The sequence below is a fragment of the Bradyrhizobium sp. 18BD genome, assembly GCF_054185225.1.
Window position 1 is genome coordinate 221,413 of record NZ_JAVAYL010000003.1, and the last position, 53,618, is coordinate 275,030.

At 63.4% G+C, this 53,618-nt stretch carries 62 protein-coding genes and 2 pseudogenes (1 of these 64 running past the window's edge); 22 read left to right on the plus strand and 42 right to left on the minus strand.

The annotated features are described in order from the left end of the window. Both RAD16_RS07145 and RAD16_RS07150 read left to right on the plus strand, forming a co-directional pair. Positions 1-38 carry the 3' portion of a hypothetical protein gene (locus tag RAD16_RS07145; RefSeq protein ID WP_458157165.1) on the plus strand. It extends 1,111 nt beyond the left edge of the window, so only the last 38 of its 1,149 coding nucleotides appear in the window; its start codon lies off the left edge, out of view; the stop codon is at positions 36-38. A 167-nt stretch (positions 39-205) separates the two neighbouring features. After that, positions 206-1,432 carry an ABC transporter substrate-binding protein gene (locus RAD16_RS07150; protein ID WP_458157166.1) on the plus strand — a complete coding sequence of 409 codons (1,227 nt, stop codon included), beginning with the start codon at positions 206-208 and terminating at the stop codon, positions 1,430-1,432. Between the two features lie 104 nt (positions 1,433-1,536). On the opposite strand, the gene RAD16_RS07155 is transcribed toward RAD16_RS07150, so the two are convergent. Both RAD16_RS07155 and der read right to left on the minus strand, forming a co-directional pair. Further along, a complete protein-coding gene (locus tag RAD16_RS07155; RefSeq protein WP_458157167.1) occupies positions 1,537-2,793 on the minus strand; it encodes a TCR/Tet family MFS transporter in 1,257 nt (418 codons plus the stop codon). Next, the gene (der, locus tag RAD16_RS07160) at positions 2,790-4,172 is read right to left on the minus strand and encodes a ribosome biogenesis GTPase Der (RefSeq protein ID WP_458157168.1); all 1,383 of its coding nucleotides are present in this window, start codon (positions 4,170-4,172) and stop codon (positions 2,790-2,792) included. Before der ends, RAD16_RS07155 begins: the two co-directional genes overlap by 4 nt. Between der and RAD16_RS07165 the strand changes: the two genes are divergently transcribed. After that, on the plus strand, positions 4,162-4,326 hold the full coding sequence (locus RAD16_RS07165) for a hypothetical protein (RefSeq protein WP_458157169.1): 165 nt from the start codon (positions 4,162-4,164) through the stop codon (positions 4,324-4,326). The two genes, der and RAD16_RS07165, sit on opposite strands and share 11 nt — an antisense overlap. Here RAD16_RS07165 and RAD16_RS07170 read toward each other — a convergent pair. From RAD16_RS07170 to RAD16_RS07195, 6 genes are all read right to left on the minus strand, one after another. Then, positions 4,323-4,886 (minus strand): hypothetical protein, encoded by a 564-nt coding sequence (locus RAD16_RS07170; RefSeq protein WP_458157170.1) that lies wholly within the window; start codon positions 4,884-4,886, stop codon positions 4,323-4,325. The genes RAD16_RS07165 and RAD16_RS07170 overlap by 4 nt on opposite strands. Before the next feature lie 31 nt (positions 4,887-4,917). After that, positions 4,918-5,571, minus strand: coding sequence for a tetratricopeptide repeat protein (locus RAD16_RS07175; protein WP_458157171.1), 654 nt, complete (start codon positions 5,569-5,571; stop codon positions 4,918-4,920). Positions 5,572-5,736: 165 nt separating this feature from the next. Continuing rightward, positions 5,737-7,329 (minus strand): class I adenylate-forming enzyme family protein, encoded by a 1,593-nt coding sequence (locus RAD16_RS07180; protein WP_458157172.1) that lies wholly within the window; start codon positions 7,327-7,329, stop codon positions 5,737-5,739. A 72-nt stretch (positions 7,330-7,401) separates the two neighbouring features. Continuing rightward, positions 7,402-7,986 (minus strand): NnrU family protein, encoded by a 585-nt coding sequence (locus RAD16_RS07185; protein ID WP_458157173.1) that lies wholly within the window; start codon positions 7,984-7,986, stop codon positions 7,402-7,404. 69 nt (positions 7,987-8,055) lie between these two features. Next, complete coding sequence (locus tag RAD16_RS07190; protein WP_458157174.1) at positions 8,056-8,637, minus strand: hypothetical protein; 582 nt, start codon at positions 8,635-8,637, stop codon at positions 8,056-8,058. 121 nt (positions 8,638-8,758) lie between these two features. Continuing rightward, positions 8,759-10,381 carry a peptide chain release factor 3 gene (locus RAD16_RS07195; RefSeq protein WP_458157175.1) on the minus strand — a complete coding sequence of 541 codons (1,623 nt, stop codon included), beginning with the start codon at positions 10,379-10,381 and terminating at the stop codon, positions 8,759-8,761. A gap of 174 nt (positions 10,382-10,555) precedes the next feature. Between RAD16_RS07195 and sugE the strand changes: the two genes are divergently transcribed. Next, positions 10,556-10,870 (plus strand): quaternary ammonium compound efflux SMR transporter SugE, encoded by a 315-nt coding sequence (sugE, locus tag RAD16_RS07200; RefSeq protein WP_283044285.1) that lies wholly within the window; start codon positions 10,556-10,558, stop codon positions 10,868-10,870. On the opposite strand, the gene RAD16_RS07205 is transcribed toward sugE, so the two are convergent. From RAD16_RS07205 to RAD16_RS07235, 7 genes are all read right to left on the minus strand, one after another. Next, positions 10,863-11,870 (minus strand): anion permease, encoded by a 1,008-nt coding sequence (locus RAD16_RS07205; protein ID WP_458157176.1) that lies wholly within the window; start codon positions 11,868-11,870, stop codon positions 10,863-10,865. The two genes, sugE and RAD16_RS07205, sit on opposite strands and share 8 nt — an antisense overlap. Positions 11,871-11,967: 97 nt before the next feature. After that, a complete protein-coding gene (locus tag RAD16_RS07210; protein ID WP_458157177.1) occupies positions 11,968-12,612 on the minus strand; it encodes a DUF47 domain-containing protein in 645 nt (214 codons plus the stop codon). A 155-nt stretch (positions 12,613-12,767) separates the two neighbouring features. Then, on the minus strand, positions 12,768-13,736 hold the full coding sequence (locus RAD16_RS07215) for a branched-chain amino acid ABC transporter permease (protein ID WP_458157178.1): 969 nt from the start codon (positions 13,734-13,736) through the stop codon (positions 12,768-12,770). A 1-nt stretch (position 13,737) separates the two neighbouring features. After that, positions 13,738-14,601 carry a branched-chain amino acid ABC transporter permease gene (locus RAD16_RS07220; RefSeq protein ID WP_458157179.1) on the minus strand — a complete coding sequence of 288 codons (864 nt, stop codon included), beginning with the start codon at positions 14,599-14,601 and terminating at the stop codon, positions 13,738-13,740. A 73-nt stretch (positions 14,602-14,674) separates the two neighbouring features. Beyond that, positions 14,675-15,895 (minus strand): ABC transporter substrate-binding protein, encoded by a 1,221-nt coding sequence (locus tag RAD16_RS07225; RefSeq protein WP_458157180.1) that lies wholly within the window; start codon positions 15,893-15,895, stop codon positions 14,675-14,677. Between the two features lie 47 nt (positions 15,896-15,942). Next, positions 15,943-16,689 (minus strand): ABC transporter ATP-binding protein, encoded by a 747-nt coding sequence (locus RAD16_RS07230; protein ID WP_458157181.1) that lies wholly within the window; start codon positions 16,687-16,689, stop codon positions 15,943-15,945. Then, complete coding sequence (locus RAD16_RS07235; protein WP_008551999.1) at positions 16,682-17,437, minus strand: ABC transporter ATP-binding protein; 756 nt, start codon at positions 17,435-17,437, stop codon at positions 16,682-16,684. The genes RAD16_RS07230 and RAD16_RS07235 overlap by 8 nt, the downstream gene beginning before the upstream one ends. A gap of 311 nt (positions 17,438-17,748) precedes the next feature. Here RAD16_RS07235 and RAD16_RS07240 point away from each other — a divergent pair, with 311 nt between their 5' ends. After that, positions 17,749-18,423, plus strand: coding sequence for a hypothetical protein (locus tag RAD16_RS07240; RefSeq protein WP_458157409.1), 675 nt, complete (start codon positions 17,749-17,751; stop codon positions 18,421-18,423). A gap of 24 nt (positions 18,424-18,447) precedes the next feature. Here RAD16_RS07240 and RAD16_RS07245 read toward each other — a convergent pair whose 3' ends face one another. Beyond that, positions 18,448-18,801, minus strand: coding sequence for an ArsC family reductase (locus tag RAD16_RS07245; protein WP_458157410.1), 354 nt, complete (start codon positions 18,799-18,801; stop codon positions 18,448-18,450). 105 nt (positions 18,802-18,906) lie between these two features. Here RAD16_RS07245 and RAD16_RS07250 point away from each other — a divergent pair, with 105 nt between their 5' ends. The 3 genes from RAD16_RS07250 to RAD16_RS07260 all read left to right on the plus strand — a co-directional run bounded on the left by RAD16_RS07250 (position 18,907) and on the right by RAD16_RS07260 (position 20,909). Beyond that, positions 18,907-19,278 carry a tRNA-binding protein gene (locus tag RAD16_RS07250; RefSeq protein ID WP_458157182.1) on the plus strand — a complete coding sequence of 124 codons (372 nt, stop codon included), beginning with the start codon at positions 18,907-18,909 and terminating at the stop codon, positions 19,276-19,278. A gap of 216 nt (positions 19,279-19,494) precedes the next feature. Further along, a complete protein-coding gene (locus RAD16_RS07255) occupies positions 19,495-20,127 on the plus strand; it encodes a TetR/AcrR family transcriptional regulator (RefSeq protein WP_458157183.1) in 633 nt (210 codons plus the stop codon). Next, entirely contained in the window at positions 20,124-20,909 is a 786-nt protein-coding gene (locus RAD16_RS07260; protein ID WP_458157184.1) for a sulfite exporter TauE/SafE family protein, read from the plus strand. The genes RAD16_RS07255 and RAD16_RS07260 overlap by 4 nt, the downstream gene beginning before the upstream one ends. A gap of 3 nt (positions 20,910-20,912) precedes the next feature. On the opposite strand, the gene RAD16_RS07265 is transcribed toward RAD16_RS07260, so the two are convergent. The 4 genes from RAD16_RS07265 to RAD16_RS07280 all read right to left on the minus strand — a co-directional run bounded on the left by RAD16_RS07265 (position 20,913) and on the right by RAD16_RS07280 (position 23,916). Then, positions 20,913-21,617, minus strand: coding sequence for a glutathione S-transferase family protein (locus RAD16_RS07265; RefSeq protein WP_458157185.1), 705 nt, complete (start codon positions 21,615-21,617; stop codon positions 20,913-20,915). A gap of 81 nt (positions 21,618-21,698) precedes the next feature. Beyond that, positions 21,699-21,842, minus strand: coding sequence for a hypothetical protein (locus RAD16_RS07270; protein ID WP_458157186.1), 144 nt, complete (start codon positions 21,840-21,842; stop codon positions 21,699-21,701). 117 nt (positions 21,843-21,959) lie between these two features. Further along, positions 21,960-22,625 carry a DUF429 domain-containing protein gene (locus RAD16_RS07275; RefSeq protein ID WP_458157187.1) on the minus strand — a complete coding sequence of 222 codons (666 nt, stop codon included), beginning with the start codon at positions 22,623-22,625 and terminating at the stop codon, positions 21,960-21,962. A gap of 103 nt (positions 22,626-22,728) precedes the next feature. Next, the gene (locus RAD16_RS07280; protein ID WP_458157188.1) at positions 22,729-23,916 is read right to left on the minus strand and encodes a serine hydrolase domain-containing protein; all 1,188 of its coding nucleotides are present in this window, start codon (positions 23,914-23,916) and stop codon (positions 22,729-22,731) included. A 246-nt stretch (positions 23,917-24,162) separates the two neighbouring features. On the opposite strand from RAD16_RS07280, the gene RAD16_RS07285 reads away from it, so the two are divergent. Beyond that, entirely contained in the window at positions 24,163-24,705 is a 543-nt protein-coding gene (locus RAD16_RS07285; RefSeq protein ID WP_458157189.1) for a hypothetical protein, read from the plus strand. Positions 24,706-24,710: 5 nt separating this feature from the next. Here the strand turns inward: RAD16_RS07285 and RAD16_RS07290 are convergent, their stop codons facing one another. The 7 genes from RAD16_RS07290 to RAD16_RS07320 form a co-directional block, all read right to left on the minus strand. After that, a complete protein-coding gene (locus tag RAD16_RS07290) occupies positions 24,711-25,403 on the minus strand; it encodes a GNAT family N-acetyltransferase (RefSeq protein ID WP_458157190.1) in 693 nt (230 codons plus the stop codon). Between the two features lie 4 nt (positions 25,404-25,407). Then, positions 25,408-25,755, minus strand: a complete 348-nt coding sequence (locus RAD16_RS07295; protein WP_458157191.1) for a Lin0512 family protein — start codon at positions 25,753-25,755, stop codon at positions 25,408-25,410. A 212-nt stretch (positions 25,756-25,967) separates the two neighbouring features. Beyond that, entirely contained in the window at positions 25,968-27,632 is a 1,665-nt protein-coding gene (locus RAD16_RS07300; protein ID WP_458157192.1) for an acetolactate synthase large subunit, read from the minus strand. Between the two features lie 920 nt (positions 27,633-28,552). Then, entirely contained in the window at positions 28,553-29,446 is an 894-nt protein-coding gene (locus tag RAD16_RS07305; protein WP_458157193.1) for a LysR family transcriptional regulator, read from the minus strand. A 106-nt stretch (positions 29,447-29,552) separates the two neighbouring features. Then, positions 29,553-30,197 carry an O-methyltransferase gene (locus tag RAD16_RS07310; protein WP_458157194.1) on the minus strand — a complete coding sequence of 215 codons (645 nt, stop codon included), beginning with the start codon at positions 30,195-30,197 and terminating at the stop codon, positions 29,553-29,555. A gap of 31 nt (positions 30,198-30,228) precedes the next feature. After that, positions 30,229-30,855 (minus strand): PadR family transcriptional regulator, encoded by a 627-nt coding sequence (locus RAD16_RS07315; protein ID WP_458157195.1) that lies wholly within the window; start codon positions 30,853-30,855, stop codon positions 30,229-30,231. A gap of 126 nt (positions 30,856-30,981) precedes the next feature. Then, positions 30,982-31,533: a carboxymuconolactone decarboxylase family protein gene (locus RAD16_RS07320; RefSeq protein ID WP_458157196.1), complete on the minus strand. Its 552-nt coding sequence runs from the start codon at positions 31,531-31,533 to the stop codon at positions 30,982-30,984. Positions 31,534-31,602: 69 nt separating this feature from the next. Here RAD16_RS07320 and RAD16_RS07325 point away from each other — a divergent pair, with 69 nt between their 5' ends. The 4 genes from RAD16_RS07325 to RAD16_RS07340 all read left to right on the plus strand — a co-directional run bounded on the left by RAD16_RS07325 (position 31,603) and on the right by RAD16_RS07340 (position 33,638). Beyond that, positions 31,603-31,956 carry an MmcQ/YjbR family DNA-binding protein gene (locus RAD16_RS07325; protein WP_458157197.1) on the plus strand — a complete coding sequence of 118 codons (354 nt, stop codon included), beginning with the start codon at positions 31,603-31,605 and terminating at the stop codon, positions 31,954-31,956. 56 nt (positions 31,957-32,012) lie between these two features. Continuing rightward, positions 32,013-32,243, plus strand: coding sequence for a hypothetical protein (locus RAD16_RS07330; RefSeq protein ID WP_458157198.1), 231 nt, complete (start codon positions 32,013-32,015; stop codon positions 32,241-32,243). A gap of 57 nt (positions 32,244-32,300) precedes the next feature. Then, positions 32,301-33,173, plus strand: coding sequence for a GNAT family N-acetyltransferase (locus RAD16_RS07335; protein ID WP_458157199.1), 873 nt, complete (start codon positions 32,301-32,303; stop codon positions 33,171-33,173). A 78-nt stretch (positions 33,174-33,251) separates the two neighbouring features. Then, complete coding sequence (locus RAD16_RS07340) at positions 33,252-33,638, plus strand: ester cyclase (protein WP_458157200.1); 387 nt, start codon at positions 33,252-33,254, stop codon at positions 33,636-33,638. Positions 33,639-33,659: 21 nt separating this feature from the next. Here the strand turns inward: RAD16_RS07340 and RAD16_RS07345 are convergent, their stop codons facing one another. Next, positions 33,660-34,883 carry an MFS transporter gene (locus RAD16_RS07345; protein WP_458157201.1) on the minus strand — a complete coding sequence of 408 codons (1,224 nt, stop codon included), beginning with the start codon at positions 34,881-34,883 and terminating at the stop codon, positions 33,660-33,662. A 361-nt stretch (positions 34,884-35,244) separates the two neighbouring features. On the opposite strand from RAD16_RS07345, the gene RAD16_RS07350 reads away from it, so the two are divergent. Continuing rightward, a complete protein-coding gene (locus RAD16_RS07350) occupies positions 35,245-35,703 on the plus strand; it encodes a cupin domain-containing protein (RefSeq protein WP_458157202.1) in 459 nt (152 codons plus the stop codon). Here the strand turns inward: RAD16_RS07350 and RAD16_RS07355 are convergent. Continuing rightward, positions 35,702-35,812, minus strand: a pseudogene (locus RAD16_RS07355) (IS5/IS1182 family transposase); the annotation flags it as partial. The gene RAD16_RS07350 and the pseudogene RAD16_RS07355 overlap by 2 nt on opposite strands. Positions 35,813-36,166: 354 nt before the next feature. On the opposite strand from RAD16_RS07355, the gene RAD16_RS07360 reads away from it, so the two are divergent. From RAD16_RS07360 to RAD16_RS07370, 3 genes and pseudogenes are all read left to right on the plus strand, one after another. Further along, complete coding sequence (locus RAD16_RS07360) at positions 36,167-38,239, plus strand: arylsulfatase (protein ID WP_458157203.1); 2,073 nt, start codon at positions 36,167-36,169, stop codon at positions 38,237-38,239. Further along, positions 38,221-38,583, plus strand: a complete 363-nt coding sequence (locus RAD16_RS07365; RefSeq protein ID WP_458157204.1) for a hypothetical protein — start codon at positions 38,221-38,223, stop codon at positions 38,581-38,583. Before RAD16_RS07360 ends, RAD16_RS07365 begins: the two co-directional genes overlap by 19 nt. Before the next feature lie 353 nt (positions 38,584-38,936). Continuing rightward, positions 38,937-39,029, plus strand: a pseudogene (locus RAD16_RS07370) (cupin domain-containing protein); the annotation flags it as partial. Positions 39,030-39,835: 806 nt separating this feature from the next. Here RAD16_RS07370 and RAD16_RS07375 read toward each other — a convergent pair. Further along, positions 39,836-40,369, minus strand: a complete 534-nt coding sequence (locus RAD16_RS07375; protein WP_458157205.1) for a hypothetical protein — start codon at positions 40,367-40,369, stop codon at positions 39,836-39,838. Positions 40,370-41,312: 943 nt separating this feature from the next. Between RAD16_RS07375 and RAD16_RS07380 the strand changes: the two genes are divergently transcribed. Continuing rightward, positions 41,313-41,930, plus strand: coding sequence for a cytochrome b (locus RAD16_RS07380; RefSeq protein WP_458157206.1), 618 nt, complete (start codon positions 41,313-41,315; stop codon positions 41,928-41,930). A 48-nt stretch (positions 41,931-41,978) separates the two neighbouring features. Here RAD16_RS07380 and RAD16_RS07385 read toward each other — a convergent pair whose 3' ends face one another. After that, complete coding sequence (locus tag RAD16_RS07385) at positions 41,979-42,206, minus strand: hypothetical protein (protein WP_458157207.1); 228 nt, start codon at positions 42,204-42,206, stop codon at positions 41,979-41,981. A 106-nt stretch (positions 42,207-42,312) separates the two neighbouring features. On the opposite strand from RAD16_RS07385, the gene RAD16_RS07390 reads away from it, so the two are divergent. Next, positions 42,313-42,741, plus strand: a complete 429-nt coding sequence (locus RAD16_RS07390; RefSeq protein WP_458157208.1) for a universal stress protein — start codon at positions 42,313-42,315, stop codon at positions 42,739-42,741. Between the two features lie 165 nt (positions 42,742-42,906). Here RAD16_RS07390 and RAD16_RS07395 read toward each other — a convergent pair whose 3' ends face one another. From RAD16_RS07395 to RAD16_RS07405, 3 genes are all read right to left on the minus strand, one after another. Beyond that, positions 42,907-43,923 carry an esterase gene (locus RAD16_RS07395; RefSeq protein ID WP_458157209.1) on the minus strand — a complete coding sequence of 339 codons (1,017 nt, stop codon included), beginning with the start codon at positions 43,921-43,923 and terminating at the stop codon, positions 42,907-42,909. 138 nt (positions 43,924-44,061) lie between these two features. After that, positions 44,062-44,652, minus strand: coding sequence for a DUF308 domain-containing protein (locus RAD16_RS07400; protein WP_458157210.1), 591 nt, complete (start codon positions 44,650-44,652; stop codon positions 44,062-44,064). A 101-nt stretch (positions 44,653-44,753) separates the two neighbouring features. Further along, positions 44,754-45,338, minus strand: coding sequence for a TetR/AcrR family transcriptional regulator (locus tag RAD16_RS07405; RefSeq protein WP_458157211.1), 585 nt, complete (start codon positions 45,336-45,338; stop codon positions 44,754-44,756). A gap of 78 nt (positions 45,339-45,416) precedes the next feature. Between RAD16_RS07405 and RAD16_RS07410 the strand changes: the two genes are divergently transcribed. Beyond that, a complete protein-coding gene (locus RAD16_RS07410) occupies positions 45,417-45,917 on the plus strand; it encodes a peptide deformylase (protein ID WP_458157212.1) in 501 nt (166 codons plus the stop codon). A gap of 10 nt (positions 45,918-45,927) precedes the next feature. Here the strand turns inward: RAD16_RS07410 and RAD16_RS07415 are convergent, their stop codons facing one another. Then, positions 45,928-46,611 (minus strand): TetR/AcrR family transcriptional regulator, encoded by a 684-nt coding sequence (locus RAD16_RS07415; RefSeq protein ID WP_458157214.1) that lies wholly within the window; start codon positions 46,609-46,611, stop codon positions 45,928-45,930. 76 nt (positions 46,612-46,687) lie between these two features. On the opposite strand from RAD16_RS07415, the gene RAD16_RS07420 reads away from it, so the two are divergent. After that, the gene (locus RAD16_RS07420) at positions 46,688-47,821 is read left to right on the plus strand and encodes an FAD-dependent oxidoreductase (RefSeq protein ID WP_458157215.1); all 1,134 of its coding nucleotides are present in this window, start codon (positions 46,688-46,690) and stop codon (positions 47,819-47,821) included. A gap of 221 nt (positions 47,822-48,042) precedes the next feature. Then, complete coding sequence (locus tag RAD16_RS07425) at positions 48,043-48,552, plus strand: GFA family protein (RefSeq protein ID WP_458157216.1); 510 nt, start codon at positions 48,043-48,045, stop codon at positions 48,550-48,552. Between the two features lie 100 nt (positions 48,553-48,652). Here the strand turns inward: RAD16_RS07425 and RAD16_RS07430 are convergent, their stop codons facing one another. The 7 genes from RAD16_RS07430 to RAD16_RS07460 form a co-directional block, all read right to left on the minus strand. Continuing rightward, a complete protein-coding gene (locus RAD16_RS07430) occupies positions 48,653-49,015 on the minus strand; it encodes an ArsR/SmtB family transcription factor (RefSeq protein WP_458157217.1) in 363 nt (120 codons plus the stop codon). Further along, positions 49,015-49,677 carry an SRPBCC family protein gene (locus tag RAD16_RS07435; protein WP_458157218.1) on the minus strand — a complete coding sequence of 221 codons (663 nt, stop codon included), beginning with the start codon at positions 49,675-49,677 and terminating at the stop codon, positions 49,015-49,017. The genes RAD16_RS07430 and RAD16_RS07435 overlap by 1 nt, the downstream gene beginning before the upstream one ends. Positions 49,678-49,819: 142 nt before the next feature. Then, entirely contained in the window at positions 49,820-50,701 is an 882-nt protein-coding gene (locus tag RAD16_RS07440) for an AraC family transcriptional regulator (protein ID WP_458157219.1), read from the minus strand. 81 nt (positions 50,702-50,782) lie between these two features. After that, positions 50,783-52,042, minus strand: a complete 1,260-nt coding sequence (locus RAD16_RS07445) for a serine hydrolase domain-containing protein (protein ID WP_458157220.1) — start codon at positions 52,040-52,042, stop codon at positions 50,783-50,785. A 90-nt stretch (positions 52,043-52,132) separates the two neighbouring features. After that, entirely contained in the window at positions 52,133-52,570 is a 438-nt protein-coding gene (locus RAD16_RS07450) for a PIN domain-containing protein (RefSeq protein ID WP_458157221.1), read from the minus strand. 3 nt (positions 52,571-52,573) lie between these two features. Further along, positions 52,574-52,816, minus strand: coding sequence for a type II toxin-antitoxin system Phd/YefM family antitoxin (locus tag RAD16_RS07455; RefSeq protein ID WP_458157222.1), 243 nt, complete (start codon positions 52,814-52,816; stop codon positions 52,574-52,576). 48 nt (positions 52,817-52,864) lie between these two features. Further along, positions 52,865-53,518, minus strand: coding sequence for an HNH endonuclease (locus RAD16_RS07460; RefSeq protein WP_458157223.1), 654 nt, complete (start codon positions 53,516-53,518; stop codon positions 52,865-52,867). Positions 53,519-53,618: the final 100 nt, after the last annotated feature.

Here is a 53,618-nt window from a genome sequence, read left to right on the forward strand (position 1 = left end):
TCCAGAAGTTCAAGCTGACCTCGGACGCGCTGAAATAGCGCCTTGACGCATCTTGCCCAAAAGTTAACCGACGGATGACGCTACGACGCAGCGTCATCCGGCTTTAGGCGCATTGCCGCAAACCACGGGACACGGTAGAGCCATCAGCCGGAACAAGGCTCCGCAAGAGAGCCATCCGCATATTTGACAATGGAGGAAACCTTTTATGACGACGACGTTCGCGCGCCGCTCCGCGGCCCTTCTCGCCTGTGCCGCCTTCGGTTTTGCCACATCCGCCTACGCCCAGGACAAGACCGTCACGATCGGCGTGCTCAACGACATGTCCAGCCTCTATGCCGACATCGGCGGCCCAAATGCCGTCGTCGCGGTGAAGATGGCGGTGGAGGATTCCGGCCTGCTTGCCAAGGGCTGGAAGATCGAGGTCATCAGCGGCGATCACCAGAACAAGCCCGACGTCGGCGTCAACATCGCGCGGCAGTGGATCGATACCCAGAAGGTCGACGTGATCGCCGACACGCCGAACTCGGGCGTCGCGCTGGCGGTCAGCAACGTCGCCAAGGAAAAGAACGTCGTCCTGCTCAACAATGGCGGTGCCAGCGCTGATCTCACCGGCAAGGCCTGCAACGCCAACACCATCTCCTACACCTACGACACCTACATGCTCGCCACCGGCACCGGCAAGGCGCTGACCAAGGCCGGCGGCGACAGCTGGTTCTTCCTGACCGCCGATTACGCCTTCGGCGCCGCGCTCGAGCGCGACACCAGCGCGGTCGTCACCGCCAACGGCGGCAAGGTGCTCGGCGGCGTCAAGCATCCGCTCAATACGTCGGACTTCTCCTCCTTCCTGCTGCAGGCGCAGAACTCGAAGGCGAAGATCGTCGGACTTGCAAATGCCGGCGGCGACACCACCAACTCGATCAAGCAGGCAGCCGAGTTCGGCATCGTCGAGGGCGGCCAGAAGCTCGCCGCGCTGCTGCTGTTCATCAACGACGTCCACTCGCTCGGTCTGAAGACCGCCCACGGCCTGACCTTCACCGAATCCTTCTACTGGGACCTCAACGAAGGCACCCGCGCCTTCTCGAAGCGCTTCCAGGAGAAGGTGACCAACAAGGCGATGCCGTCGATGACCCAGGCCGGCAATTACGCCGCCGTGCTGCATTACCTCAAGACGCTCGATGCACTCGGCGGCAATCCGCATGACGGCGCCAAGGTCGTCGCCAAGATGAAGGAGATCGAGACCGACGATCCGCTGTTCGGCAAGGGCCCGCTCCGGATCGACGGCCGCCGCATCATCCCGGCCTATCTGTTCGAGGTGAAGAAGCCGGAGGAGTCGAAGGGTCCGTGGGACTATTACAAGCTGGTCGCGACCATCTCGGCGGAAGATGCCGCCAAGCCGCTCAAGGACAGCGACTGCCCGCTGGTGAAGAAGTGAGCGCGAGCTCGTAGTCCACTTCGTGGGGCGGGTTAGCCGCAAGGCGTAACCCGCCTCTTCGCTCACCAAGAACAAGATGGCGGATTACGCTTCGCTAATCGGCCCTACGGGACCGTCTTTGAGGTCGCGAGCGCCCGCATCGCGATCGCCACGCACACCACCATCAGCACCGCCGCGAGCAGGAACGGCGCGCCGGGAAGATGCAACGGCGCGCTGGCGCCGATGAAGTAGGAAAATGTCAGCGTGAACAGGAACGGGCCGACGAGCTGCGAGACGCTCTGCACGCTCGCGGTCGCGCCCTGCAACTGGCCCTGCTGATCGGGCGCGACCAGCCGCGTCATCAGCGATTGCATGGCGGCGCCCGAGATGCCCCACAGCGACATCACGGGAATGCCGATCCAGAACAGCGGCCCGGTCGGCGCAGCACCGAAGATCACGAAGCCGATCGCGCCACAGCACAAACCCATCAACAGCGCGTTGCCCTCGCCGAGCAGGCGCACGATCGGGCCGATCGCGAGCCCCTGCACCACCATGGCGCAGATGCCGACCATGGCGAGCGTCAATCCGACGGTCTTGGAATCCCAGCCGTAGCGATAGGTCGCATAGAGCACGAAGGTCGAGGGCAGCACGACATGCGCGACCTGCGCGATGAAGTTGACGACGGACAAGTCGGCCAGCGCCGCGTTGGACCGCAGCAAATGCAGCGCGCCAATCGGGTTGGCGCGGATCCAGCGGAACGGCGCGCGTTTTTCCGGCGCCAGCGATTCCGGCAGGACGAAGAGCCCGTAGAGCGCGTTGGCGAAGCTGAGCGCGGCCGCTGCCCAGAACGGCAGGCGCGGATCGATGTCGCCGAGCAGGCCGCCGAGCGCCGGGCCCAGGACAAAGCCCGCGCCGAAGGCAGCCCCGATCCTGCCGAAGATCGCGGCGCGTCGCTCCGGCGGCGTGACGTCAGCGATATAGGCAAAGGCGGTCGAGATGCTCGCCGAGGTGATGCCTGATATCACGCGGCCGATGAACAGCCAGAGCAGCGACGGCGCCAGCGCCGTCAGCACATAGTCGGCGGCGAGCCCGAAATTCGACAGCAGCACCACCGGGCGTCGGCCGAAACGATCCGACAGCGCGCCGAGCACCGGCGAGAACACGAACTGCATCAGCGCCCAGGCGGTGCCGAACAGGCCGAAGATGCGGGCCGCATGGGCGGTGTCGTCGTCGACAAAACTCTCGATGAGTTTTGGCAGGATCGGCATGATCACGCCGAGCGCGAGCATGTCGAGCAGGATGGTGACGAAGACGAAGGCGACCGCACCGCGCCGGACCGGCGCTGCGCTTGGCGCCGTCGCCTTGCCGGCGCCGTCGCTCACGACGGCCGCTTGCGCTTGTGGGCGAAGGGGTTGGCCTTTTCACGAAGCGTGATGCGCACAGGTGTCCCCGGCAAATCGAACGTCTCGCGCATGGAATTGGTCAAATAGCGCAAGTACGACTGCGGCACCGCATCCGCGCGCGAGCAGAACAGCACGAAGCTCGGCGGGCGCGCCTTGTTCTGGGTGATATAGTTCAGCTTCAGCCTGCGGCCGGACACGGCCGGCGGCGGATTGGCCTGGATCGCCTGCTCGAACCAGCGATTGAGCGCCGAGGTCGGCACGCGCCGGTTCCAGACCGCATAGGCGTCCTGGATCGCCTGCATCAGGCGGTCGATGCCCTCGCCCATCAAGCCCGAAACGGCGACGATCGGCACGCCCTTGACCTGCGGCAGCCAATGATCGGCATCGCGGCGCAGGCCCGAGATGGCACCGCCGCCCTTGGTCTCCATCAGGTCCCATTTGTTGGCGGCGAGCACGATCGCCCGGCCCTCGCGCTCGATCAGATCGGCGATGCGCAGATCCTGCTCCTCAAAGCGGTTCTGCGTGTCCATCATCAGCACGACAACTTCGGCAAAACGCACCGCGCGCAGCGCGTCCGCGACCGAGAGCTTTTCCAGCTTCTCCTCGATGCGCGAGCGCCGGCGCAGACCCGCCGTGTCGAACACGCGAAAATCGCGGCCCTTCCAGTTGATCTCGACCGCGATGGAATCGCGCGTGGTGCCGGCCTCCGGGCTCGTCAGCAGACGCTCCTCGCCGAGCAGATGGTTGATCAGCGTCGATTTGCCGGCATTGGGTCGGCCGACGATGGCGACCCGGATCGGGCGCGTCGCGGCCTCTTCCTCGGTCAGCGGCGCGTCGTCCTCGTCCTCGTCTTCCTCGACGGGCTCCGGCATCAGCTTGGCGAGCGCATCGTAGAGTTCGCCCATGCCCTCGCCGTGCTCGGCGGAGATCTGGATGGGATCGCCCAAGCCAAGTGCAAAGGACTCCATCGCGCCGATATCGCCGTGTTTGCCCTCGCTCTTGTTGGCGATCAGCAGCACCGGCTTGTTGGCCTTGCGGGCGAAGTCCGCGAAGGCGCGATCGTTTGGCGTGAGGCCGATACGGGCGTCGATGACGAAGAACAGCGCATCCGCCTGCGCGATCGCGGCCTCGGTCTGCTCCTGCATGCGCGCGGTCAGCGAGCCCTTGGCGCCCTCGTCGAGGCCGGCGGTATCGATGATGGTGAACTGGAGATCGCCGAGCCTTGCCTCACCCTCGCGGCGGTCACGGGTGACGCCCGGCAAATCATCGACAAGCGCGAGCTTCTGCCCAACCAGGCGGTTGAACAGCGTCGATTTGCCGACATTGGGCCGGCCGATGATGGCAATCGTGAAGGACATCGGTCATTCGTGCGCTGCCGGGGCTGCGCCTGTCAATGCAGTGGAAAAATTAAAGCGCAATGAGATCGGGATGAATCGCCATCGCGCTTTAGGTTGTTATTTGAGCATGATCTTTCCGGAAAACCGCTTCGCACTTTGCCGGATCATGCTCTAGCGCGAGAAGCTGCCGCTCGGCAGTGGCGCCGGGAAGCCGCCCTGCGATTGCTGCTGCGTGGTCTGGGTCGGTTGTGCCTGCTGGACCGGCTGGTCCGGCGGCGGCGCGGTGGTGCGCTTGCGGACGATCTTCTGCTTGGGCGGCGGAGCGGCCTGCGCCGGCGCGGCCTCCGGCTGGGCCTCACCATCGACTTCGCCCGCGGGCGCCTCAGCCGGAGCGGCTGCGGTTGCGGCCGGCTGCTTGGATTTCTTGGCCTTGGCGCCCTTCGCCGGCTTCGCAGACTCGGGCGGCTGCGGCTCGGGCGGCAGCGCGGCGACGGCAGGCGCGTTCGGATCCACCTGCTGTTGCTGCGCGCCCTTGTACATTTCCCGCGGGACGCCCTGCTCGAGACCCGGCACGCCCTCCGGGAAGACCGGCTTGCGGTCGCCCGGCAGCTTCTTCTTGGTGTCGAGGAAGTCGAGCATGTCGCTCGGATCGAATCCGCCGCTGGAGCAGCCGCCCAGGAGGCCCGTGAAGGCGATCAGGACGGCGGCTGAGATCAAACGTGGCGTGCGGCGCATCTTGGTGTCTCGTCTCGTCAGAAGACCGTCGTCAGCTCTTGGCGACGGGCGGCAGCAGGGCCTGAAGCGCCTCGGCGCGCGAGCGCAGGCCGGATGGCGTTTCGCCGTCCTCGGCGATCGCGTCGAGCCATTTGCGGGCCGCGGTGGTGTCGTTGTTGCGCCAGGCCGACAGCGCCAGCATCTCGCGCGCGGTGTGGCGGAACGTCGATTTGGGCGTAGCGGAAGACTCCAGCCGCTGCTGCATGTCGGCGTAGCTGGCGCTGTCAACCAGCAGGCCGGCAGCGCGAATCTTCGCCAGATCCTGCCACTCACCACCCACGCCGCGATCGACGGCAATCTCGTCGTACATCTTGGCGGCGGCCTTGGGATCGCGACTGGCGGCCTCGGCTGCAGCGCGCAGCCGCGCCAGGGTGCGATAACCCGACGGCGCCTTGCCGGCGAGCTCGGTGAAGGCCGCTTCGGCCTCCGCATGCTTGCCTTGGTCGGACAGCTCTGCGGCCTTCTCGAAGGCGGCGCCGGCCTCGGCAGCCTTCTTGGCCTCCAGGTACTTATAACCCTGCCAGCCAGCGGCGACGGCCACAATCAGCACCATCAGGGCGATGAAGTAGATCGAATATCTGTCCCACAGCTTCTTGAACTGTTCGCGACGTACTTCCTCGTCGACTTCGTCAAATAATTCAGACACTTATGATAATCCCATGCCCGTCCGGGTGCGCGCGCCAAGGCGTTCGCGCCAGGAATCCCGTCCCCGCGTGGCGGCGAGGTACCCTAAGGATATGGCGGTGGCAAGGCAAAGCGAGCCCAATCAAGGCGTTAACCACCCGGGCGAGCCCGGAGCCGCCTGCCCGGCTCAGGCCCCCAGGAGCTCCCGCAGCTGCCGCTTGACCACCTTGCCGTTGGCATTGCGCGGCAGCGCCTCAGTGGTGATCGCCACGGTTTCGGGGACCTTGTAGTCCGACAGGCGCTCGGCGCACCAGGCCCGCAGCGCGGCGTCGGTGACCGCAGCGCGCGTCACCACCACGGCGTGGACGCGCTCGCCCAGCACCGGGCACGCCTTGGCGATGATCGCGCTCTCGACCACCGCCGGATGGCCGGCGAGCACGGATTCGACCTCGGCCGAATAGATCTTCAGGCCGCCGCGATTGATCATGTCCTTCTGGCGGTCGAACACGCGGACAAAGCCTTCTGCATCGACTGAGCCCAGATCGCCGGAGTGCCAGAAACCGCTGGTGAAGCTTTCCGCCGTGGCCCTCGGATTGTTCCAATAGCCCTTGATGACGGACGCGCTCTGGATCCAGAGCTCGCCGATCTCGCCGGGCGGCAGCTCGCGCCCCTCCGGTCCCATCGCGACGATGCGTGCGCCGGGACACGGCAGGCCGACGCTGTCGATATGGCTCGCCGTCAGCTCGCCCGGCATGATCGTCGATGGCGACGTTGTCTCGGTTGCGCCGTAGCAGTTCGCCAGCTTCAGCCCGGGAATCGTCGCCTTGAGCTTCTCGATGGTGGCGACCGGCATCGGCGCGCCGCCAAAGCCACCGATGCGCCAGCTCGACAGGTCATAGCTGTCGAAGTCCGGCTGGAGCAGGCAGAGATTGTACATCGCCGGCACCATCACAGTGTAGGTGACGCGCTCGCGCGCCGCGAGCTTGAGATAATCCGTAGCCTTGAACTCGGGCATGATGATCAGCGCGCCGCCGCAGCGGATCATGGTCGTGATGTTGGCGACAACGCCGGTGACATGACCGAGCGGCACCGCCGCGATCGAGCGGTCCGCTTGCGTCAATTGCAGGCAGGACACGAACACCATCGAGGAATGCACGATGTTGCAGTGGGCCAGCATCGCGCCTTTCGGCTTGCCCGTCGTGCCCGAGGTGTAGAGGATCATCGCGGTGTCCTCTTCGCCCACCTCGATCGGCGCCGGAGCCCGAGCATTGTCTGCGAGCACCGCGAAGCGCGACAGCGACGGATTGTCGTCGATGGCGATGCGGTGGATCAGATCGGGCACATCTTGCGCATCGGGCAAGCGCTCGGCGAGCCCCGCTTCATGGATCAGGATCCTGGCGCCGCAATCGGCGAGCACATAGGCGATCTCCGGCTTCTGCTGACGCGTGCTGAGCAGCACCGTCACGAGGCCCTCATGCGCGGCGGCGAACAGCAGCAGTGGAAATGCGATGCGGTTGCCGAGCAGGATCGCAACGCGATCGCCGCGTTGCAGGCCGAGCTTGCGAAAGCCGGTCGCGATCCGCGCGGCCTGCTCCACCGTCTGCCGCCAGCTCAGGCGGATATCGCCTGCGATCAGCGCCTCGCCGTCGGGATTGCGGACGCACGCGTCCGCAATCATCGCCCACAGGCTCGCCGGCCGATCGCCGAAAGCCGGCACCACCCGATCGCCAAAGCGCGCCTCGAGGTGCATCGGCGGGATCTGAGATTGCGACCAGTCCATCGGAACGCCTCGGCTTGTTGCTCTTGTTACCTTCCGCGCATGATCGTGCGGGTCCTGTCTTGTGCCGATCGGCTAGACCCCGATCACGGGAACGCCGATCACGACAGGATGGAACGCAAAGGCGAGCGCCAGATAGGCGACGATGCCGACCGCAATCGCGATCAGATCATTGGTGACGCCGCCCACCGGGATCGGCGGGCCGCCGCCATCCTTGCGATGCTTCAACGTGATCCGATCATACACCGCCCAGCCCAGGAACGAGCCGAACAGGATGATGGAGCCGAGATCGCCATTGGCGAGCAGATGCGCAGCCGCCCACAGCTTGATGCCGGCCAGCATCGGATGCTTCAGCGTCGCATAGATGCGGCCTCGCATGTAGGAGGCAACCACCAGGATCACCGCAGGCAGCATCAGCGCGACCGTGATGTGCTTCAGCGCCTTCGGCGGATACCAGACGTCGATCCAGCCGGAGCTGCGATAATGGGCAAAGCCCCAGATGATCAGTGCGAGCCCCGCGAGTGAGACCACCGAATAGAGGATCTTGTAGGTCCCCTCGCCCAGTCTCGCGATCGCCTGCGCGCGCGCCTCGCGCTTCGTTGTGAAAATATGGGCCGCGAAAAACAGCACCAGCCCCAGGATCATGACCAGCAGACCCACGACGTCCTCCCCTCAAGCAGCCCCCGCCTCTGAGGTATCATCGATTGGCCACCGGTCGCAACCGATGCGCTACTTGCCAAGCTCGCGATTATCGACATAGCGGATGGCGATGGGCCGCCCGGCCAGGGCGCCGCCGAGGCCACTGGTGAATTTCAGCGGCAGGCAGGCCTTCAGCGATGAATTGATCGCGTTGAGGTAGCTGGTCCGTATGTCGGCGGGAACGCCGGCGGTCGCATAGGTCAGGCGCGGCGGACCGATCAGGCTGCCCGCCTTGTTGAAGCTGAAGCGCACCGACATCTGCATGCCCGCGCGCGCATCGTCGGATGGCGGCGGCGACCAGCAGGTGCGCAATTCGGCGAAGAGGTCGCCGATCGTGTCGAGGTCGTGATCCGGCTTCTGGTATTTGGCGCGATCGGCCGCGGGCGGGACGCTCTCGATCGTGAGCTGGAGATTCTCCCCGTAGGGATAATTCATCTCGGGAATGCAGGGGCCGGGCTCGAGTGGGCTGCAATAGGACGGCGTGCAGGGTCGGCCGTCGAGCACGCTGCACGGCTCGTGCGCAAACGGAATCGGATTGATCTGGCGACCCTGCGCGTTGGCGGCAACGGCCGATATCGCCAGCAGTATGAAAACGAGAAGGCCGCGCCACATGATGCGAGCTCGCAAGATCACATGGTGGAACGTGGCATTGCCCCCGACAAGGTCAAGCCCGCGACCGTTCACATGCTTGCGTTCAAGCATGCTGGCGCCGCCCGGCTTAACCGGGCGACGCCTACCCCTTCTTCTTGACGTCCTTGACGTTGGTGAACTCGATGCCCTCGGCGCGTTCCCTTGTGTAGCCGAGATAGAACTCGTTCCGGGCGAGATACACGGGATCGCCGTCGACATCGTCGGCGATGCTCGACGTGTTGGCGGCGATGAAGGTGTCGAGCTTCTTGCGATCCTCAGAGGAGACCCAGCGCGCGAGCTGGAACTCGCTGACCTCGAACTCGACCGGCAGGGAATATTCCGCGTCCAGCCGCGCCTTCAGCACGTCGAGCTGCAGCGCGCCGACGACGCCGACCAGCGCCGGTGCGCCGTCGCGCGGGCGGAACACCTGCACGACGCCCTCTTCGGACATCTGCTGAAGCGCTTCCTTCAGCTTCTTCGCCTTCATCGCGTCGGTGAGGCGGACGCGGCGGACGATTTCCGGCGCGAAGCTCGGCACGCCGACGAAGGTGAAATCCTCGCCTTCGGTCAGGGTGTCACCGATGCGCAGCGTGCCGTGATTGGGAATGCCGACGACGTCGCCGGCAAAGGCTTCGTCCGCGACCGAACGGTCCTGCGCGAAGAAGAATTGCGGGCTCGACAGCGGCATGCTCTTGCCGGTGCGCACCAGCTTGGCCTTCATGCCGCGGCTGAGCTTGCCGGAGCAGAGGCGCGCAAAGGCGATACGATCGCGATGGTTCGGATCCATGTTCGCCTGGATCTTGAACACGAAAGCGCTCATGCGCGGATCGGTCGCCTCGACCTTGCGCTGGTCGCTGTCCTGCGCGCGCGGCTCGGGCGCGAACTTGCCGAGGCCTTCGAGGAGGTCGCCGACGCCGAAATTGCGCAGCGCGCTGCCGAAATAGACCGGCGTCAGATGGCCCTCGCGAAACGCGCCCAACTCGAACGGCTTTGACGCTTCGGTGACGAGCTCGAGCTCGTCCTTCACTGCGGAGACGTCGAGATTGGCGTTGAGCTTGGCGAGCTCCTCGATCTCGATCTGCTGCGCCGCGCCGGTCTTGGCGCCGCCGCCTTCGAGCAGGCGCACGCCGCCATTGACGACGTCATAGGTGCCGAGGAAGTCGCGGCCGCGGCCGACCGGCCAGGTCATCGGCGTGGTGTCGAGCGCCAGCGTCTTCTCGATCTCGTCGAGCAGCTCGAACACGTCGCGGCTCTCGCGGTCCATCTTGTTGATGAAGGTGATGATCGGAATGTCGCGCAGGCGGCACACCTCGAACAGCTTTCGAGTGCGCGCCTCGATGCCCTTGGCGGCGTCGATCACCATGACCGCGGAATCGACGGCAGTGAGCGTGCGATAGGTGTCTTCCGAAAAGTCCTCGTGGCCCGGCGTGTCCAGCAGGTTGAAGACGAGGCCCTCGAACTCGAACGTCATGACCGAGGTCACGACCGAGATGCCGCGCTCGCGCTCGATCTTCATCCAGTCCGAGCGCGTGTTGCGCCGCTCGCCTTTGGCCTTGACCTGGCCGGCGAGATTGATGGCGCCACCGAACAGCAGCAGCTTTTCGGTCAGCGTGGTCTTGCCGGCGTCCGGGTGGGAGATGATCGCAAAGGTCCGCCGCCGCGCCACTTCTGCGGCAAGCGGGGAACGGGCCGGCGATTCGGCTGTGGGTGCGGCAATGTCGGACATGGCGGGAGCGTTTGGCAGGGAAAATGGGCTGGATCAAGCCTCATTTGGTGATTGCGGAGCCCTTCGGCCAGCCCCATATCGGCCTTGGCCATACTGGCCTTGGGGGAGGACGGCCTTCCTGCTCATCAGCCTATCAGCCTGCGGGGACGACCCTGCCTTGAATGGAGGGTCGTCATGGCCTGGAGCATCCTGTTCGTCGCCGGTCTTCTCGAAATCACCTGGGCGATCGGCCTGAAATACACCGAGGGCTTTACCAGGCTTGTTCCATCCATCATCACGCTCGCGGCAATGGCCGGCAGCGTCATCCTGCTCGGACTTGCCCTCAAATCACTGCCCGTCGGAACCGCCTATGCGGTCTGGACCGGCATCGGCGCGGTCGGGACCGCGACGCTGGGCATCATCCTGTTCGGCGAACCGGCGACAGCCTTCCGCCTCGCCAGCATCGCCCTGATCGTCGCCGGCATCGCCGGGCTGAAATTCGTTACCTGAGGAAGAGCTGGACCGCCCACCAAGTCAGCGCCGCGACGATGGCCGAGGCCGGGATCGTGATCACCCAAGCATAGACGATCGAGCTTGCGACGTTCCAGCGCACCGCCGAGACCCGGCGGGCCGCACCGACGCCGACGATCGCGCCGGTGATGGTGTGGGTGGTCGAGACGGGAACGCCGAGGAAGGTCGCCATGAACAGGGTCGCCGCGCCGCCGGTCTCGGCGCAAAACCCCTGCATCGGCGTCAGCTTTGTGATGCGCAGGCCCATGGTGCGGACGATGCGCCAGCCACCCATCAGCGTGCCCATCGCCATCGCCGCCTGGCAGGACAGCACCACCCAGAACGGTACGGAAAACTCGTTGCCGAGATGGCCCTGCGAATAGAGCAGCACCGCGATGATGCCCATGGTCTTCTGCGCGTCATTGCCGCCATGACCGAGCGAATAGAGCGAGGCGGAGGCGAATTGCAGGATGCGGAACGCACGGTCGACGGCGAAGGGTGTCGAGCGCACCGAGAGCCAGGACACGATCGCCACCAGCATCATCGCCAGCAGGAAGCCGACCAGCGGCGACAGCACGATCGCGAGCACCGCCTTGGACAGGCCGCTCCACACCGCCGCCGAGATCCCCGCTTTCGCCATGCCGCCGCCGACGAGGCCGCCAATCAGCGCGTGCGAGGACGAGGACGGGATGCCGAGCCCCCAGGTCACGAGATTCCAGACGATCGCGCCGATGAGGGCCGCAAAGATCACCTGCGCGTCCACCACCGCGGGATCGATGATGCCGGTGCCGATGGTCTGGGCGACGTGCAACCCGAATACCATGAAGGCGATGAAATTGAAGAAGGCGGCCCAGAGCACCGCGAATTGCGGCCGCAGCACGCGGGTCGAGACGATGGTGGCGATCGAATTGGCGGCGTCGTGCAGGCCGTTCAGGAAGTCGAACAGCAGCGCGACGGCGATCAAGCCGACCAGGACGGGAACACCGAGAGCAGCATCCACGGCGGCCCTGCCCTTAAAGTTGGCGCATGATCTCCGCGCAAACGCGTTCCGCGTTTGTCGCGAAGGAAAACCGCTGCACACTTTTCCGGATCATGCGCTAGACCTGCTCAATGACGATGCTGTTGATCTCGTTCGCGACGTCGTCGAAGCGATCGGCCACCTTTTCGAGGTGGTCGTAGATCTCGGCGCCGACGATGAAATCCATCGCATTGCCGTCGCGGTGCTTGAGGAACAATTCCTTCAGCCCGATGTCATGGAGATCGTCGACGCGGCCTTCGAGCTTGGTCAGCTCTTCCGTGATCGCGGTCAGCATCGCGACGTTCGGGCCGATCGACTGCATCAGCGGCAGCGCGCGGCCGACCAGATTGGCGCATTCGATCAGAAGCGCGCCGATCTCACGCATCGGCGGCTCGAAGGTGCGGACCTCGAACAGCATCACGGCCTTGGCGGTCTGCTGCATCTGGTCGATGGCGTCGTCCATCGAGGTGATGAGGTTCTTGATGTCGCCGCGGTCGAACGGCGTGATGAAGGTGCGGCGTACCGCCGTCAGCACCTCACGGGTGACGTTATCCGCGTCGTTCTCGAACTGGCTGACGCGCTGGCAATAGACCGGCGTCTCCTCGCCCCCGTTGAGCACGCCCTGGAGCGCGATCGCGCCTTGGATCACGGTCTTGGCATGGCGGTCGAACAGGTCGAAGAACCGTTCTTCCTTGGGCAGGAACGCGCGAAACCATCGCATCATGGGGATAGGCTACCGGTTGGAAATGGCCGGCCCGGATGGGCCGTCACAAAACTTTCATAAACCATTTCCGCCCCGCATGCGTGACATCTCACGCCCGCGGAGCCGGATCATCCACCGGATTATCGCGCCAATGAAATTGACGCGATATCAATTATTTAGAGCGATCTCCGGAAGTAATGGGCGATTTCGCCGATGACACCGCGCCGGAAGGTCAGCACGCAGACGACGAAGATCGAGCCCTGGATCACCGTCACCCACTGGCCGAAGCTGGCCAGATATTGCTGCATGGCGATGATCACGAAAGCGCCAACCACAGGCCCGAAGATGGTGCCAAGACCGCCGACCAGCGTCATCAGCACGACTTCGCCCGACATCGACCAGTGCACGTCGGTGAGCGAGGCGTTCTGCGCCACGAACACTTTCAGCGCGCCGGCAAAGCCGGCCAGCGTTCCCGACAGGACGAACGCCAGGAACTTGTACTGGTCGGTCCGGTAGCCGAGCGAGATCGCGCGCTGCTCGTTCTCACGGATCGACTTCAGGACTTCGCCGAACGGAGAGTTGATGATGCGGTAGATCAGCAGGAAGCCGGCGAGGAACCCAACCAGCACGACGTAATAGAGCACGGTCGGCTTGGACAGATCGAAGAGGCCGAACATGCGTCCCTGCGGAATGCCCTGGATGCCGTCCTCACCATGGGTGAACGGCGCCTGGAGGTAGATGAAGTACAAGAGCTGCGACAGCGCCAGCGTGATCATCGAGAAATAGATGCCCTGGCGGCGGATCGAGATGTAACCGGTGATGATCGAGAGACCAAAAGCAGCGACAATACCGACGAGGATGCCGAGCTCCGGCGGCAGTGCCCACACTTTCAGTGCATGCGCGCTGCAATAGCCGGCGGTGCCGAGGAACATCGCGTGTCCAAAGGACAGCAAGCCGCCATAGCCAATCAAAAGGTTGAAGGCGCAGGCGAGCAGCGCAAAGCACAGCGCCTGCATCACGAAGAACGGATAGACTCCTGTAAAGGGCACCGACGCCAGCAGCAGCGCCATCACCACAAACACAATCATCTCGTCGCGCATCGCGCGCGGGGTTACCGGCAGCGTGTCGTCCGTCAAGGCTGTCATATCAGGCCGCCCTTCCCGTCAATCCCGTTGGCTTCACTAAGAGCACCAGCACCATCAGCACGAACACGACGGTGTTGGAGGCCTCGGGGTAGAAATATTTGGTCAGGCCCTCGATCACTCCGAGCGCAAAGCCGGTGATGATGGAGCCCATGATCGATCCCATGCCGCCGATCACCACAACGGCGAACACGACGATGATGAGGTCGGCGCCCATCAGCGGCCGCACCTGGTTGATCGGCGCCGAGAGCACGCCCGCAAGCGCGGCAAGGCCGACGCCGAGGCCGTAGGTCAGCGTGATCATGCGCGGCACGTTGATGCCGAAGGCGCGGACCAGAGTCGGGTTTTCGGTGGCAGCGCGCAGGTAAGCGCCAAGCCGCGTCTTCTCGATTAGGAACCAGGTCGCAAGACACACGACCAACGAGAAGATGACCACCCAGCCGCGATAGATGGGTAAGAACATGAAGCCGAGATTCATGCCGCCCTTGAGCTGGTCAGGAATGGCGTAAGGCAGGCCGGAGGAGCCGAAATAGTTCTGGAACACGCCCTGCACGATCAGCGCGATGCCGAAGGTCAGCAGCAGGCCGTAGAGATGGTCGAGCCCGGTCAGGAATTTCAGCATGGTCCGTTCCAGGATCATGCCGAAGATGCCGACGATGATCGGCGCCAGCAGCAGCGCCCACCAGTAATTGATGCCGCCGAGGTTCAGGAGGAAATAGGCGACGAAGGCGCCCATCATGTAGAGCGCGCCATGGGCGAAATTGATGATGTTGAGCATGCCGAAGATCACGGCAAGCCCGAGACTGAGCAGCGCGTAGAACGAGCCGTTGATCAGTCCCACCAGTAGCTGAGCGTATAGAGCCTGCATCGATCCCGTACCCGGTCCCTTCGGCCTTCCCTGGATAGCTGCCCGCCGGCTCGAAGCCGGCGGGCTGTTGTTCTTACTTCTTGAGCAGTGGGCACTTGCTCTCGGAGAGCGGCGTGAAGGCCTGGTCGCCCGACACCGTGCCGACCAGCTTGTAGAAGTCCCACGGCCCCTTCGACTCGGAGGGCTTCTTCACCTCGAACAGATAGGCATTGTGGATGGTGCGGCCGTTGGGCTGGATCTCGCCCTTGCCGAACAGATCGTCCTCGGTCGGCATCGACTTCATCTTCTCGACGACCTTGACGCCGTCATGAGGATTGCCGCCGAGCGCTTCGAGCGCCTTGAGATAATGGCGCACGCCGGCATAGACGCCCGCCTGCACCATGGTCGGCATCGCGCCGTTCTTCATCTTCTCCGAGAACTTCTTGGAGAAGGCGCGGGTCTGGTCGTTCATGTCCCAGTAGAAGGTCTCGGTGAAGTTGAGGCCCTGCGCGGTCTCGAGACCAATCGCCTTGACGTCGGTGAGGAACAGCAACAGCGCGGCGAGCTTCTGGCCGCCCTTGACGATGCCGAACTCGGCCGCCTGCTTGATCGAGTTGGTGGTGTCGCCGCCGGCATTGGCAAGGCCGACGATCTTGGCCTTGGACGCCTGCGCCTGGAGCAGGAACGAGGAGAAGTCCGGCGTGTTCAGGGGATGCTTGACGCCGCCGACCACCTTGCCGCCATTGGCGGTGACCACGGCCGTGGTGTCGCGCTCGAGCGCCGCACCGAAGGCATAGTCCGCGGTCAGGAAGAACCAGCTGTCGCCACCCGCCTTCACCAGCGCCTGCCCCGTGGTGTGGGCCAGCATGTAGGTGTCGTAGGTCCAGTGCACGGTGTTGGGCGAGCACTGCGCGTTGGTCAGGTCGGAGGTCGCAGCACCCGAGTTGATGTAGACGCCGTTCTTTTCCTTGATGACGTTGTTGACGGCGAGCGCAACGCCCGAGTTCGGCACGTCGACGATGACGTCGACCTTGTCGACGTCGAACCACTGGCGCGCGATCGCGGTGCCGATGTCGGGCTTGTTCTGGTGGTCGCCGGAGATGATGTCGATCTTCCAGCCCTTGGCCGCGAGACCGGAATCCTCAACCGCCATCTGCGCGGCGAGCGTCGAGCCGGGGCCGCCGAGATCGGCATAGAGGCCGGACTGATCGGACAGCGCACCGATCTTGACCGTCTTGTCCTGTGCGAAGGCTACGCCAGCCGTGGTGACGGCCAATGCCGCGCCGAGCAGAAACGATGCAATCGACTTCTTCATGTGACTTCCCTCGTGAATTTCTCTTCGTCGTTTGACGTTTGGCCGTTCTAGACGCCGAGATAGGTGTGGAGCTTGTCCATGTTGGCGGCAAGCTCCGCGTTGGAAAATCCGTCAATGATCTTGCCGTGTTCGACGACGTAATAGCGGTCGGCGACGGTGGATGCGAAACGGAAGTTCTGCTCGACCAGGAGGATCGTGAATCCCTCCTTCTTGAGCCGCGCAATGGTGTGGCCGATCTGCTGGATGATGACGGGTGCCAGGCCCTCGGTCGGCTCGTCCAGCATCAGGAAGCTTGCGCCGGTGCGCAGGATGCGCGCGATCGCGAGCATCTGCTGCTCGCCGCCGGAGAGCTTGGTGCCCTGGCTGTTGAGCCGCTCCTTCAGGTTCGGAAACAGCTCGAAGATCTGCTCGAGCGGCAACCCGCCTTCACGGACCACTGGCGGCAGCAGCAAATTCTCCCGCACGTCGAGGCTGGAGAATATCCCTCGCTCTTCCGGACAGAACGCGATGCCCATGCGCGCAATCTTGTCGGAGGTCGCGCGGATGATCTCCTGGTTGTTGAATTTGATCGAGCCGGCACGCTTGCCGATGATGCCCATGATCGACTTCAGCGTGGTGGTCTTGCCGGCGCCGTTGCGCCCGAGCAGCGTGACGACCTCGCCCGCATTCACGTCGAAATTGATCCCGTGCAGGATGTGGGACTCGCCGTACCATGCTTCGAGGTTGCGGACCTGAAGGATGTTTCCGCCGGTCGCAGACTTTGCCGGAGCCTCGGCGATCGCAGTGTCAGGCATGACCGGCTCCCAGATACGCTTCCTTGACGCGCTCGTCCTTGGTGAGTTCGCTGTAATGGCCCTGCGCCAGCACCTGCCCGCGCGTCAGCACGGTGATGATGTCGGAGAGATTGGCCACGACGCTGAGGTTATGCTCAACCATCAGGATAGTATATTTCGCGGAGATCCGCTTGATCAGCGCCGCGATCTTGTCGATGTCCTCGTGACCCATGCCGGCCATCGGCTCGTCCAGCAGCATCATTTCGGGGTCGAGCGCCAGCGTCGTTGCGATCTCGAGTGCACGCTTGCGCCCGTAGGGCATCTCGACCGCGGGCGTATTGGCAAACTCGCTGAGGCCGACATCGTTCAACAGTTCGCGCGCGCGATCGTTGAAGCGGTTGAGCACCGACTTGGAACGCCAGAAGTCGAACGAGCTGCCGTGCTGGCGCTGAAGCGCGACACGGACGTTTTCCAGCGCGGTGAGATGCGGAAATACCGCCGAGATCTGGAACGAGCGAACGAGGCCCATGCGGGCCACGTCGGCCGGCGCCATCGCGGTGATGTCCTGCCCCTTGTACAGGATTTTTCCGGCAGACGGTTTCAGGAACTTGGTCAAGAGATTGAAGCACGTCGTCTTGCCGGCGCCGTTCGGGCCGATCAACGCATGAATGCTTCCACGGCGGACCTTGAGCGCAACGTCGCGGACAGCGAAGAAGCCCGCGAACTCCTTGGTCAAGCCTTCCGTTTCGAGAATAAACTCATCGGCCAAACAGATTTCCCCCTGCCCGCGCAAACGCGCGTGGCTATCCTTGTTGCTTCGACTTTCCCGACGCCTTGCGGCCGTCCGGGAACTCCGCCTCCGGGCGCGGAATATGCCGGAGGTGACGGGGGTTAGGCAAGGCGGAAAGCTGAGCAGATCAGGCCTTCGGCTGGGATACAAATGCTCCCTTAGTCGGAGGCGTTTCGATGTCGTGCCTGCCCGGCCTTCCGGTTCGCGAAAGCACCGGTCATCAAGCCGTCGTTAACGGTCTTTCGTCCCGCACGCCAGCCTTCATAGAAAATTTTCCCGCAAGCTGCATGATGCGCAGGTCTCGAACTGCCGGGAATATTGTTTTGGATTTCGCAAGCGCCGCGCCCTCCGTCGTCAAGTCGATCAGGCAGCGTGATCTCCTGAACACGTGGCTGCGACTTTATGCGCGCCAGCAGATGGCGCCTGCGATCTGGGAGTATCAGCCGGCACGACTCGAGGAAGAGTTATTCGATCTCATCTACTATACGGTGGATCTTTCGACCGAGACGCCACGCCTCGTCATCCAGAGCGAAGGCACGCGCATCTCGCGCGCCTATGGACATACCGGCAAGGGCGTTCCGCTGGATGAATATATCGGGGCGCGGCTCGTGCCTTTCGTGATGCCCATCTATCATGAATGCGTCGCGCGCGGACTGCCGGTCTACAGCGTGGCCGATGTCGACGACATCTATGGCCGCGTCGTCGCCTATGAGCGCTTGCTGCTGCCGTTCCAGACCGACGGAAAGGTCTGTCACGTCATCGCTTCGCTCAAGACCTTCTGCGAGGACGGCGGCTTCGAGATCAAGAATCTGATGCGCGGAAATGACGCGCTGCCGCGCCCGAAATTGCGCGCGGTGATCGATCGCGATCTCTTTCATCGCGCCCCCGGCCGCATCGCAGCCGCGGATGTGGTCGAGTTCGCCGATCAGCCCGGCGTCACCACCGAGATCATCGAGCTGAACTGACGCCCCGCGCGATCGGACGCCGTTCTACTTGGCCTTCACTTCCTTGGCGTAGATATCCGGCTTGAAGCCGACCAGCAGCTTGCCGCCGGCTTCCAGCACCGGCCGCTTGATCATCGATGGTTGCGCTAGCATCAGGGCCAGCGCCTTTTTCTCGGTGAGGCCTTCCTTGTCGGCCTCCGGCAGCTTCTTGAAGGTGGTGCCGGCGCGATTGAGCAGCGTCTCCCAGCCGACCTTGTCGCTCCACTGCTTGAGCTTGTCCTTGTCGACGCCCACAGCCTTGTAATCGTGAAACTCGTAGGCCACGCCGTGGCTGTCGAGCCAGGTGCGGGCCTTCTTCATGGTGTCGCAGTTCTTGATGCCGTAGATGGTGTTGGGCAAGAGCAGTTCCTCGCGCATGCGTGATGCTTCGGCTGCGGCGTTGTACGAAACTCCGCTTCGCGCGACAATATTGGGATCCAAGCCAGCTCTCCGAACGGATACATCATGCACGTCACTCACGATCCCGCCGCGGCCGCCTCGCCGACCATCGACTTCAACGCCTTCCTCGCGGTCGACATCCGCGTCGGGACCATCGTCGATGCAAAGCCGTTCCCGGAGGCGCGCAAGCCGGCGTGGCGGCTGTGGATCGACTTCGGTCCGGCCATCGGCGTGCGCAAGAGCTCGGCGCAAATCACCGAAAACCATCCGATCGAGACGCTGGTGGGACAACAGGTCGCGGCGGTGGTCAATTTCCCGCCGCGCCAGATCGGCCCGGTCGTGTCGGAGGTGCTGACGCTCGGCTTCCCCGATGCCGACGGCAAGGTCGTGCTGGTGCAGCCGAGCAAGCCCGTGCCGAACGGCGGACGGCTATTCTAGCGGCGCGCCATCGAGGCCGCAGCGGCGCCTCAATCGGCGCAATCACAACGGAACAATCTTCTCCCTTGCCGGCTCAAGACGGTCGGACTTGACCAAAATCTTCTTGGCGAATAAAAATGACTGACTGATCATTTTTTATATTGACCCGCTAAAGCAGAGCCCCAGCCGGCCACCGGCTAAAACGATCGATCTGTCAGTTATTTATGGACCGCCCGGATGCCCAAGATCAGCGACAAGCAGCGCGAAGGCCGGCGGCAGCAGATTCTCGAAGCCGCCCTCGGCTGCTTCGCCGAGGACGGATTTCACCAGACCGGCATGGCCGACATCGTCAAGCGGTCCGGACTGAGCCACGGCGCGGTCTATCTCTACTTCCAGAGCAAGGATGATCTGATCGAGGCGCTCGCCGACGACCGTCACCGCCGCGAGGCCGTGCTCAACTCGGTCGCGCAGGGATCGGGCGATCCGATTGAAGGTCTCCACGCGCTGATCCGCGTCTACGCGCAATGGCTCACCGATCCCGCCGGCGAAGCGCGCCGCCGCGTCGGCATCCATGGCTGGGCCGAGGCGCTGCGCAATCGCCGCGTCCGCACCAGCGTCGTCGAAGGCATCGACATGCCGCGCGCGCTGATCGTGGCGCTGGTCGAGCGCGGCCAGCACGACGGCCTCATCAAGCGCGATATCAGCGCGGAGGCGATCGCGCGGGTGCTGATCGCGATCTTCCAGGGCTTTGTGCTGCAAAAATGCTGGGGCGAAGATTTTGACGTCGGGGCCTGCATGGCAGCCGTCGATGGCGTGGTCGATGGCTTCCGTACGACCAAGCCCGACGTCAAGCGACGGACCAGGACATGACCGATGTCCTTCTTGAACTCATTGCCGGCGCCGGCGTCGGCCTGATCGGAGGGCTCGCGTCGGGCTTCACGGGCACAAGCCCGGGGGGCGGTCTCGTGATCTTCTCCGTGCTGATGCTCGGGGCCGAGCAGCATATCGCCCAGGGCACCTCGCTGATCACGCAGATTCCGCCGACGGGTCTCGCCGGCGTGCGCCGCTATTGGCAGAGCGGGAATCGCAGTCCGCTGTCATGGATCATCTGGATCTGCATCGGATTTCTCGTCGGTGGCATCGGCGGCGGCTATGCCGCGGCCGCGGTGTCCGACGCGGTTCTGCAATGGACTTATGTCGTCTACCTCGTCGCGCTGATCGCCCTCCTCATCCTGCGACACGACCGCAACGAGGCAAGCGACAAGGCCAACGGCCGGGATAATCTGCCCCGGCTGCCCCTGCTCCTCATCGGCATGGCGGCCGGCTTTTCGTCCGGCTTCATGGGCATCGGCGGAGGCCTTGCGATCACTGTCGGCCTCGCAGCAGGCCTGCGCGTGCCGCAGCATCAGGCGCAGCTCGTCAGCCTCATCTTCTCGGTCATCCCGACCAACATCCCGGCGGCCTGGATCTACTGGAGCAAGGGACTCATGGTCGGCTGGCCGGCCGTCATCGGCATCGTTGCCGGCCTCTGGATCGGCACCGATTTCGGTGCACGCATGGCCAACGGCGTCAGCAAATCGGCGCTGCGCCGGGCCATGATCGCTCTCGTTGGGCTGATGGCGCTCTACATGGCGTACAAGGCGCTGACTTAGATCTTACGGCCGCTTCGGAATGTTCAGTCCGCGTTCCACGGCGGGGCGCGCAAGGCCACGTTCGAGCCAAGCAGCAACCGACTTGAATTGGCTGAACTCGACGAGATCGCCGGCGCCATAGAAGCCGATGAGGTTGCGCACCCAGCCGAGCATCGAGATATCCGCGATGGTGTAATCGTCATCCATGAACCATTGCCGGCCGGCGAGGTGCGTCTCCATCACGCCGAGCAGGCGCTTGGCTTCGCTGACGTAACGATCGCGCGGCCGCTTGTCCTCAAAGTCCTTGCCGGCGAATTTGTGGAAGAAGCCGACCTGGCCGAACATCGGCCCGATGCCGCCCATCTGGAAATGCACCCACTGGATGGTCTGGTAGCGGCGCGCAGCGTCCTCCGGCAAGAGCTTGCCGGTCTTCTCCGCGAGATATTGCAGGATCGCGCCGGACTCGAACAGCGGCAGTGGCCTGCCGCCGGGACCGTTGGGATCGAGGATCGCAGGGATCTTGCCGTTCGGATTGAGTGAGAGGAACTCCGGCGTCTTCTGATCGTCCTTGCCGAAATCGACGAGATGGACTTCGTAAGGCAGCCCGATCTCCTCCAGCATGATCGAGACCTTCACGCCGTTCGGCGTCGGTAGCGAATAGAGCTGAAGCAGCTCAGGATGCTTTGCCGGCCAGCGCTTGGTGATCGGAAAGGCGGATAGATCGGACATCGGGACCCCGGCTTCGTTCGTGAGATTGCGCCTAGTCTAGGCGAGCCATCGAACGGTGCAAGGCCGGGTCATTGAGCCAAATTAAAACGGCCGCAGCAGATGATTGGTTGCGTAGACCGCATCGCGCTGGGCGCGCTGCTCGACGAAGAGCTGACCGGTCACGAGCAATGCTCCGGTGAAAACGAGCGCGAGCATCGCGGTTACGAACTGACTGGCATCATTCATCGCACGAGCTTTCTCTCAATTCTGTTCGCACGGGGAACGCGCGCCGACCAGCACCAGTTCCTGTATGGTTCGAATAAATTGCCTATTTTTCCCGAGTCGGAGCAGCTAGATTCGGCCTCAATAATTGATCTCCATCCGCAGTCCGCGCGGATCGACCTCCTCGCCGCCGACACGCTGCGTGCTGTCGCGAGCGGCAACCGCACAAGCACAGGCGTCGACGAGATCGTCGCGGCCGATACCGGTGCCTTGGCGCAGCGTCAGCCATTTTCGCAGGCGTGTAAAACCGCGTCTCTCCAGGAGCGCGATGCGTTGTTCGCGGCCTTGCGCCGACGCCTTGCCGTCGAGCCGCACGCGGCCGGCGAGATTCCAGAAGATCAATTCCGGATGCGCCTCGCCGATGATTGCCTGCCCCGCCGGCGTCATGATCACGTCGACCTCCCTGATCTTGTCCCTGATATTCCAAAGCTGCGCCGAGACGCCTCTGCCCTTGCCTTCGTGCAGCCAGTAGTGGCGATTGGCTGCCGCCATATCGGCGAATGCCCAGAGGTCGCGGCGAGCCCCGAGAAACACGGCGGGGCCGATCAATTCGCGTGCACGCAAGTCGCACACACGATAGCCGGCCGGCTTCAATCCGATCGGCATGTCGATCATCGCGCGCGCATGCGGCATCGCGAGCAGGCGCGTCAGCCCCGGCGAATAGTCAAAACCGTGATCGCCGCGCCCGTCGATCCAGGCCGCTACCCAGCCGAAACGAAATCCATCGAGGCCGAGATAGTTGGGCACGTCTGCGATCCCACTCCCCCATCTGTCATTGAACAGCCTGCCACGTCTCATCTCGTCAGATATTCGCGCATCAGGGGCGCGGGTGCGCGCAATTTTTTCGCGGTCAGCCTCCGACGGCCTGGTAGGCAAGGCGCTTGAACTCGAAGAAGTACGGATTCCAGAAACCCATATAGCGCTGGGCCATCAACACGCCGGCGGTATTGGCCTCGGGGCAGATCCACCAATGGGTGCCGGCCAGCCCGCCCCACTGGAATTCGCCGGTGGAGTTCGGCGGATCCGACGGCATCGGCGCGAAGGTGATGGCGCCGCCGAGCCCAAAACCCTTGCCGGGGATCGGGCCGAGATTGGCGAAACGGATGGTCCGCCCTGCGGGCAACTGGTTCGTCATCATCTGCCGCAGCGTTTCCGGCTTCAGCAGCGCATTCGACCCCGGCACCAGAGCCCGTACGAGCGCGAGCATATCAGGCAGGGTCGAGACCAGGCCGCCGCCGCCCGAGAGCCGTGGGAACGGCCGCCGGTAGGCTTGCGGATAAGGCAGATTGTCGTCGGCGCGCGTGAGGCCGGGCTTCATGGGATCGAGCGGGTCCGCACCGTTGTAGAGCGCGACCAGCCTCTCCTGCTGCGCCTCCGGCACGAAGAAGCCGGTATCGGTCATGCCGAGCGGATCGAAGATGCTCGCCTTGAAGACGGCATCGAGGGATTTGCCCGAGATCACCTCGACGACGCGGCCAAGCACGTCGGTCGCGACCGAATATTCCCAAGCCGTGCCGGGCTGATAGGACAGCGGCAGATCGGCGAGCTTGTCGATCATGTCGGTCAGCGGCGTCAGCGGATTGAGCACGCCCGCCGCGTTGTAGCCCTTGAACAGCACCGTGCCCGGATCGAAGATGCCGTAGCTGAGGCCGGAGGTGTGGGTCAGAAGCTGGCGGATCGTGATCGGACCATTCGCCGGCTCGACATCGGCAAGGCTCGCCGCGCCGGGCTTCAAGACCTTGCGATTGCCGAGCTGCGGCAGGAATTTCTCGACGGGGTCATCGAGCCCGATGCGCCCCTCTTCCATCAACAGCATGATCGCGCAGGTGACGAAGATCTTGGTGTTGGAAAAGGCGCGAAAGATGTGGTCGGGCCGGAGCGCGGTCTTCGCCTCGCGGTCGGCAAAGCCGACGCATTGCTGGTCAACGACGTCGTGGCCACGCAGTACCGCCCAGGACGCGCCGGGGATGATCTCCTGATCGACGTAGCGCTGCATCGCCGTCCGCACGGCGGAAAAATCGGTTGCCCTGGCGTCCATGAAGTTCTGCCTCCCTGAATTGGTTGCAATGGATATAGCGAGAAATCGGCCGCGGGGAAGCCCACCCCTTCGGGCCCGGATCGGCACGGGACACATCGATATTTTTGTTTCGCCCCGTGTTCACTGGCGCGCGAGCAACACGACGAAAACCACAGCAATCCTTGCGGCAAGACCTCGTTAAGCGCGCGACCTTTAGCCTCGCACCCATGTTCAGCGTATTCCTGACTTCATCATGGGTGACCGGCAATGACCTCGATCTCTGCAACCTCCACCAGTTCTTACTCCCCGCTCGACCGCCTTAAGAGCGAGCTCACCAAGGAAGTCTCGGCGGGCACCTTCAGCTCGAGCGACGAGACGGCGCTCTCCTCCGCGCTCGACGACATCGATTCCGCGCTCAAGAGCGGCGCGTCCAGCTCCAGCTCCTCGTCGCCGCCCTCGCCCGACGAGATGCAGTCCAAGATCGACGACGTCATCCAGAGCGAGGTGTCGAGCGGCAAGCTGACCAGCGACCAGGCCAGCGAATTGAAGAACGTGTTCGCCAACACCTTCTCGGGGATCAGCGGCGCCGGCGGCCCGCCTCCGCCGCCGAACGACAGCAGCGATTCATCGAGCACCGGCAGTACCGACTCCACCTCCTCGTCGAGCTCATCCTCCGCCAGCGCCGAGGACCTGATGAAGGAGTTGATCGCGATGCTGCAGAGCGCGACCAGCCAGTCGACCTCCTACGGCTCCAGCGGCAACAGCAACGCCTCCTCGGCGAGCGCATTGCTGGTCGACTATAAGACCTGACGCCGTCACTCCTGCTTCATCAGCGCGGTGACATGCAGGCGGCGGCGGATGCGCATGCCCTGCCGCTGATAGAGCGCGATGGCGGACGCGTTGCTGGAAAACACGTGCAGGAACGGGATCTCGCCGCGCGCCTCGATCTGGCGCGCGACGGCCGCCAGCAGCGCCTGCGCATAGCCGCGGCCGCGATGATCGGGATGCACGCAGACCGCCGTCATCTCGGTGAATTTGCCCGGCTTCATCCGCTCGCCGGTCATGGCGACCAGCTCGCCATTGATGCGGATGCCGAGGAACGTGCCGAGCTCGTGCGTCCGTGCGGCAAACGGCCCGGGCTTGGTCAGCGCCGTCAGCGCCATCATCGCAGAAACATCGGCGTCACCGAGCGTGACGATGTCGGCCCCGCGAAGCGGGCTGTCCGCGGGTGATCCGATCATCTGCTCGCCGGTGTCGGCGAGCACGACCTTGAAGCCGTCGGGCGGTGTCACCGCCTCCGGCGTGAACAGCGCAGCCACCTGCGACGGCGACAGGAGATCGCCGAGCGCGGCAAAGCTTGCCCCCGACATGTCGACCATGTCGGCAAAGGGCGTCATGTCCACGGGATAGCGGAACGCGCGCGGGCCGCCTTCCGCCAGATGCTTGTGGCTCGTCGTCAGCGCACTCCAGATCGGGTGATCCAGCAGCGCGAATTCGCTGTCGGACACTGCACTAATCCTTGTCGAAGCTGACGATCACGGCGGCGTTGGCGATGAGGATGGGATCGTTGGCCACTTCCGTGGCCGAAGGAATCTCCAGCCCGCCCTTGACCGCGGTGACGGTCACGGTGCCGTAAGGAAGCTCCTTCGCGACCGCAGCTGTGTCCACCGCCTCGGGATTGGGCACGCCGATGGTGACGTCGACGAACATATCGTTGGCGGTCTTGCCGATCATCCGGAAGAACCCGAGGCTCGAATGCCTGATGGCATCCGACACCGCGCGCTTCGCCGCCTTGGTGGCGTCCCTGCCGTGGACGTCGACGCCCATGCCCATCTCGGTGACACAACGAACGCGAGTCATGCTTTATTCCTGTGGTTGGTGAGGTGATGAGTGTCGACGATCGGGGAGCGTGACACAAGTTGTTATCGTAATGAGGGAGCACCTGTAGCCCGCATGAGCGCAGCGACATGGGGGAACACTTTACCCGGATATCGCTGCGCTCATCCGGGCTACGAAGCTGGATTTTGCCGCTGCGCTCGCAATGACGGGTGTGGCGAGAGCGTCAAACAAACTCACGCCTTCGCCTTCTCATGCGCGCGCAGCTCGTCGACCAGCACCCGCACGTTCTCCGAATAATCGATCGGGATCGAGACCAGGTGCACGCCACCCTCCCTGAACGCAGCATCGAGCGTCGGGCCAAAGCTGTCGATGCTTGCGATGCGATGGCCCTTGGCGCCATAGGCTTTCGCATAGAGCGCAAAGTCGGGATTACCAAAAGTCATGCCGTAATCGGCGAAATGATCGACCGCCTGCTTCCAGCGGATCATGCCGTAGGCGTTGTCCTCCAGCACCAGCACGACGAGGTTGAGCTTGAGACGGACGGCGGTCTCCATCTCCTGGCTGTTCATCATGAAACCGCCGTCACCGGCGACCGCGAGCACGCGGCGGTCGGGGTAGAGCATCGCGGCCATCATCGCCGACGGCAGGCCGGCGCCCATCGTCGCCAGCGCGTTGTCGAGCAAGAGCGTGTTGGCGACGCGGGTGCGGTAATTGCGCGCGAACCAGATCTTGTACATGCCGTTGTCGAGCGCGACGATGCCGTTCTCGGGGATGACCTGGCGGATGTCGTGCACGATCCGCTGCGGCGTCGGCGGCCAGCGCGTCTCGGTGGCGCGGTCGGCGATGTGCTTGAGGATGTCCTCGCGCAACGGCAACAGCGCCGCCGCCTGTGGCAGCTTGCCTTCGAGCCGGTCGGCCAGCAGCTCCAGGCTCGGGGCGACGTCGCCGACCACCTCGGCATCGGGAAAATAGACCAGCTCGACGCTGGCCGAGGTGTAGCTGACGTGGATCACCTTCGGCCCCGACGGCCCCATGATGAAGGGCGGCTTCTCGATCGGATCATGGCCGATCGCCACGATCAGGTCGGCGGCATCGATCGCATCATGGACATAATCGCGCTCCGACAGTGCCGCCGTGCCCATGTAGAGATTGGTGCCGCCGGGCACGGTGCCCTTCCCCATCTGCGTCGTGAAGAAGGGAATGCCGGTCCGTCGCACGAAGCTCGCAATGCCATGGGTCGAGCGCGGCCGGCTGGTCGCAGCACCCATCATCACCAGCGGGCGCTTTGCGGCTAAAATCATCTCGGCGGCGCGATCAAGCGCGGCGCGATGGGCGACGGGGATTTCGATCGGATGGATCGGGACCACCGGAGTAGCGGGCACTTCGTCACCCGCGATGTCCTCGGGTAGTTCGAGATGCACCGGGCCCGGCCGCTCCTCCATCGCCACGCGGAAGGCATCGCGGACCACGGTCGGGATCGAGGAGGCGCTGACGATCTGCCGCGACAGTTTCGTCAGCGGCTTCATGGTCGCGACCACGTCCACGATCTGGAAGCGCGCCTGCCGGCTGCTCATGATCGGCTTCTGCCCGGTGATGAGGATCATCGGCATCGCGCCGAGATGCGCATAGGCCGCGCCGGTGGACAGGTTGAGCGCGCCGGGACCGAGTGTGGAGAGGCACACGCCGGGCTTGCCGGTCAGCCGTCCATGCGTCGCGGCCATGAAGGCGGCCGCCTGCTCGTGGCGGGTGAGGACCAGTTCGATCTTGGAGGTGCGCAGCGATTCGACAAGATCGAGATTTTCCTCGCCGGGCACGCCGAAAATGCGGTCGACGCCTTCGTTCTCCAGCGCCGCGACGAACAGGTCCGATCCCTTCACTTTGCGTTCCTGTCCACTCATGTCGCCTCCGCTTGCTGCTGGATCCCGTGGTGGGATCGGGCGCATGGTAGCTAACTGGGCCGCATGCACAACTCACAAAGAGTGGCGCATCTGCATCAACAGCGTCATTGCGAGCGTAGCGAAGCAATTCAGAGTCTTTCCGCGGAGGCAGCCTGGATTGCTTCGCTGCGCTCGCAATGACGGCGTGCGAGGTCGCGCGGCCGATTTGCAGCTCTCTTCATCGCAGACACACCTTCGCATCCTCGCGGCCCATTTCGCCCGAGCTTTGCCCGTCGCCTCACCCCCAGATGAAAGAGGGCGCAGGGAAGACCGGGTGCCGGCTGGCACCCGCGGTCCACTGTGCGATATCTGCGCTACAACAGGCTGCACAGCGGCATACAGGTGAAGCCAAACATCCGGCCTTCCCTGCGCAGTGGTTTGACGACGTATGTCGCGCTCTCCCCGGGGAGCGATGCATTATTGCCCCCGTCGTCTCGCAGATGACTGATCCGAGGGCCCGGTTGAGCCACACGCATCACCACGAGCCTTGACGCACAGACCCCGGGCGCCAGGACCACACGATTTTGCCGTACGCCGATCACACCGGTCGTGCGCGCGACGGTTTTGCTCACAGTTACCCGCCCTGCAAAACCCTTCGCGCCGATGTGGCCCACGTCCACCGCCGTCCGGCCCGCGTTCGTGACGATCGCGATACGCCCCTCTCCCTTGGGCCGGAGTGGGCGCACTATCCGCCATTTCCGAATTTCGGTAAAGTGGAATATTTTTAGCGCGGTGCATTGACCGAGCGCTTGGGTGTTTTGCCCGTCGGGCAACGCAAGGTCTCGTAGCCCGGATGGAGCGAAGCGTAATCCGGGATTCCATCCATGCGGCACGAAGGACCCGGATTGCGCTGCGCTCCATCCGGGCTACGACAACGTCCCCTACAGCTTCGCCTCGGCAAAAATGCCGGATATCCAGTCGAGGAAGACACGCAGGCGCAGCGCGAGCTGGCGGTTTTGCGGATAGAGCGCCGACAGCGGCGACGGCGACGGCGGATGGTCGGCGAGCACCTCGACCAGCGCGCCGCTGGCGAGATCGCCCGCGAAACGATAGCGCGGCGCTTGGGCGAGGCCGAAGCCGAGCCGCGCAAGATCGGCCATGGTGTCGGAATTGTTGACGCGCACCCGGCTCGGCAGCACGACATGCCGCAGCTCGCCCGCGACGGAGAATTCCAGCGGCAGCACGTCGCCGGTGCGCGAGGAAACGAAGGCCACCATCTGGTGGCCGTCGAGCGCATCCGGCATCGCAGGCATGCCGTGGCTCGCGATATAGGCCGGGCTCGCCACCGTGATCTCCGCGACCGTGGCGAGCCGGCGCAGGATCATTCCACTGTCGTCGAGCTCGCCGGCCCGGATCACGCAATCGATGCCCTCGCGCACGAGATCGACCAGGCGGTCGCCCTGCCCGATCTGCAATTCGAGCTGCGGATAGCGCGCCAGAAATGCCGGCAGATGCGGCAGGATGAAGGTGCGGGTCAGCAACGGATGCGCGTCGATGCGGAGCAGACCGCGCGGCCGCGCATCGCGCATCGCGGTTTCCGCTTCCTCGACCTCCGCCAGAATGGCGACGCAGCGGCGATAATAATCCTCGCCGTCGAGCGTCGGCGTGACGTGCCGCGTGGTCCGCTCGAGCAGCCGCGCGCCGAGATGCGCCTCGAGGCCGCGCAGCACCTCACTCGCCGTCGAGCGGGGAATGCCGAGATCGGCCGCCGCAGCCGTAAAGCTCTGCCGTTCGACGAGGCGGACGAACAGGCGCATGGCGTCAAATCGGTCCATGGGCGATTGTTCACCACAGCCGACAAATGATGGCAAGCTTTTGGCGATTATCCGGTCGACGCAATCGGGCATTCTCGAACGACAACAGCCGCAGCGCCTCGACGCCTCACTTCACCTTCAGGCTGAGCTCCGTCCCGCCCTTGAGCGGCAGCGTCATCGAGACGAAGCCGTTGTTGGGATCGCGGATGAAATCGAGGTAGTCGGGCTCGGCGTTGTCGTTCATGACGTAGCCGCCGACGCGCAATTGCGGCGCGACGATCTCGATCACCTCGCGTGCGAGCGAGGGACCTCCCTCGCCCGGCCAGCCGTCGATCAGGACGAAGTCGACGGGGCCGCCGAGATCGCGCAACGTCTTTCGCGCATCGCCCTCGCGAATCTCGGCGTAATCGGCAAGGCCTGCTTCAGTGAGATTGCGTTTGGCGGTCTCGACCTTGGCCGGAACGATCTCGGAGCCGATCACGGTGCCGCCGCCATTGTCGCGCAGGGCCGCCGCGAAATAAAGCGTGGACATGCCGACCGAGGTGGCGAACTCCGCCACGCGCGAGGCACGCAGGCCGCGGCAGAGCAGATAGATCAACTCACCCTGCTCGGGATGGATCGAAAAGCCCTGCTCGGCATAGGCGTGGGGATCGCGGCTGCTGAAGCCACCGCGCGGACCTCCGCCCGCCGGCCGCTGCCGCGCGCCTTGCAGGCGCGCGATGACGGCGTTGACCCGTGGATCCTGAATCGGGCTGTGGGGCCGATCATTCATGGGCGGTCTCGCTTTCCCGTTACTTTTCCAGTTACTTGCCGAGAATTTCCGCGGCGGCGCGATCCAGGATCGCGGCGATGCGGCGCGCCTCGGCGGAGTCACTGCCGTGCCTGGAGCGCAGCGCGCGCTTGAGGTTGTGGCGGGCACGGTGCAGTTCATCGGAAGCATCCGCATCGAGATCGCTGACGCCGGCAAAGGCCTCGCGCACCTCGTCCATGCGGCGGCCGATCCGCGACAGCGCCTGCAGGATCGCGTCCGCGGTTGTGCGGTTCTCGGTTAGATAGGCCTCGCCCTGCGGCATGATGCTGTAGAGCTTGCGGCCGCCATCCTGCTCGACGCGCGCGTGGCCGACCTCTTCGAGGTAGGTCAGCGCCGGATAGATCACGCCGGGGCTCGGCGTGTAGAACCCGTCCGAGCGCTCCTCGATGATCTTGATCAGCTCATAGCCATGCGCCGGGTTCTCGGCGAGCAGCGCCAGGATCACCAGCTGGAGGTCCTGCGAGGACAGCCGCCGCGCGCCCGGGAAATCGCCGCCCGGGCCGCGCCCGAAGAAGCCGTGCCCGCCGCGGCCAAAGCGGCGTCCGCCGCCGTGCCGGCCCATGACGAAATGGGCGAAGTGCCCGAAATGGAAGTCCTTGTGGTCTCGTCCGTGGTGCATATCGTACGTCCTTTTGTAAAACATATCTTACGATATAGTTTGCGATAGCCCAGCCGCAACCCACAAACCCGTGATCCGGCCCTCCGTGCGCCCCGGCTCCCCCGGGAGCGCCCGCCCGACGTCAGGTCACTCGGCGGCTTCGCTGTGGGGGACGCCCTGCTCGACCTCGAGCTGAAGAATATCGTTGAAGCGGTTGAAGGCGCCGCAGAGCGCGATGCGCCAGGTCAGCTCGACCACCTGCGCTTCCGAGAAATGCGCGCGCAGGCGAGCAAAGATCTCGTCGCGGGTCTTGTTCCAGTTGTTGGTGACGGCAATGGAATATTCGACGACGAGCTTGTCCAGCTCATCGAGCTCGGGATGATCCTTGTAGTCGACGAGGCGCGCCGCGCCCTCCTCCGACACGCCCTGCACCGCCAGCTTCGGCGCGTGGTGGGAGACGCAATAGTCGCATTTGTTGAGCAAGGAGACCGTGACCAGCGCCAGCTCGAGATGGCGCTTCGACAGATTGCCCTCTTCGGCGAGATCGACCAGCAGCGACCACATGTGCTTGAAGATCGGCAGGCGGTGCGCCATGACACCGGCTTGGTTCTCGAACGCACCGTAGGTCGTCATCTTGTCCCACAGCGACTTCAGTGCGTCCGGCAGATCGTCCCTGGTCTTGATCGAAACACGCGACATGGCCATTCATCCCTCATTGGAACGCGCATGCTGCCATAACGGCTCGCTCCGCGTATCGGTCGCAATCGCATGACACCCAAGACATTCGAAGCACGCTGCCTGCGCCTGCCCGCCGCCACCAAGGTGGTGCAATGGGAAGGTACCTCCGTGTTCAAGGTCGGCGGCAAGATGTTCGCGCTCGGCGGCGGCTATACGGCAAGCTCCGGCGGCTACATGTTCAAGGTCTCGGACATGGCCTATGCGATGCTGATCGAGCATCGTGTCGCGCGGCCGGCCCCCTATCTGGCGCGCGCCAAATGGGTGCAGCTCGTCAGCAACAACGCGCTGCCGGATGCGGAGCTGACCGGCTATCTCGCGCAGGCCCACGGTCTGATCGTGGCAAAGCTCACGCGCAAATCACGGAAGGCACTGGGGCTGGAGTGAGCGCGGGTTCCGGGCGCGACGCCAGCCCATGGTGGCCCTCTCCATAACGTGATGGGATGATCATCATCCTCCCACTGGCGTCATGCTGCACCGCAACTAGCTCAATGGAAAGCCCATTCGAGAAGGATTTTTCCATGAGCAAATCTAAAACAGCCGCATCGGCCAAAACTCACCGCTATGAATTCGTGCACAGCGACGGCGCCGACTTCGTCGCCTATCAGCGCCGCAGCGAAGACGGGAATTGGACGACCTTCGCGACGTGGATGATTCCGCGCGCGCCCTGCTAGACCGGCACGACACCCTGCCGTTGACCGCGAACATATATCTGACTAAAGTCAGATATCATGTTGGATCCCGTCTCCCGCGTCCGCCGCTTCAACCGCGCCGTCACATCCGCTGTCGGCGCGCTCGATACCTCGTTCCTCGGGCGCGGCCGGCCGCTCGGTGCGGCGCGCGTGCTCAATGCGATCGGACATGGACGTTCGGACGTTGCGGAGATCCGCGACTATCTGGGTCTCGACTCCGGGTTGATGAGCCGTCTGCTGCGCAGCCTCGAGGACGAAGGCGTCATCGAGACGACGGCGCATGCGGACGACGCACGCCGCCGCGTGGCCAAGCTGACGCGCACGGGCCGCCGCGAGTTTGCGGCGTATGAGGCGCTGTCGAACACGCAGGCCGAAAGCTTCCTCGCGCAGCATTCGCAGCGCGAGGCGCTGCTGGCGGCGATGGACCTGATCGCCTCGGCATTGACGCGCGAGCGCGTTGCACTCGCAGAGATGGACCCGCAAAGCGAGGAAGCCCGCTATTGCCTCGGCGAATACTATGCCGAGCTCGGCCGCCGCTTCAAACAGGGCTTTGATGTCTCGCTGTCGCGCGCCCCTGACGCCAAGGACATGCGCCGCCCGCGCGGCACCTTCATCGTCGCGATGTCGGACACGCTGCCGATCGGCTGCGTCGGCCTGAAGGGCACGGATCACGGCTATGCCGAGATCAAGCGGCTCTGGGTCGCGCCTGCCGCGCGCGGGCTGCGCCTCGGCCGCCGCCTGATGGATGCGAGCGAGGCGGCGGCGCGCGAGCTCGGCATCGCGCTGCTCCGGCTCGACACCAACAGCGCGCTGCCCGAAGCCGGCCAGCTCTACCGCACCACCGGCTGGCGCGAGATCCCGCGCTTCAACGATGATCCCTACCCGGACCTGTTCTTCGAGAAGCAGCTTTGATCGGGCTGCTCGATCGCGAAGCGCACCGCGCGCTGATCGGGCACGTACAGCGGCGGGTCTGAATCGAAGGAGCATGCTGTGACCAGAGACGATGTTGCCGGCATCTACCGCGACTATATCGCCTGCCTGAACCGGCAGGATTGGCCAGCGCTCGGACAGTTCGTGCACGATGACGTCGCGCACAACGCGCGGCCGTTCGGGCTGTCCGGTTATCGCGGGATGCTGGAGCAGGACTTTCGCGAGATTCCGGATTTGCAGTTCAATGTCGAGCTGCTGATCTCCGATCCTCCCAACATTGCGGCTAGGCTGAAGTTCGATTGCACGCCGGTCGGGACGTTCCTTGGGCTCGCCGTCAATGGTCGGCGCGTCTCCTTCTGCGAGAACGTGTTCTACGAATTTCGCGAGGAAAAGATCAGGCAGGTGTGGTCGGTGATCGACAAGGCGGCGATCGAGGCGCAGCTCTGACGCTGCGCCTCGAGGTCGCCATCACGCCGCCGCTGGCGCCGCCACCTCTCCTTGCGGCTTCGCAAACGGGCGGAACGTCATCGCCATCAGGAATGCACCGAGGCCCATCGCCCAGGAGGCGATGTAGAGCCAGGCGTAGCTGGAGAAGGCGTCGTAGATGAGGCCGCCGGCGAGCGGACCGGTTGCCATGCCGAGACTGCCGGCCATGGCTGTGCCGCCGATCACGGTGCCCATCATCTTCAGCGGAAAGTTCTCGCGGATCAGCACGGCATAGAGCGGCATGGTGCCGGCATAGATGAAGCCGAAGACCGCACCGACCGCGTAGAAGGTCGCAAGCTGATGGGCGAAGACATAGGCGAGCGCGCCGAACGCCTGCAGCAGCAGGCCCGAGACCAGCACGCGCTTGGCGCCGAAACGGTCACCCATCAGGCCGAAGGCGATGCGCCCGCCGAGTCCGGCAAAACCCTCGATGCTGTAGATCGTCACCGCCGCAACCAGCGGGATGCCGCAACTCACGGCATAGCTGACGGTGTGGATGATCGGGCCGGAATGGGTGGCGCAGCAGAAGAAGTTCGTCGCGAGCAGGATCAGGAATTGCGGCGAGCGCAGCGCTTCGCCCATCGACATCTCGGAGGACCCGGCGCTCTCGCCCGACGGCGCGGCCACGGCCTGCGCCAGCGCGGGCGGACGGCGCACCAGCAGCGAGACCGGGATCATGATGGCGCCGACCACCAGCGCAATAATCTGCATCGACGTGCGCCAGTCGTGGCCGGAGACGAGCCAGGCCGCGAGCGGCGACATCGTCATCGGCGCCATGCCCATACCGGCCGACACCAGCGAGACCGCAAGGCTCCGGTGCGTATCGAACCAGCCGGTGACGGTCGCCATCATCGGCGCGAAGATCGCGGCACAGGAGGCGCCGACCAGCAGGCCGAACACGAACTGGAACACCAGCAGCGACGTGGCATGGCTCGCCGCGAACAGGCTCAGCGCCAGCACCGTCGATCCCGCCATCACCACCGGCCGCGGCCCGAACCGGTCGCTCGCCGTGCCCCAGGCCATGCTGGTGAAAGCCATCGCCAGAAAGCCGATCGTCATCGCGCTGGAGATGCCGGTCACGGACCAGCCGGTGTCCTTCGTGATCGGCTGCAGGAACACCGGCAGCGAGAACATGCCGCCGATCGCGACGCAGCCGAGCAAGCCGCCCGCGGCGACGATCACCCAGCGATAGGAGGAAGCGTTCATTTTGGTCTCCCGTCAGGTCTGTCTGGGTGGAAGACGAATGGGAACTGTGCGGGCCGACAGAGTAGTGTGATTTTTTCCGGGAGGCTCCCTTGCCTCAAGAATTATGAGCTCGCACATCAAAAATGTCGAAAACAACCCCATGCACAGTAGCCGGCCGCTGTGGGATCAATGACTTACGATGCCATCTGACTTGCGGTGCCGGCACCTTGCGATGCGAGGCCGCAATTTGACTCGTCGGGCAAAACACTGGCATCCTGTCATTATCCCGAAAGCCTCGTCGCATCATACTCGGACGGCCGCCGATCATGGCGCCCGCTCGCCGATCCCGCGCGTTCGATGCACTGATGAACGGAACATCCACATGCCCAAGATCGACATCCCCGCCGTGCCGGCCCGCAAGGGCTCCGGCTATCCCGCGCCCTTCGCGGCCCCCTGCGCCGAGCGCATCCGCAAGCGGCTCGGCAATGCCGGGGGTCTTGCCGATTTCGGCGTCAACCTGATGCGGCTGCCGCCGGAGGGCTGGTCGAGCCAGCGGCACTGGCATTCGCACGAGGACGAGTTCGTCTATGTGCTCGAGGGCGAAGTGGTGCTGATCGAGGACGGCGGCGAGACCGTGCTGCGCGCGGGCGACTGCGCGGCCTTCCCGAAAGGCAGCGGCAACGGCCATCACATGATCAACCGATCGGACGCCGTGGCCGTCTATCTCGAGGTCGGCTCGCGCTCGCCCGACGATCTCACGACATGCTCGGACATCGACATGATGAGCGCGAATTCCGACGGCCGCTTCGTGCACAAGGACGGCACGCCCTATCCGGATTAGGCGCGGACGCATGACGCGCGGGCAGCCATAGCCGGATAGATGCGAACGAGACGAAGGCGAGGTAGTTGGCGGCGAGCCTGTCGTAGCGCGTCGCCACCCAACGACACTGTTAACGCAATGCTTCAGGGCAGATCCCGCTTGGTCGCTTACGGGGTACAAGCAGACGTCAGCCAGCCGACAATCTCCGCCGAAATCGTCGAAAGTGACCCAGAGCGGATCTCTTTTGATCTAGATCAACGAAGGCGATCACAGTCGATATGAGTTCAATATGTGCGTAAATGCGCCATCTACCCTGAGTTCTTCGGGTAGGATGTGAGGGCTCGGCAACTGCTTGCGGTCGCCGAAGCGTTTTACGAGAAACTCAAAGCGCCTCGCCTGGAATCGCCTTGGGGCGAGACTTCGCTTCCCGGCCTGTGAATGGAGACCCTTTAAGCTCAAGAGCCCAGTAGAAGGAGAGGCATCGATGAATCGTCGTCAGCTTTTTCTTTCCACCGCGAAGGGAGCACTTGCGTCGGCACTTGGTTGTTCTTGGCTCCGCCAGTCGGCGCGGGCCCAGGAAGTGCTGCCGCTTCCACAACCGCCATTCAGGGGAAAAATTGGCACCACCTACAAGGACTCGATGCCGGACAAGATACCGATCATTAATGCTCCAAGCGGCGCGCCAAACGTCCTGCTTGTTCTGATCGACGATTGCGGCTTCGGACAATGGGGGACATTCGGCGGGCAGATCCCAACGCCGAACCTGGACCGGCTCGCAAAGGCCGGATTGCGCTACACGCGCTTCCATACCACGGCGCTTTGTTCACCGACGCGAGCCGCGCTGCTCACTGGCCGCAATCATCATTCTGCCGGAACGGGCAACATTACCGAACTGGGCGACGGCTATCCTGGCTACAGTGGACAGATTCCGAACAGCGCCGCTATGGTAGCTGAACCGCTGCGCCAGCATGGTTACAGCACAGCCTGGTTCGGCAAGAACCACAACATCCCGGATTGGGAGACCAGTGTGTCGGGCCCCTATGACCGCTGGCCAACCCGGCAGGGATTTGATCACTTCTACGGTTTCCTAGGGGGCGAAGCGAACCAGTGGGCGCCTGCCCTCTATCGCGACAACACGCCCATTGAGATGGAGATTCCGAACGGACGGACCGCCGACTATACCCTCAATGAAGCCCTTTCGGATGAGGTGATCAGTTACATCAACAAACAAAAGTCGGTCACTCCGGACAGGCCATTCTTCGTCTACTACGCGCCCGGTGCTACGCATGCTCCTCATCACGTGCCGAAGGAATGGATCGACAAGTTCAAGGGCCAATTCGACCAGGGGTGGGATAAGTATCGAGAAGACACTTTCCAGCGGCAACTTCGCCTCGGCGTCATTCCTCCCGACACCAGGCTAACGCCGCGGCCGGCGGAAATTCCCGCCTGGGATTCCCTGTCGTCAGATCAGAAGCGCATCGCCTCGCGGCTGATGGAGACGTTCGCCGCCTACACGGCACAAACCGATTTTCTTGTCGGGCGTGTCCTTGATGCTGTTGAAGCGGTCGGCCAAACGGACAACACGCTTGTCTTCTGGGAGATTGGTGACAACGGGTCATCCATGGAAGGCACCCTCAATGGCGCATTTAACGAGATGGTCGGCATCAACGGACAGCAGGAGGACCCGAACTTTATCCTGGCGCACATCGACGAAATCGGCGGTCCAAAATCCTATAACCACTTTCCGGTTGGATGGGCGTGGGCCATGGACACGCCGTTCCAGTGGGGCAAGCAGATAGCTTCGCATTTCGGTGGCACGAGAAATCCGCTCGTCATCTCGTGGCCTAACAGGATCAAGGACAAAGGTGGCATTCGCAATCAATTCCACCACGCGATCGACATCGTTCCAACGATCCTGGAAGCGGCTCAGATTGAGCAGCCTTCGTCGGTCAACGGCGTTGCCCAAAAGCCGATTGAAGGCGTCAGCATGGTTTACACCTTCGACGACCCGAAGGCCGAGGAACAGCGTCGCGTTCAGTACTTCGAGATGTTCGGCAACCGTGCAATTTATAGCGACGGATGGGTCGCATGCGTCCGCCATGGACGGCTGCCCTGGGAAAATATCGGCTCGTATGATTTCGCCAACGACAAGTGGGAGCTTTACCGGATCGACAGCGACTTCAGCGAGGCCAACGACTTGGCGGCTCAGGATCCCAAGCGCTTGCGCGACATGCAAGACTTGTTCTGGGTCGAGGCCGCAAAGTACGACGTGCTGCCGCTGGACGACCGATTCATCGAACGCGCTGACCCCAGCTTGCGCCCAAGCCTGATCGCGGGACGCACCGATTTCACCTATTATCCCGGTGCCACGCGAATTCCCGAAAGTTCATCGCCCAATGTAAAGAACCGCTCGCACACCATTACGGCCCATGTCGAGGTCCCACCAACAGGCGGCGATGGTGTGCTGGTGGCCGCGTTGGCGGCTACACTCTCTACGTCAAGGACGGCAGGCCGACCTACGAATACAACTGGTTCTCAATGCAGCGCTCCACGGTGACCAGTTCGGACAAGCTCGCACCCGGCCCCGCAACCATCCGGGTCGAGTTCAAATACGACGGCGGCGGGGTTGCAAAAGGTGGCGCGGTGACACTTTACGTCAATGACAAGAAAGTCGGCGAAGGTCGGGTCGAGAAGACCATCTTGGGTCGGTTCTCAGCCGATGAAACGTTCGATATCGGTGTCGATACGGGGTCACCGGTCAGCGACAATTACGCATCGCCAAACCCCTATGCCGGAAAGCTCCGCAAGGTGGAGATTCGCCTCGGTCCGGTGAACCACACCGAAAACGACGTCAAAGCGATCCGCAAGGCGGAATTGGTGGCACGATCAGCCATTGAATAGGGATCGATGAGATCGAAGTCAGGAGACGAGCAAGTGTCGGCTTGTGGCCCATCGCGACTTATTGTGCCGCCGCACGAACTTGGTCGCTATCGGATCAAATCAGACGTAGTCACCAGTCACATGGGCTTCCGAGTTTAATAGGTCCACGCCCTAATTCGCCAGGCCCCGCTTGCCGATCCTGTCGTTGATGAGCGTTGCGACATCATCTCTTCCTGGCTGTTATGCCTCCGCATGAGCTACCCGTACCGGACATTAACGGATATGCGCCGACGTCACGCGAGCATGATGCGATAGACGGTGCCATCGCCCCAGTCGGCCGAGAAGAGAGCGCCAGATGGCTCGACGGTCAGGCCGACGACCTCACGACGTGCTCGGATATCGACATGATGAGCGCCAACTCCGACGGCCGCTTCGTGCACAAAGACGGCACGCCCTATCCGGATTAGGGCGCGGTCTCATTGGCACGCAGCCAAATTCGGATTGATGCAAATTTGACAGACGCCAGGTCATTGGCTGCGAGCTGGTCATATCGGGTCGCCACACGCGTGCATGCTTGATCTCATTGAAGAACCGTTCGATCAGGTTGCGCGATACCGATGCGGGCTGAAGCACTGGGCGTACACCTGAACGGTCATTTGCCCGCCGAACGCCGCGCGACCTGTTGGGCAGCCTCTGCTTGATCGCGATCCATTCATAATCGCTGAGTTCAAGGCGCATGATTCGAGCCTCCGGTTTTCGGAGCTTGAATCACGTGCACGGCAATACCATCAAGCCGCAACGGTTGCCCGCAAAGCCGCGAATGCCCTGAATTTGCTTCCGCTTTCGGCGGCATAGCGGACATGACAGGATTCGTCGCTGGGTCTCCCCCTGTAGCGAATGACCCGGAGCGGTCCTGTGCTGGCCGCCGATCAGCCGCCGCCAAACTTGGATGGATCATCGTAGGCAGGAGGAGGGTCGTGGTCGGTCCGCAGACCGCCCGGAACGGAGTCGTCGCGATAGATCCGCACACCACCTGGAGTGACGTAGCTTGGGATCACAGTCTGGCCAGGACGAACGATGACATGTCGCGATTTGGCATGATTCCCTCTTGCGGCGTTCGCAGAAGCACAGAGAGCGATCAAAAGGCATAATGCCAAGGCGGAACGCATTGCATTTTCTCCAATCAACTAGCCCTCTTCTGCTGTGGTGCGGGCCCGTGGAAAGCGCTTTGATGCCCCGCTGGCCTCGCAAATTCGAGTTCCTGCAGTCAGCCTCAGGGTGGAAAGAGGTGGGAAGCGGGGCAATCAATTGAACGAGGCAAGGTTGGGGCCGCGCTTGGTGTTTCATCATTCTCGCGAGCGTCCGAGGTCGCCGAGATCAACTTCATGACCTGCTCGACAGTTTCCTGCACGCCTTGAAGTTTCCCGCTCACCAAATCGAGCTGAGCCCTCGCTCCAGGTACTTCGGTATCCGACCTGATGGAGACTATCTGTACCACATTGATATGAACCGGTTCACCGCCAGGTCCGGTCAATTCGATCCAGGACTTCGTTCTGCCGGAGCTGCCACCTCGACACAACGCGGCACTCGGTACGAGCGTTGATGCGGCAAACGCCCCCTTCTCCTCGGCGTTGAGTGGCTTCGCCGTATCATTCACGGCTCTGGTGCGGCCGCTGAACATCGTCGACACGGGGCGTCGCACGAATAAATCATGATGGCCGGTCCGGTTATTGGTATCCGCCAAAGCAACAGAGGAAAAACCAAAAACGAGCAAGGCGATCAACGCGGTGGAGGCCGTGCCAGGCATTTTCCAGCTCCTTGGTTGGAGCGCCTTTGTGCAGGTTGATCACTTCAGGCGCTTCTTAGTCCAGCCGCCTGCCAGTAGCTGATCGTACAATCGGTCGATCTCGCGCGCTTGATCGGGCGTGACATCCTCCAGATGCAACGCTCTCAGCTCATCCTCGGTTGGCTGGTAGTTGCGACCATTGTGAATCGGCCATCGTCCACTGTGAAATGGCGGAGCGTCAGCTGCAAGCTCGGTGGGAGCACTAAGCCCAATGGTTCTCACGCCCAACAGTGCGCAAACGAGAATAGCCCGTCGTGATTTCCCGGCTGTCATTGCGATTCTCCGTGCCGAGAGCAATGGCGAACGACGGAGCGAACACCGGCAGGCCCGCTCTTCTTCTTTCGAGATCGATTTGTCGCTATCTTAATCCAACAACATTATGTGATGGAATTCTCGCGAGGCACCGGGCTGCTGGGCATCGCGAAATTGGCTGGAGTTCGCTGGACGAGCGTCGTTTTCGCGAGCGCGTGTGTAGCGGACGATGTCGCTTGTTGGCCCATCGCTTCCGTTGGCGCGTCGCAGCGAGCTGTCCGGTGCCGGGGTAAACCGGAGGCGCCCCGGCATTAGTCGAAACGGCGCTTTTGACCCAAAGCACCGGTAAAGCTGTCATCACCAGCCAACGTCCGTCGATGTTGTCGGGACCGGTCATCAACTACCCCTTGATCAGGAAGACGTCAGGGCTGACCGCCTCGCGAGGGCATTTGCCGCGGCTGCTGACGCCTTTAGCGTAGTCTGCTCGGTGCGATCACGGTCTCAACACCAATTGTCTACCGACGGAATTACGCCGTTGCCGTTGTGGTGATTGCCATCAGGACGCGGAATAAAGGCAATGGGACTCCGGTCGTCTTTGCTCGTCAGCCCGAACCCCTCAGTCTGACTAGAAGACGCATTGGAGTCGTCCAAAATGGAAAGCGCGCCAGATCCGATCAATCATGTTGCATCGAGCGTTTCGGGTTCGATGGATCGTTTCGACCGAACGAGCATCGTGTTGCACTGGTTAACGGTGTTTCTGATCGTCGTCCAATTCACCACCATTTGGGTGCGCGAGTTGATGAGTCATCACGATAATCTCGCAGGGTTACTGTTGTCCGTGCATCGATCTTCGGGGCTCTTAATTTGGCTCGGAGTGGTTGTGCGGCTGATCTGGCGTCGATATTTTGCCTATCTCCCGCCTTTCCCTTCCAATATGCCGAATTTCCAGCGGGTCGCCGCAAAGGCCAATGAATACGGCCTCTACATCCTGCTTTTAACGATGCCTCTCACGGGGATAGCCCGAACTATCCTCTCAGGTCAGCCCTTTGACTTGCTCTTCTGGCAGGTCCCGACACTTGTCGAACCTGATCCCGCTCTGCGCGGCGTTTTTGCACAGGCACACGACATCGGCGCGACAGCACGCATGGTGCTGATCGGCCTGCATGCAGGTGCTGCGCTGTTTCATCGCCTCGTTTTAGGTGACGATGTCATGCAGCGCATGTTGCCGATGGGAACTGGGCCGCGCTTGAAGTCCGACCCGGCGGAATAAAATCGAATTTCGGCGGGTCTTTTGAGCTGGGTGAATCAAAATCATCCATCAAGGAGTCGCCTTCACCTTGTCGGGTGCGTTCAACGCCGCCGTGAAGCCGAAATTGCCGCCGACCTCATAGCTCTGCCCGATCCGGAACAGCTCCCACGCCTCCTTCTTCGGCCGGAAGAACGGCTCGCTCTTGAAGATTTCAGGATAGCGCGCCCAGGAGGCACGGCCGCGCTCGACCGCATCGGAGACGTAGACGTCATAGCCGGCATTGAGCCGGTTCCGCACCACGCCAGGCCGATACGTTGATTTAACTCAAGACTTCATACGAAACACGGGCCGAGCATGCTTTCGGAAGTTAGCCACATGTCCAGATAATCGCGGGAGGTGAAGTATGTACCGGCATATTCTCATTCCGACGGATGGGTCGGAGATAGCGGAGCATGGGGTGGCGCATGGGTTGGCGCTCGCGAAAACCCTTGGAGCCAAAGTATCTGCAATCTTCGTTGTGGAAGCGCTCCCAGGGGGAACAGGGCGGTTCCTTGAAGCAGTCGCAACTTATGTTGAGTTGCGCAAGGAAGAGGCCAAGAGCGTGCTGGATCGCGTGGCAAATGCGGCCAAGGCGGCTGGTATTTCCTGCGATACGATTCAAGCGGACAGCGGGCAACCCCATCAAGCTATCATTGCAGCAGCCGAGGACAAAGGCTGCGATCTCATCGTCATGTCATCGCATGGCCGCAGCGGACTTTCCATGCTGCTCATCGGCAGTGTGACAAACAAGGTGCTGACACACGCGAAAACCCCCGTACTGGTTTGTCAGTGAGTGTCAGACCGCTCGATGCGGTCACGTGCCCATCAAGACGTTGGTGTTCGGCGGTCATTGAACGACGGGACGCCGGGTAGGTTGACTTTGAGTCGTTTTCGACGGATTCGGCAGAGTGTCAGCAGGTTGTAGCTGCGCCTCAATGAGGCCGCATAAGTCCACGCCCTAGTTCGCCAACCCCTGCTTGCCGATCCAGTCGTTGATGAGCGTTGCGACATCGTCGGAGTTGCGGTCCATCATCAGCATGTGGGTGTTGCCCTTGATTCCCATCTTGGGCAGCTCGAACGTATCAACCTTGCCGCCCGCGGCTGCGATCGCCTGCCCCCATTTGGTCGGATTGACCACGAGCTTCGACCACACCGGGACCTTGTCGAGGAAATCGCCCCACACGATCAGATGCGGCACGCCCTTGAGCTTTGCGGCATCGGCCTTGGCGGGATCCGGCGCGCCTGACGGCTCGACGGTGATCAACGCCCTCACCTTGTCGGGCGCATTCAGCGCCGCCGTGAAGCCGAAATTGCCGCCCTGGCTGTGGACGATGATGATGCAGGGACACACCTTCTGCACCAGCGCATCATAGGCTTTTTGCGTGGCGGCGTCGTTGGTCGCCCAGCGCGGAATGCCCTGCTTGGCGAACTGGTCGAATGCCTCGACCGGAAACTGCTCGCCCTCGAACGCCTCGCGCTTGCCGCCGACCTCGTAGCTCGGCCCGATCCGGAACAGCTCCCACGCCTCCTTCTTCGGCCGGAAGAACGGCTCGCTCTTGAAGATTTCGGGATAGCGCGCCCAGGAGGCGCGGCCGCGCTCGACCGCATCGGAGACGTAGACGTCATAGCCGGCATTGAGGAAGAACTGCTGCCAGCCCGGCTTGCCGTCGGGCTTTGTCTCCCATGTCACGCCCGACAGGCCGCCGCCGTGCCAGAGCAGCAGCGGCAGTTTCGACTTCGGCTGCGCGAGCTTGACGAACTGGACGTACATCTGCTCGACCTCGAACTCGCCGTTCGGATCGACCTTGATCGGCGGCGCGCCGGGCGAGAACACGATCTCCTTCGAAGGCAGCCCGCTCAGGGTTTCGGTGTGGCCGCCGACATGGAAGCTGCCGACCTCCTTGACGAGGTAGTCGGCCGCAGCGGGCGTTGCCGCGGTGATGGTTGCCGCCAGTGCCAGTGCGATTGCGCGCATGAGTTTCCTCCGTCTTCGACTCTTGTTGTTGGCGGCAACGTTAGGCTACGCGACGATGGAGGGCAATTGCCGGACCGGCGATTTGGCTCATCAGCCAAAACGCCGGTCCGATATCATTATCCCGCGAGCGTCATCGCCTCATCCGAGTTGAGCCCTCTTGGCGCGCTGACGCCATTCGCCGACGGCGAGCCAGATCGCCGAGACCAGGAAATAGATCGCGCCGACCGCGGCATAGCCCGTGACGGTCGCGATCGACGGCGACATCGGGGTCGTCGCTTGAAAGATGAAGAAGCCGCCCGCCAGGGCCGACTGGCCACCGCTGAGCACCATCGCCCATTGCGCGCCGTAGCTTTTCCAGCGCCGCACCGCCGTCCCGAGCTGGAGCAGTCCTGATAGAATCGCCCAGGCGCCGAAGACGCCCAGCACCCAATTCATGCTCACCTGGAGCGCGAGAAGGACAGCGATCGCGGTCGCAAGGCTGACCACGACGTTCAATACCTGCGTGCGGTTTTGATCGAGCCCGCCGCTGCGCAAGCCATCCACGAGATTGGCCGCCGCGTCCCATGCCGGATAGAGCACGAGCAGGACGCCGGCGATCGCGACAGACGACCGCCCGGCGGCAATCGCGGCAACGACCCAGGCGATCGAGAACGCCGCCCGCAGGAAGTAGTATTGCTTCAGCCATCGCTCGCGATCGGCCTGAACGAGATCCAGTTGATGATGCACCATTGCAGTCTCTCCTTTACCTACTAGTTGGTAGTCTTCGTGCGCAGCAAGACGCCCTCACCCCAGCTCGCTGCGAGGGTGCTGTGATCGTCTCGCCGATATTTTCAGTGCTTGGTCGACAACCGCTCCAGCAGCGGGCCGGTGATCACACCGAACATTTTTGGATCGCCATAAGCGCGTGCCGACAGCATCGCGCCGTGAATGGTCGCCATGAATCCTTCAGCCTCGACCTTGGCTGAGTTGGAGAGGTGAAGCCGCCCCTTCCGCTTGCCGCGCTCCATCACCGAGGTCAGCCAGGACGCGAGCGCACGGAAGTGGGCGCGGACTTCGAGCGCCACCTCCTCCGGCAGGATCGGCAGCTCGCTGGCCAGCAGCGCACAGACGCAGAACGGTGCCGTTGCATCCGCGATGCACGCCTCCCAATAGCCGACATAGCTTTTGAGCTGGTCGCGCGGATCGGGGATGTTGCGTTCCAGCGCAGCCAGTCCCGCCTCCGCTTCCTCGCGATAGCGCGACACGAGGGTGCGGACCAGATCGACCTTGCTGGCGAAATGGTGGTGGATGCTCGGCTTGCGGATGCCGACGACGTCGGCGATGTCGGCATAGCTGAAGCCGTTGTAGCCGCCCGCGATGATCAGGCTGCGGGCGCAGGCCAGGATGTCGTCGGCGGTCGAGGAGGCGTTGGTCATGGCGGGTTAGCTACCTTCTAGTTGGTAGACCGTCAAGAATGGGGTGCTTCAACCATCCGTGAGTGGTAGGAGCCCTGCATGACCATCCGCCCGATCGTCCGCTATCCCGACCGCCGGCTCGCCATGCCGGCCCGCCCCGTCACCGCCTTCGACGACGGCTTGCGCGAGCTCGCCGCGGATTTGCTCGACACCATGCGCGCCGCGCCCGGCATTGGCATCACGGCGCCGCATATCGGCGTGCCCTTGCGCGTCGTCGTGCTCGAGCTCGACGCCAAGGCGGGTCCGCAGACCTACGTCAATCCGGAGATCGAATGGGCCTCGCCCGAGATGATCCTGCACAAGGAAGGCAGCGTCTCGATGCCTGGGGTCAACGACGAGGTGCAACGCCATGCACGGGTGCGGATCAGTTATCAGGACCTCGACGGCAACATGCAGACCGAGGAGTCCGACGGCTTGCGCGCCGTCTGCCACCAGCACGAGATCGACCAGCTCGACGGGATGTTCTGGATCCAGCGGCTGTCGCGGCTGAAGCGCGAGCGGCTGGTGAAGAAGTTCGAGAAGATGTCGCGGGGGTCGTAGGGCGGATGACCTACCGCACCGTTCCGATCCCCGCCAAAATCAAATCGATGCCGGCGAGAAACTGCGCGCGATCGTCGTGGTCGCGCAGCTCTGTCGCCATCTGTCGCACGAATGGATATTTTGCGGGATCAAGGGCCGCCCATCGCGCTGCGACGGAGGCGAGAAAGGCCGACCGATCCGTATCCGGGGCATGAACGCGGGCGTTCGCGGCGTTCTGGCCGGCGACGCCGAGAATGTAATGCACGAGCGCTGATGCGGAATCGAACTGCGCCGCGTGCGGCACGCCGAGCGCCTGGAGCCGGCCACCGACGCTCTCGATGATCTCCAGCATCGCGGGCCGCCATGGCTCGCGGAAGAGCTGCGCGCCAACCCAGGGATGGACATCGATCGCATCGAACACTCCGAGAGCCACCGCGCGGATCGCCTCGCGCGGCTCGGCGCTACCTTCCAGCTCGGACATGACGCGCGCGATGACGTCGTCGGTTGCAGCCGCCAGCAGCTCGCCCTTGTCGGCGACGTGCCAATAGATCGCACCGCTGCCGGTCGCGAGATGCGCGGCGAGCGCGCGGACGGTCAGGGCACCCTCGCCGCCGGCGTCGAGGATCTCGATCGCGGCAGTGATGATCCGCTCTCTCGATAACGCATCGGTGCGCCGTTCGGCTCTAGGATTCCGAGTTCTGGTCCTGGCTGGCATGGCCCATCTTGACATGATTGGAACGACGTTCCAATACTATGGAACGATGTTCCATAGGCTTCGGTAAAGGACCCCGATGACGCCCCCGGTCACGATTGTCGGCGCCGGCCTCGGCGGCCTCACCCTCGCCCGCGTGCTTCATCTGCACGGCATTCCCGCAGAAGTCTTCGAGGCCGAGCCCTCGGCGATGGCGCGGACGCAAGGCGGGATGCTCGACATCCACGACGACAGCGGACAGCTCGCGCTGAAGACGGCAGGTCTGTTCGAGGAATTCCGCAGACTCATCCACGAAGGCGGCCAGGCCTCGCGCGTGCTGGATAAGCGCGGCAAGGTGCTGCTCGACGAGCCCGATGACGGCACGGGCGGACGGCCGGAGGTGCGTCGCGGCGCGCTGCGGCGCATCCTGCTGGACTCCCTTCCGGCGGGGACGATCAAATGGAGCAAGAAGCTTGTGCGCGTCGTTGCGCACAGCGATGGACGGCATGAGCTGACATTCGCCGACGGCTCCCACACGAGCACAAACCTTCTCGTGGGCGCTGACGGCGCGTGGTCGAAGGTGCGGCCGCTGCTGTCGGACGCGACGCCGAGCTACGCCGGCACATCGTTCGTCGAGACTTATCTACACGACGCGGACGCGCAGCACGCTGCCGCAGCGGAGGTCGTCGGCGGCGGCGCGCTGTTCGCAAACGCACCGGGCAAAGGTATCTTCGCGCACCGCGAGCCGGACAGCACGCTTCACGCCTACATCGCGCTGAGCCGCCCGGCCGAATGGTTCGCCGCGATCGATTTCACCGATGCCCCCGCCGCAACCGCATGCATCGCGGCCGAATTCGACGGCTGGGCGCCGGCCCTCACCGCGCTGATCACCGACGCCGATACGCCGCCGGTGCTGCGCATGCTCCACAAGTTGCCGAACGACCATCGCTGGGACCGCGTGCGCGGGGTGACGCTGCTGGGCGACGCCGCGCATCTGATGCCGCCGGCCGGCGACGGCGCCAACCTCGCGATGCTCGACGGCGCCGAGCTCGGCGAGGCCATTGCCGCGCACCCCGACGACATCGAGGCGGCGCTGGCGGCTTACGAAGCCGCGCTGTTCCCGCGCAGCCAAGCAGCCGCGGTGGGTGCGCATGAGATCCTGGAGCTCTGCCTCGGCGATCGCGCGCCGTTCGGACTGGTGGAGTTTTTTACCGGGATGCGCGAGAGGATGTGAACGCGTAGGATGGGTAGAGCGCAGCGAAACCCATCGGCCTCGTGGTGGAGAAGCAATGATGGGTTTCGCTGCGCTCTACCTATCCTACATAGCTGAAGCGCGAGCGGCTGGTGAAGAAATTTGAGAAGATGTCGCGGGAGTGATGTCGGATTGCGCCGCACTCATCCGTCCTGGGGGCTGAAGCGGTCTGAGACATTCCGCGAACCTTAGGATACCAGTTCATGATCCACGTCCCCACCATGACCGCAACATGCGCCTGCGGTGAAGTCGAAGTCAGAGCGTTCGGCAAGCCGATCGTCAGCGCCGCCTGCCATTGCGACGACTGCCAGAGGGGCGCAGTGCAGATCGAGGCGCTGCCGAATGCGCCCGCGGTGCGCGACCCCCATGGCGGAACGGCCTATATGCTGTTTCGCAAGGACCGGTTCGAATGCGCCAGGGGCGCCGAACGCTTGACACCTCACAAGCTCAAGCAGACGTCGCCGACCAACCGGCTGGTCGCGACCTGTTGCAATTCGGCGATGTTCATGAATTTCGACAAGGGCCCGCATTGGGTCTCAGTCTACCGGACGCGATTTCACGACGACCTTCCGCCGCTGCAGGCGCGGATCTGCACGAAGTTCAAACCCGCTGACGTCGTGCTGCCGGACGACGTGCCGAGCTATCGAAGCTTTCCACCAGGCTTCATCGTCAGGCTTCTGGCCTCGCGCATCGCGATGGCGCTGGGAAGATGAGCACGCAGGATCGGTGAAGCGCAGCGAAACCCATCGGCTTCGTTGCGGAGAAACAATGATGGGTTTTCGCTGCGCTCTGCCCATCCTGCATATCGAGGGCTCACGCCCTCTTCCCGCTCCGCTTGGTGATCGGCGCGTTGCGGCGCTCGCGTTTGCCGCGGGCGATTTCCGTCGCCAGCGCGTCGAGCTTGGGCTCCCAGAACTTCCGGAACTGGCCGATCCATGCATCGACCGCGCGAAGGCCGGCCATATCGACCGAATAGAGCCGCCGCTGCGCGTCCGCGCGGACGCTGGCAAAGCCGCTCTCGCGCAGCACCTTGAGATGCTGCGACACCGCCGCCTGCGTAATCCCGAACTCGGCGCCGATCACCTCGACGACCTCGCCGGACGCCATCTCGCCCGGCGCCAGCAGCTCGAGGATGCGGCGGCGTACGGGATCGGCGAGGACCTCGAAGGCGTGCATCAGCTTCCTGTGCCGGGATGCGCAACGTCGGGTGGCATCTCGCCGCGATAGAAGGCGATGGTGCGGTCCGAGCGCTGTTTCGCCGAGGCAGGATCGACCCCGCTCGCGACATGCGCCGCACGCCAATATTCGCCTGATGTCGTCATGAAGTCCTTGCCCGCAGGAGACGCCATCCACGCCTCGGCCGTCTCGTGGTCGACTGATGCCCCGGTCGCAAGATAGCGCTCGAGCCCGGCAATGGCGAGATCCCAGCCGATCCCCACGGCGCCCGGGCCGAACTGATTCCAGTGATCCTCGATGATCGCGGTGTGCTCTAGCGTCAGACGCGCCTGACTCCGTTCGGCTGCCAGCCTGACGTCGATCCAGCTCGTCCCGCCGCCGAATTCCCACGTCGCTGCAAAATGGGTCGGCGGCGTGCACGCCGTGATGGTGCCGCCCGCATTGCCCTTGAGCTGGTAGCGTCCGCCGAGCTGGAGCTCGCCCTCGACCGGCAGGAACCAGCGCGGAATGCGCTCCTTGCTGGTCACGGCCTCCCAGAGATCGTCGACGCTGGTGTCGTAAAGCCGCGTCAGCGTCACGGCGCTAGCCGCCTTCCCGTCCTTGTCAAAGTTCTTCACCGAACGCGTCACGAGCCCCAACACTCTGGCGACGTCGATCTCCATGGCGGTCCTCCGTGTCATCTGCACAAGAAGAATATCGGCTTATACTAATATAAGTCAATACTGATATACGTGGTCCATAGGGCGGATTAGTCCGGCGGCTGCGCGAAGCGCAGGCCGCTCGGCGTCATCCGCCTTACGCGCGCTATTTCAACGGCAGGAACAGCTCCGCCACCGTCTCGTGCTCCGCCACATCCGGGAAGAAGCTTAGCCGCTGGCAATAGATCGGGAAGTCGCGCGCTTCCTCGCCGCTGGCCGGAAGCCAGTCGCGATAGAGAAAGAGCGCGGCGGGCTCCAGATTATCGGTGTAGCCGACGACGCGCAGCACGGCGCAGCGCCCGCCGGGGATCTCGCCGGCCTTGATCTCTTCGCCGTTCGGCACGATCGGCTGATTTGTGCCGACGCAGAGGTCGACGCTGTAATCGGCAGGCTGGGCCGGCCGCCGTTCGGAACGCCAGACGTTGAAGGTCGGACTCGTGCTGGGGTGCAGGTTCGCGGCCCTGCGCCAGGCGATGAAGCGCTGGATGGTGGCGCCGAGCGTCGCGGGGTCGCCGCGATGCTCCAGAATCGCAACTCTCGTTGTGGGCACGTCGCGGATCGTCACGTCGTCGTGGGAATAGGTCGTCTGCATGAGCTTGCTCCTTGCGATATCGAGAGGCCCGAAGGCCGCAAGCCACGGCTCCCAGTCCGGCGATTTCCGGAACGACGATGGCGATTGCCCGAACCGTTGCCGAAAGGCGCGGGCGAAGGCATCCGGTGCGTCGTAGCCGGCTTCCATCGCGATGTCAGTGACGCTTTGCGCCTCCACATAGGCCAGCCGGTACGAAGCGCGCTTCATGCGGGCGAGCTGGACATAGCGATGTACGGACAGCCCGAAGGCCGCCGAAAACTGCCGGTGGAAATGGAATTTCGAGAACGCCGCGACACCGCTCAGCGTGTCCAGGTCCAGATCGTCGTCGAGGTGCCGGTCGATATGGTCCAGCACCCGCCGCATCCGGGCCTGATAGTTTTGCAGTGCCGCCGTCATCGTTCCTCCTCCGTGGCGGCTGTAGTTAGGCGACGAGGGCAATCACGCGCTCGACCGATCTTGCGGTTTGGGGGATCGCGCCTATCCGCTCGCCATCAGCTCCTTCGCCAGCGCCATGTAGGCCGGCAGCGTCACGGGATCGTTCGCCGCATTCCCCGCGACGGGATGCGATGCGTAGCGTGCGATCACCATCTCGGCCTTGGGATCGATATAGATGCCCTGGCCGTACACGCCGCGCGCCATGTAAGCGCCGTGCGCATTGTGCGTGACCCACCATTGATTGCGGTAGGAGGCGCCCGGCAGCGTGGTGTAGCCGGCCGGCTTGAATTTTTCCGGGTCGCCGCCGCGCGCGATGTCCTCGACCACGGATGACGGCACGATCTGGCGGCCGTTGAAGCGGCCGTGATTGCGGATCATCTCGCCGAAGCGGGCGAGATCGCGCAACGTCGTGGAGAGACCTCCGCCGCCGCTCTCGGTGCCGACGCGGTCGACGTGATAATGCGCGTCCTCCTCGGCCCCCATCGGCGCCCAGATCCGCTCGGAGAGAAGATCGGACAAGGTCATGCCGCTGGCGCGCCTGATGATGAAGGCCAGCACGTCGGAATTGACGGTCTTGTACGCAAAGGCCTTGCCGTGCTCGCCCTGTTTCTTCTGCGCGACGAGGAAATCAAAAATGTTGGTCGCGCCCTCGTAGTCCGGCGGGATCGGCGCCATGCCGTTGGCGCGTCGCAATCCCCACACGTCCGAATTCCTGTCGGTGTAGACTTCGGTGTAGAGCAGGCCCGTGGTCATATCCATGGCCTCGTGCACGCGCGCATCGCCGAACGCGCTGCTCTTCAGCTCCGGCACGTAGTTGATAACAGGGGCCTGCGGATCGATCTTGCCCTCCGCGACCAAAATGCCGGCCAGCGTGCCGGTAAACGATTTCGTCACCGACATCGCGATGTGCGGCTTGTGCGGCTTCAACGCGCCGAAATAGCGCTCATAGATCAGTCTGCCCCGGTGCAGCACCGCGATGCCGTCCGTATAGGTCTCTTCCAGCATTTTCGCGAAGGTCATGGGACGGCCGTCCATCGTGGTCGAGGCGACCGCGCCGATGTCGTGGTCCGCGCGCGGCAGCACCGACGCCGGCCCCGCCCCGCGCCAGACATTCACGGTCGGCACCAGCTGGCGGATGTTGCTCCAGGCCCAGCGGAGCTCTGGGAAGCTGCGGAAGGAGCCGTCCTGGAAGGTGATGGTGCGCCCGGGTGCCGGCGGAAAGCCGCGCATCCAGCCGAGGGCTTCGGGATCGGTCTCGGTGGAGGTGGCAGGTGGATTGGCGGCGGTGGGCTGGACAGACATCAATACTGGCTCCGGACGAACGATGCAGACGTCGTAGCATGGGAGTGCCTGGCGCACATCCGACGCAGGCGCTGGGCACCTGCGCAACAATCAGGACGGGGGCAACGCGGTGAAGGGATCGAGCACAGGTACACCGAGGGGCCCGAAATGCCTGACGTTGCGCGACAGGATCGTCAGCGCATGCTGCCGCGCGGTCGCAGCAATGATGATATCAGCAAATCCGGGCGCATGGCCCCGCCCCCGCGCCCGGTCCGATAGCTCCCCCGCAAGCCGTGCGGCCGCTGTGTCGAATGTCAGGATTCGGTCGCCATAGAGATGCAAGACGGCGTCCAGCCATTGGGCCAAATCCCTGCTCCTGCGCATGGCTTTCTCGCGTCGCAGCTTGGCTATTCCGTCCTCCACCTCTGCAATCGTGACGACGGACAGGAACAAGGAGGAGGACTGCGCATCCATCCACGCGACGAGCGCCGCGGACGCCGGCCGGCTCGGCGAGAGCGCGGATATCACATTGGTATCGACGAGGTACACGTCTCAGAAATCGGTCTTGCGCAGCTTGGACCGATTGCGCGCCGGCAATTCTGCAGCTTTCACCGGAGCTGCCGCCAGCAAGCGCCCGAAGCTCGGAACCTGCGACAGGCGCCGCCACTCCTCGTAACTCAGCACGACCGCCTGCTTCTTGCCGTGACGCGTGATCACGGCAGGCTTGCCGTCGATCGCCTCATCGACCACCGCGGAGAGATTGGCCTTCGCATCACGAAGCTGAATTTCGCGCATGGAGCACCTATATGACTACAATAGTCATAAACGCAAACCACCAGAACTTCAAGACGGCTTGACCGTACTCGCCGCGGGGTGCCTTCCGGCCTGACCTCTGCTCCGCTCCCTGAGTGGACGATCCCTGCCGAAACGAAGATAATAGACAGCAAGGCCCAATGACGTCGCAGGCGTCAGACGCGACGAAATCGGCGCATAGTTCGACTGGGGCCAATGCAGGCCGCGCCGACCTTCCGACCAGGCTTTGTAATCTTCGGACTCCATTACCTGCTCCAAATCAGGCGCCATCGCGTCCTCGACTCCGAATGCCTTCATCGCGTCCAGTATTTTGGCATCTTCACGTCTGGACCAGCTCTGCGCCCGCGCCCACTCGTAGAATATTTCGGGAATGTTCGTGTTCGGCATGAGATCGTGACATTCGCGGCAGAGCAAGAACAGGTTCGAGACGTCGTCGCCGCCTCCGAGTGACCGCCCTACGATGTGACAACGCTGGAGCGGAATACGGTCCCAGCATCGGAGAATCTCGTCCCAACTCGCGTCGGAACGTTTGACGTTGTATTTGAACGCGTAATGAAATCTGCAGGCCCAACAACAGGGTTCATCCCAATAGATCGGGCGCACCAATCCTTCAATGCGATCCTTCCAGAATTCGAATATCTGGGCTCTTGACGGAAGTTGGTCGTCGTATCTCGTTCTTGCCATAGCAATCCTCCACTACGCCCTGAAGGTCCCGATCGATAGGCCCGCGATCGTATTGACGGTGAAGGCGCCGGCCGCACCTACGACGACTTCGTCGCAGGTG

Excerpts from the sequence above, each read along its gene's own strand:
- RAD16_RS07150 (WP_458157166.1), top strand. The coding sequence starts at position 206 with ATGACGACGACGTTCGCGCGCCGCTCCGCGGCCCTTCTCGCCTGTGCC.
- der (WP_458157168.1), bottom strand. The coding sequence starts at position 4,172 with ATGTCCTTCACGATTGCCATCATCGGCCGGCCCAATGTCGGCAAATCG.
- RAD16_RS07170 (WP_458157170.1), bottom strand. The coding sequence starts at position 4,886 with ATGCGCCGCACGCCACGTTTGATCTCAGCCGCCGTCCTGATCGCCTTC.
- RAD16_RS07180 (WP_458157172.1), bottom strand. The coding sequence starts at position 7,329 with ATGGACTGGTCGCAATCTCAGATCCCGCCGATGCACCTCGAGGCGCGC.
- RAD16_RS07190 (WP_458157174.1), bottom strand. The coding sequence starts at position 8,637 with ATGTGGCGCGGCCTTCTCGTTTTCATACTGCTGGCGATATCGGCCGTT.
- RAD16_RS07195 (WP_458157175.1), bottom strand. The coding sequence starts at position 10,381 with ATGTCCGACATTGCCGCACCCACAGCCGAATCGCCGGCCCGTTCCCCG.
- sugE (WP_283044285.1), top strand. The coding sequence starts at position 10,556 with ATGGCCTGGAGCATCCTGTTCGTCGCCGGTCTTCTCGAAATCACCTGG.
- RAD16_RS07210 (WP_458157177.1), bottom strand. The coding sequence starts at position 12,612 with ATGATGCGATGGTTTCGCGCGTTCCTGCCCAAGGAAGAACGGTTCTTC.
- RAD16_RS07215 (WP_458157178.1), bottom strand. The coding sequence starts at position 13,736 with ATGACAGCCTTGACGGACGACACGCTGCCGGTAACCCCGCGCGCGATG.
- RAD16_RS07220 (WP_458157179.1), bottom strand. The coding sequence starts at position 14,601 with ATGCAGGCTCTATACGCTCAGCTACTGGTGGGACTGATCAACGGCTCG.
- RAD16_RS07225 (WP_458157180.1), bottom strand. The coding sequence starts at position 15,895 with ATGAAGAAGTCGATTGCATCGTTTCTGCTCGGCGCGGCATTGGCCGTC.
- RAD16_RS07230 (WP_458157181.1), bottom strand. The coding sequence starts at position 16,689 with ATGCCTGACACTGCGATCGCCGAGGCTCCGGCAAAGTCTGCGACCGGC.
- RAD16_RS07240 (WP_458157409.1), top strand. The coding sequence starts at position 17,749 with ATGCGCAGGTCTCGAACTGCCGGGAATATTGTTTTGGATTTCGCAAGC.
- RAD16_RS07250 (WP_458157182.1), top strand. The coding sequence starts at position 18,907 with ATGCACGTCACTCACGATCCCGCCGCGGCCGCCTCGCCGACCATCGAC.
- RAD16_RS07255 (WP_458157183.1), top strand. The coding sequence starts at position 19,495 with ATGCCCAAGATCAGCGACAAGCAGCGCGAAGGCCGGCGGCAGCAGATT.
- RAD16_RS07260 (WP_458157184.1), top strand. The coding sequence starts at position 20,124 with ATGACCGATGTCCTTCTTGAACTCATTGCCGGCGCCGGCGTCGGCCTG.
- RAD16_RS07265 (WP_458157185.1), bottom strand. The coding sequence starts at position 21,617 with ATGTCCGATCTATCCGCCTTTCCGATCACCAAGCGCTGGCCGGCAAAG.
- RAD16_RS07270 (WP_458157186.1), bottom strand. The coding sequence starts at position 21,842 with ATGAATGATGCCAGTCAGTTCGTAACCGCGATGCTCGCGCTCGTTTTC.
- RAD16_RS07280 (WP_458157188.1), bottom strand. The coding sequence starts at position 23,916 with ATGGACGCCAGGGCAACCGATTTTTCCGCCGTGCGGACGGCGATGCAG.
- RAD16_RS07285 (WP_458157189.1), top strand. The coding sequence starts at position 24,163 with ATGACCTCGATCTCTGCAACCTCCACCAGTTCTTACTCCCCGCTCGAC.
- RAD16_RS07295 (WP_458157191.1), bottom strand. The coding sequence starts at position 25,755 with ATGACTCGCGTTCGTTGTGTCACCGAGATGGGCATGGGCGTCGACGTC.
- RAD16_RS07300 (WP_458157192.1), bottom strand. The coding sequence starts at position 27,632 with ATGAGTGGACAGGAACGCAAAGTGAAGGGATCGGACCTGTTCGTCGCG.
- RAD16_RS07305 (WP_458157193.1), bottom strand. The coding sequence starts at position 29,446 with ATGGACCGATTTGACGCCATGCGCCTGTTCGTCCGCCTCGTCGAACGG.
- RAD16_RS07310 (WP_458157194.1), bottom strand. The coding sequence starts at position 30,197 with ATGAATGATCGGCCCCACAGCCCGATTCAGGATCCACGGGTCAACGCC.
- RAD16_RS07315 (WP_458157195.1), bottom strand. The coding sequence starts at position 30,855 with ATGCACCACGGACGAGACCACAAGGACTTCCATTTCGGGCACTTCGCC.
- RAD16_RS07320 (WP_458157196.1), bottom strand. The coding sequence starts at position 31,533 with ATGTCGCGTGTTTCGATCAAGACCAGGGACGATCTGCCGGACGCACTG.
- RAD16_RS07325 (WP_458157197.1), top strand. The coding sequence starts at position 31,603 with ATGACACCCAAGACATTCGAAGCACGCTGCCTGCGCCTGCCCGCCGCC.
- RAD16_RS07330 (WP_458157198.1), top strand. The coding sequence starts at position 32,013 with ATGATCATCATCCTCCCACTGGCGTCATGCTGCACCGCAACTAGCTCA.
- RAD16_RS07335 (WP_458157199.1), top strand. The coding sequence starts at position 32,301 with ATGTTGGATCCCGTCTCCCGCGTCCGCCGCTTCAACCGCGCCGTCACA.
- RAD16_RS07345 (WP_458157201.1), bottom strand. The coding sequence starts at position 34,883 with ATGAACGCTTCCTCCTATCGCTGGGTGATCGTCGCCGCGGGCGGCTTG.
- RAD16_RS07350 (WP_458157202.1), top strand. The coding sequence starts at position 35,245 with ATGCCCAAGATCGACATCCCCGCCGTGCCGGCCCGCAAGGGCTCCGGC.
- RAD16_RS07360 (WP_458157203.1), top strand. The coding sequence starts at position 36,167 with ATGAATCGTCGTCAGCTTTTTCTTTCCACCGCGAAGGGAGCACTTGCG.
- RAD16_RS07365 (WP_458157204.1), top strand. The coding sequence starts at position 38,221 with ATGCAGCGCTCCACGGTGACCAGTTCGGACAAGCTCGCACCCGGCCCC.
- RAD16_RS07375 (WP_458157205.1), bottom strand. The coding sequence starts at position 40,369 with ATGCCTGGCACGGCCTCCACCGCGTTGATCGCCTTGCTCGTTTTTGGT.
- RAD16_RS07380 (WP_458157206.1), top strand. The coding sequence starts at position 41,313 with ATGGAAAGCGCGCCAGATCCGATCAATCATGTTGCATCGAGCGTTTCG.
- RAD16_RS07390 (WP_458157208.1), top strand. The coding sequence starts at position 42,313 with ATGTACCGGCATATTCTCATTCCGACGGATGGGTCGGAGATAGCGGAG.
- RAD16_RS07395 (WP_458157209.1), bottom strand. The coding sequence starts at position 43,923 with ATGCGCGCAATCGCACTGGCACTGGCGGCAACCATCACCGCGGCAACG.
- RAD16_RS07400 (WP_458157210.1), bottom strand. The coding sequence starts at position 44,652 with ATGGTGCATCATCAACTGGATCTCGTTCAGGCCGATCGCGAGCGATGG.
- RAD16_RS07405 (WP_458157211.1), bottom strand. The coding sequence starts at position 45,338 with ATGACCAACGCCTCCTCGACCGCCGACGACATCCTGGCCTGCGCCCGC.
- RAD16_RS07410 (WP_458157212.1), top strand. The coding sequence starts at position 45,417 with ATGACCATCCGCCCGATCGTCCGCTATCCCGACCGCCGGCTCGCCATG.
- RAD16_RS07415 (WP_458157214.1), bottom strand. The coding sequence starts at position 46,611 with ATGCCAGCCAGGACCAGAACTCGGAATCCTAGAGCCGAACGGCGCACC.
- RAD16_RS07420 (WP_458157215.1), top strand. The coding sequence starts at position 46,688 with ATGACGCCCCCGGTCACGATTGTCGGCGCCGGCCTCGGCGGCCTCACC.
- RAD16_RS07425 (WP_458157216.1), top strand. The coding sequence starts at position 48,043 with ATGATCCACGTCCCCACCATGACCGCAACATGCGCCTGCGGTGAAGTC.
- RAD16_RS07430 (WP_458157217.1), bottom strand. The coding sequence starts at position 49,015 with ATGCACGCCTTCGAGGTCCTCGCCGATCCCGTACGCCGCCGCATCCTC.
- RAD16_RS07435 (WP_458157218.1), bottom strand. The coding sequence starts at position 49,677 with ATGGAGATCGACGTCGCCAGAGTGTTGGGGCTCGTGACGCGTTCGGTG.
- RAD16_RS07440 (WP_458157219.1), bottom strand. The coding sequence starts at position 50,701 with ATGACGGCGGCACTGCAAAACTATCAGGCCCGGATGCGGCGGGTGCTG.
- RAD16_RS07445 (WP_458157220.1), bottom strand. The coding sequence starts at position 52,042 with ATGTCTGTCCAGCCCACCGCCGCCAATCCACCTGCCACCTCCACCGAG.
- RAD16_RS07455 (WP_458157222.1), bottom strand. The coding sequence starts at position 52,816 with ATGCGCGAAATTCAGCTTCGTGATGCGAAGGCCAATCTCTCCGCGGTG.
- RAD16_RS07460 (WP_458157223.1), bottom strand. The coding sequence starts at position 53,518 with ATGGCAAGAACGAGATACGACGACCAACTTCCGTCAAGAGCCCAGATA.